The organism is Micromonospora sp. NPDC001898 (assembly GCF_042891255.1).
Classification (GTDB): Bacteria; Actinomycetota; Actinomycetes; order Mycobacteriales; family Micromonosporaceae; genus Micromonospora.
Genome location: NZ_JBIATC010000009.1, coordinates 183,595 through 239,458, shown reverse-complemented (window position 1 = coordinate 239,458; position 55,864 = coordinate 183,595). Strand labels below are relative to the sequence as shown.

47 protein-coding genes and 2 pseudogenes (1 of these 49 cut by a window edge) are annotated in these 55,864 nt (G+C 69.4%); 25 read left to right on the top strand and 24 right to left on the bottom strand.

Annotation, left to right across the window (positions count from 1 at the left end; translation table 11 throughout):
• Positions 1-76: 76 nt before the first annotated feature.
• On the bottom strand, positions 77-457 hold the full coding sequence (locus ACFYZF_RS20825) for a hypothetical protein (RefSeq protein ID WP_387023131.1): 381 nt from the start codon (positions 455-457) through the stop codon (positions 77-79).
• A gap of 312 nt (positions 458-769) precedes the next feature.
• On the opposite strand from ACFYZF_RS20825, the pseudogene ACFYZF_RS20820 reads away from it, so the two are divergent.
• Positions 770-1,758 (top strand): annotated as a pseudogene (locus ACFYZF_RS20820) (IS481 family transposase).
• A 15-nt stretch (positions 1,759-1,773) separates the two neighbouring features.
• Here the strand turns inward: ACFYZF_RS20820 and ACFYZF_RS20815 are convergent.
• From ACFYZF_RS20815 to ACFYZF_RS20795, 5 genes are all read right to left on the bottom strand, one after another.
• On the bottom strand, positions 1,774-2,217 hold the full coding sequence (locus ACFYZF_RS20815) for a transposase (protein WP_387023139.1): 444 nt from the start codon (positions 2,215-2,217) through the stop codon (positions 1,774-1,776).
• 8 nt (positions 2,218-2,225) lie between these two features.
• Positions 2,226-2,648, bottom strand: a complete 423-nt coding sequence (locus ACFYZF_RS20810) for an IS5 family transposase (RefSeq protein WP_387023129.1) — start codon at positions 2,646-2,648, stop codon at positions 2,226-2,228.
• A gap of 145 nt (positions 2,649-2,793) precedes the next feature.
• The gene (locus ACFYZF_RS20805) at positions 2,794-2,976 is read right to left on the bottom strand and encodes an LIM domain-containing protein (protein ID WP_387023127.1); all 183 of its coding nucleotides are present in this window, start codon (positions 2,974-2,976) and stop codon (positions 2,794-2,796) included.
• A gap of 450 nt (positions 2,977-3,426) precedes the next feature.
• Positions 3,427-4,230: a DUF6308 family protein gene (locus ACFYZF_RS20800; RefSeq protein ID WP_387023126.1), complete on the bottom strand. Its 804-nt coding sequence runs from the start codon at positions 4,228-4,230 to the stop codon at positions 3,427-3,429.
• Between the two features lie 693 nt (positions 4,231-4,923).
• Positions 4,924-5,172, bottom strand: coding sequence for a hypothetical protein (locus ACFYZF_RS20795; protein WP_387023124.1), 249 nt, complete (start codon positions 5,170-5,172; stop codon positions 4,924-4,926).
• A 27-nt stretch (positions 5,173-5,199) separates the two neighbouring features.
• On the opposite strand from ACFYZF_RS20795, the gene ACFYZF_RS20790 reads away from it, so the two are divergent.
• Positions 5,200-9,435 (top strand): response regulator, encoded by a 4,236-nt coding sequence (locus tag ACFYZF_RS20790; RefSeq protein ID WP_387023122.1) that lies wholly within the window; start codon positions 5,200-5,202, stop codon positions 9,433-9,435.
• A 662-nt stretch (positions 9,436-10,097) separates the two neighbouring features.
• Here ACFYZF_RS20790 and ACFYZF_RS20785 read toward each other — a convergent pair.
• Together ACFYZF_RS20785 and ACFYZF_RS20780 are read right to left on the bottom strand one after the other, a co-directional pair.
• Complete coding sequence (locus ACFYZF_RS20785; RefSeq protein ID WP_387023120.1) at positions 10,098-10,295, bottom strand: transposase; 198 nt, start codon at positions 10,293-10,295, stop codon at positions 10,098-10,100.
• Positions 10,296-10,328: 33 nt separating this feature from the next.
• Positions 10,329-11,162 (bottom strand): IS3 family transposase, encoded by an 834-nt coding sequence (locus tag ACFYZF_RS20780; RefSeq protein WP_387023118.1) that lies wholly within the window; start codon positions 11,160-11,162, stop codon positions 10,329-10,331.
• Between the two features lie 788 nt (positions 11,163-11,950).
• Between ACFYZF_RS20780 and ACFYZF_RS20775 the strand changes: the two genes are divergently transcribed.
• Positions 11,951-12,475: a hypothetical protein gene (locus tag ACFYZF_RS20775; protein ID WP_387023116.1), complete on the top strand. Its 525-nt coding sequence runs from the start codon at positions 11,951-11,953 to the stop codon at positions 12,473-12,475.
• A gap of 73 nt (positions 12,476-12,548) precedes the next feature.
• On the opposite strand, the gene ACFYZF_RS20770 is transcribed toward ACFYZF_RS20775, so the two are convergent.
• A protein-coding gene (locus tag ACFYZF_RS20770) for an IS3 family transposase (protein WP_387023137.1) occupies positions 12,549-13,717 on the bottom strand; the annotation gives its coding sequence in 2 pieces (ribosomal slippage) (positions 12,549-13,430 and positions 13,433-13,717; 1,167 coding nt in all).
• A gap of 550 nt (positions 13,718-14,267) precedes the next feature.
• Between ACFYZF_RS20770 and ACFYZF_RS20765 the strand changes: the two genes are divergently transcribed.
• Together ACFYZF_RS20765 and ACFYZF_RS20760 are read left to right on the top strand one after the other, a co-directional pair.
• Positions 14,268-14,735 (top strand): hypothetical protein, encoded by a 468-nt coding sequence (locus tag ACFYZF_RS20765; RefSeq protein WP_387023114.1) that lies wholly within the window; start codon positions 14,268-14,270, stop codon positions 14,733-14,735.
• A gap of 97 nt (positions 14,736-14,832) precedes the next feature.
• Positions 14,833-15,189: a DUF664 domain-containing protein gene (locus ACFYZF_RS20760; protein WP_387023135.1), complete on the top strand. Its 357-nt coding sequence runs from the start codon at positions 14,833-14,835 to the stop codon at positions 15,187-15,189.
• On the opposite strand, the gene ACFYZF_RS20755 is transcribed toward ACFYZF_RS20760, so the two are convergent.
• Together ACFYZF_RS20755 and ACFYZF_RS20750 are read right to left on the bottom strand one after the other, a co-directional pair.
• Positions 15,170-17,482, bottom strand: coding sequence for a hypothetical protein (locus ACFYZF_RS20755; protein WP_387023112.1), 2,313 nt, complete (start codon positions 17,480-17,482; stop codon positions 15,170-15,172). The two genes, ACFYZF_RS20760 and ACFYZF_RS20755, sit on opposite strands and share 20 nt — an antisense overlap.
• Positions 17,483-17,646: 164 nt before the next feature.
• Positions 17,647-18,705: a hypothetical protein gene (locus ACFYZF_RS20750; RefSeq protein ID WP_387023110.1), complete on the bottom strand. Its 1,059-nt coding sequence runs from the start codon at positions 18,703-18,705 to the stop codon at positions 17,647-17,649.
• 701 nt (positions 18,706-19,406) lie between these two features.
• On the opposite strand from ACFYZF_RS20750, the gene ACFYZF_RS20745 reads away from it, so the two are divergent.
• Positions 19,407-20,762 (top strand): hypothetical protein, encoded by a 1,356-nt coding sequence (locus ACFYZF_RS20745; RefSeq protein WP_387023108.1) that lies wholly within the window; start codon positions 19,407-19,409, stop codon positions 20,760-20,762.
• Positions 20,763-20,937: 175 nt separating this feature from the next.
• Here the strand turns inward: ACFYZF_RS20745 and ACFYZF_RS20740 are convergent, their stop codons facing one another.
• From ACFYZF_RS20740 to ACFYZF_RS20730, 3 genes and pseudogenes are all read right to left on the bottom strand, one after another.
• A complete protein-coding gene (locus ACFYZF_RS20740; RefSeq protein ID WP_387023106.1) occupies positions 20,938-22,929 on the bottom strand; it encodes an acyl-CoA dehydrogenase in 1,992 nt (663 codons plus the stop codon).
• A 235-nt stretch (positions 22,930-23,164) separates the two neighbouring features.
• A pseudogene (locus ACFYZF_RS20735) lies at positions 23,165-24,507 on the bottom strand (MFS transporter).
• 67 nt (positions 24,508-24,574) lie between these two features.
• Complete coding sequence (locus ACFYZF_RS20730; protein ID WP_387023104.1) at positions 24,575-25,096, bottom strand: GNAT family N-acetyltransferase; 522 nt, start codon at positions 25,094-25,096, stop codon at positions 24,575-24,577.
• Between the two features lie 659 nt (positions 25,097-25,755).
• Between ACFYZF_RS20730 and ACFYZF_RS20725 the strand changes: the two genes are divergently transcribed.
• The 3 genes from ACFYZF_RS20725 to ACFYZF_RS20715 are packed head-to-tail and all read left to right on the top strand — an operon-like array spanning position 25,756 to position 27,022.
• Positions 25,756-25,974: a hypothetical protein gene (locus ACFYZF_RS20725; RefSeq protein WP_387023102.1), complete on the top strand. Its 219-nt coding sequence runs from the start codon at positions 25,756-25,758 to the stop codon at positions 25,972-25,974.
• Between the two features lie 39 nt (positions 25,975-26,013).
• Positions 26,014-26,439, top strand: a complete 426-nt coding sequence (locus ACFYZF_RS20720; RefSeq protein WP_387023100.1) for an alpha/beta fold hydrolase — start codon at positions 26,014-26,016, stop codon at positions 26,437-26,439.
• 7 nt (positions 26,440-26,446) lie between these two features.
• On the top strand, positions 26,447-27,022 hold the full coding sequence (locus tag ACFYZF_RS20715) for an NADPH-dependent FMN reductase (protein ID WP_387023098.1): 576 nt from the start codon (positions 26,447-26,449) through the stop codon (positions 27,020-27,022).
• 463 nt (positions 27,023-27,485) lie between these two features.
• On the opposite strand, the gene ACFYZF_RS20710 is transcribed toward ACFYZF_RS20715, so the two are convergent.
• From ACFYZF_RS20710 to ACFYZF_RS20685, 6 genes are all read right to left on the bottom strand, one after another.
• Positions 27,486-28,946, bottom strand: a complete 1,461-nt coding sequence (locus ACFYZF_RS20710) for an SDR family NAD(P)-dependent oxidoreductase (protein ID WP_387023096.1) — start codon at positions 28,944-28,946, stop codon at positions 27,486-27,488.
• 96 nt (positions 28,947-29,042) lie between these two features.
• Complete coding sequence (locus tag ACFYZF_RS20705; protein ID WP_387023094.1) at positions 29,043-29,525, bottom strand: phosphatase PAP2 family protein; 483 nt, start codon at positions 29,523-29,525, stop codon at positions 29,043-29,045.
• Positions 29,526-29,529: 4 nt separating this feature from the next.
• Positions 29,530-29,850 carry a DMT family transporter gene (locus ACFYZF_RS20700; RefSeq protein ID WP_387023092.1) on the bottom strand — a complete coding sequence of 107 codons (321 nt, stop codon included), beginning with the start codon at positions 29,848-29,850 and terminating at the stop codon, positions 29,530-29,532.
• 11 nt (positions 29,851-29,861) lie between these two features.
• Positions 29,862-30,578, bottom strand: a complete 717-nt coding sequence (locus ACFYZF_RS20695; protein ID WP_387023090.1) for a hypothetical protein — start codon at positions 30,576-30,578, stop codon at positions 29,862-29,864.
• On the bottom strand, positions 30,575-31,348 hold the full coding sequence (locus tag ACFYZF_RS20690; protein WP_387023088.1) for a hypothetical protein: 774 nt from the start codon (positions 31,346-31,348) through the stop codon (positions 30,575-30,577). Before ACFYZF_RS20690 ends, ACFYZF_RS20695 begins: the two co-directional genes overlap by 4 nt.
• Positions 31,349-31,365: 17 nt before the next feature.
• On the bottom strand, positions 31,366-32,700 hold the full coding sequence (locus tag ACFYZF_RS20685) for a cytochrome P450 (protein WP_387023087.1): 1,335 nt from the start codon (positions 32,698-32,700) through the stop codon (positions 31,366-31,368).
• 428 nt (positions 32,701-33,128) lie between these two features.
• Between ACFYZF_RS20685 and ACFYZF_RS20680 the strand changes: the two genes are divergently transcribed.
• The 11 genes from ACFYZF_RS20680 to ACFYZF_RS20630 all read left to right on the top strand — a co-directional run bounded on the left by ACFYZF_RS20680 (position 33,129) and on the right by ACFYZF_RS20630 (position 45,879).
• Complete coding sequence (locus ACFYZF_RS20680) at positions 33,129-34,019, top strand: polyprenyl synthetase family protein (RefSeq protein WP_387023085.1); 891 nt, start codon at positions 33,129-33,131, stop codon at positions 34,017-34,019.
• Between the two features lie 14 nt (positions 34,020-34,033).
• Positions 34,034-35,131, top strand: a complete 1,098-nt coding sequence (locus ACFYZF_RS20675) for a Rieske 2Fe-2S domain-containing protein (RefSeq protein WP_387023083.1) — start codon at positions 34,034-34,036, stop codon at positions 35,129-35,131.
• Positions 35,128-36,195 carry an aromatic ring-hydroxylating dioxygenase subunit alpha gene (locus tag ACFYZF_RS20670; RefSeq protein ID WP_387023082.1) on the top strand — a complete coding sequence of 356 codons (1,068 nt, stop codon included), beginning with the start codon at positions 35,128-35,130 and terminating at the stop codon, positions 36,193-36,195. The genes ACFYZF_RS20675 and ACFYZF_RS20670 overlap by 4 nt, the downstream gene beginning before the upstream one ends.
• Positions 36,192-37,031, top strand: coding sequence for an SAM-dependent methyltransferase (locus ACFYZF_RS20665; protein WP_387023080.1), 840 nt, complete (start codon positions 36,192-36,194; stop codon positions 37,029-37,031). Before ACFYZF_RS20670 ends, ACFYZF_RS20665 begins: the two co-directional genes overlap by 4 nt.
• Positions 37,032-37,166: 135 nt before the next feature.
• Positions 37,167-37,619, top strand: a complete 453-nt coding sequence (locus ACFYZF_RS20660) for a protein phosphatase (RefSeq protein WP_387023078.1) — start codon at positions 37,167-37,169, stop codon at positions 37,617-37,619.
• 46 nt (positions 37,620-37,665) lie between these two features.
• The gene (locus tag ACFYZF_RS20655) at positions 37,666-38,715 is read left to right on the top strand and encodes a Rieske 2Fe-2S domain-containing protein (protein ID WP_387023077.1); all 1,050 of its coding nucleotides are present in this window, start codon (positions 37,666-37,668) and stop codon (positions 38,713-38,715) included.
• Positions 38,708-41,227 (top strand): PEP/pyruvate-binding domain-containing protein, encoded by a 2,520-nt coding sequence (locus tag ACFYZF_RS20650; protein ID WP_387023075.1) that lies wholly within the window; start codon positions 38,708-38,710, stop codon positions 41,225-41,227. The genes ACFYZF_RS20655 and ACFYZF_RS20650 overlap by 8 nt, the downstream gene beginning before the upstream one ends.
• Complete coding sequence (locus ACFYZF_RS20645) at positions 41,224-41,811, top strand: hypothetical protein (protein ID WP_387023073.1); 588 nt, start codon at positions 41,224-41,226, stop codon at positions 41,809-41,811. The genes ACFYZF_RS20650 and ACFYZF_RS20645 overlap by 4 nt, the downstream gene beginning before the upstream one ends.
• The gene (locus tag ACFYZF_RS20640) at positions 41,804-42,817 is read left to right on the top strand and encodes a lysylphosphatidylglycerol synthase transmembrane domain-containing protein (protein ID WP_387023071.1); all 1,014 of its coding nucleotides are present in this window, start codon (positions 41,804-41,806) and stop codon (positions 42,815-42,817) included. The genes ACFYZF_RS20645 and ACFYZF_RS20640 overlap by 8 nt, the downstream gene beginning before the upstream one ends.
• The gene (locus ACFYZF_RS20635) at positions 42,810-43,667 is read left to right on the top strand and encodes a class I SAM-dependent methyltransferase (RefSeq protein WP_387023069.1); all 858 of its coding nucleotides are present in this window, start codon (positions 42,810-42,812) and stop codon (positions 43,665-43,667) included. The genes ACFYZF_RS20640 and ACFYZF_RS20635 overlap by 8 nt, the downstream gene beginning before the upstream one ends.
• Positions 43,668-43,827: 160 nt before the next feature.
• Positions 43,828-45,879, top strand: a complete 2,052-nt coding sequence (locus ACFYZF_RS20630) for a hypothetical protein (RefSeq protein ID WP_387023067.1) — start codon at positions 43,828-43,830, stop codon at positions 45,877-45,879.
• A gap of 65 nt (positions 45,880-45,944) precedes the next feature.
• On the opposite strand, the gene ACFYZF_RS20625 is transcribed toward ACFYZF_RS20630, so the two are convergent.
• Complete coding sequence (locus ACFYZF_RS20625; RefSeq protein ID WP_387023065.1) at positions 45,945-46,595, bottom strand: DUF2306 domain-containing protein; 651 nt, start codon at positions 46,593-46,595, stop codon at positions 45,945-45,947.
• A 244-nt stretch (positions 46,596-46,839) separates the two neighbouring features.
• Entirely contained in the window at positions 46,840-47,823 is a 984-nt protein-coding gene (locus ACFYZF_RS20620; RefSeq protein WP_387023063.1) for an NAD(P)-dependent alcohol dehydrogenase, read from the bottom strand.
• Between the two features lie 112 nt (positions 47,824-47,935).
• Between ACFYZF_RS20620 and ACFYZF_RS20615 the strand changes: the two genes are divergently transcribed.
• Positions 47,936-48,652: a TetR/AcrR family transcriptional regulator gene (locus tag ACFYZF_RS20615; protein ID WP_387023061.1), complete on the top strand. Its 717-nt coding sequence runs from the start codon at positions 47,936-47,938 to the stop codon at positions 48,650-48,652.
• Positions 48,653-48,868: 216 nt separating this feature from the next.
• Here ACFYZF_RS20615 and ACFYZF_RS20610 read toward each other — a convergent pair whose 3' ends face one another.
• Positions 48,869-49,606: a PIG-L deacetylase family protein gene (locus ACFYZF_RS20610; RefSeq protein WP_387023059.1), complete on the bottom strand. Its 738-nt coding sequence runs from the start codon at positions 49,604-49,606 to the stop codon at positions 48,869-48,871.
• A gap of 125 nt (positions 49,607-49,731) precedes the next feature.
• Here ACFYZF_RS20610 and ACFYZF_RS20605 point away from each other — a divergent pair, with 125 nt between their 5' ends.
• The 4 genes from ACFYZF_RS20605 to ACFYZF_RS20590 are packed head-to-tail and all read left to right on the top strand — an operon-like array spanning position 49,732 to position 55,010.
• Positions 49,732-51,348 (top strand): ABC transporter substrate-binding protein, encoded by a 1,617-nt coding sequence (locus tag ACFYZF_RS20605; RefSeq protein WP_387023057.1) that lies wholly within the window; start codon positions 49,732-49,734, stop codon positions 51,346-51,348.
• A 1-nt stretch (position 51,349) separates the two neighbouring features.
• Positions 51,350-52,363, top strand: coding sequence for an ABC transporter permease (locus tag ACFYZF_RS20600; protein WP_387023055.1), 1,014 nt, complete (start codon positions 51,350-51,352; stop codon positions 52,361-52,363).
• Entirely contained in the window at positions 52,360-53,184 is an 825-nt protein-coding gene (locus ACFYZF_RS20595) for an ABC transporter permease (RefSeq protein ID WP_387023054.1), read from the top strand. The genes ACFYZF_RS20600 and ACFYZF_RS20595 overlap by 4 nt, the downstream gene beginning before the upstream one ends.
• On the top strand, positions 53,184-55,010 hold the full coding sequence (locus tag ACFYZF_RS20590; RefSeq protein ID WP_387023052.1) for an ABC transporter ATP-binding protein: 1,827 nt from the start codon (positions 53,184-53,186) through the stop codon (positions 55,008-55,010). Before ACFYZF_RS20595 ends, ACFYZF_RS20590 begins: the two co-directional genes overlap by 1 nt.
• 50 nt (positions 55,011-55,060) lie before the next feature.
• Here the strand turns inward: ACFYZF_RS20590 and ACFYZF_RS20585 are convergent, their stop codons facing one another.
• Positions 55,061-55,864, bottom strand: the 3' portion of a protein-coding gene (locus ACFYZF_RS20585; protein WP_387023050.1) for an amino acid adenylation domain-containing protein. Its footprint extends 2,361 nt past the window's final position; 804 of the gene's 3,165 nt are visible here — the last part of the coding sequence; its start codon lies off the right edge, out of view; it ends in the stop codon at positions 55,061-55,063.

The following is a 55,864-nucleotide window of genomic DNA, read 5'->3' as shown; positions in this document are numbered from 1 at the left end:
CAACGCGATGGAGACCTCACCGGTTACGACCATCGCTCGCATTCACACACTGAGCCAAGCCCACAATGGGCAAAGGCTACCGAACCACCCTCTCACGCTGCGACTTGAGCTGCGCTCCATTGCGGATCTGCCGGCTGGTCCCCAGGTTCCACGAGATGACGAACGTCAGCGTGCGCAGCGTAGGGCGCTCCTTCGCGACTCGCTTGACCGAATCGGTCATCGCCGTCAGCAGCGCCTCGATACCTCGCACGTGCTTGGCCTGCCAGCCGTGCTCCGTGCCGTCCGGTTCGACCGCGTACCACTCGACCCCGCCGTCCGGGTTGCCCGTGCGGATCGCCACCGTCCCGGCCGGCACCCGCCTCTTGAGCAGCTGGTACGACAGCTCCTCGAAAGCCCGGCTCTGCTCACCCTCCCACGGGCGCAGTGTGCCGAACGTCGTCACCGGAAACCGAGACATACTCCTTCTGACCTCCCCGTTGCTTTGCTGCCGCTACGCCGGGCCAGGGGCAGTCGGTTCATGCTAGTGACCTGGCGTGACCCACCACACTGGACGCACCGGCACCCGCCAGGTTTCTGCCGCGGCCATGGAGAAGGCCCGTCTGCGCTCCCGGAGGGCGGGCGACGCCCGGTAGGTCCCGCCACTGCGCCACGGCTGGTCCTAGTTGTTTTGCCCATGGACGTTGGTGACAGGGCTGGGAGCTTGAAATGGGTGAGGACCTCCGGGTGAGGTGGAGCTTGTCGAAGGTTCCGCATCACCCGGGAGGTCCTCGTGCCCCACGCTAACGCACCCCTGACAGAGCGCGGCAGGCTGCGCCTGGCGCGCTGCGTGGTTGATGATCATTGGCCGTTGCGGCGGGCCGCGGAACGGTTCCAGGTCAGCGTGAACACCGCGAAGCGGTGGGCCGACCGGTACCGAGCCGAAGGCGTCGCGGGCATGACCGACCGGTCCAGCCGTCCGCGCCGGTCCCCGAACCGGACCCGCCGGCCGGTGGAGCGCAAGGTGCTGCACCTACGGGTGCAAAAGCGGTGGGGCCAGCCCGGATCGGCGGCCGGCTCGACATCCCCGCGTCGACGTGCCACGCGATCCTGCGCCGTGCCGGGGTGGCCCGGCTGGCTCACCTGGATCGAGGCACCGGCCGTCCGATCCGCCGCTACGAACACGCCAACCCCGGCGACCTGGTCCACGTCGACATCAAGAAACTCGGCAACATCCCTGACGGTGGCGGCTGGCGCACCCAGGGCCGGTGACGAGGCAAACTCAACCGCACCGCCACACCCGGACACACCACTGACCGTTGGGGCGGCGCCCGGCTCGGCTACGCGTTCCTGCACACCGCCCTGGACGACCACTCCCGCCTGGCCTACACCGAAATCCTTCACAACGAGACCCGCGAAACCGCCACCGCCTTCTGGCAGCGCGCACAAGCCTGGTTCACCGCTCACGGGATCACCGTGCGCCGCGTCATCACCGACAACGGCAGCTGCTACCGCTCCCGACTCTGGCGAGAAACCCTGACCAGCGCCGGGATCAGCGTGAAGAAAACCCGCCCCTACCGCCCACAAACCAACGGCAAAGTCGAACGCTTCCACCGCACCCTGGCCGACGAATGGGCCTACGCCAAGCCGTACTCCTCAGAAACGGCCCGACGAGCCGCCTTGCCCGCATGGCTGCACCACTACAACAATCACCGCAGCCACACCGCACTCGGCGGCCCACCCGCCAGCCGCGTACCCAACCTCTCTGGACAGAACAACTAGGGCCTGTCCTGTCGATCATGGAAGCCAGATGATGGCGGCGATGAGGAGCAGGCTGGATCGGTAGAGAGAGGCCCGTTTGGCGTATCGGGTGGCCAGGTCACGCCAGTGTTTGAGCCGGTTGAAGCAGCGTTCCACCACATTGCGCTTCTTGTAGATCACCTTGTCGAAGGCCGGTGGTCGCCCGCCGTGGCTGCCCTTGGCGGCCCGGCGGGCGACCTGGTCCGAGCGTTCCGGGATGACATGCCGGATTCCTCGTTGGCGCAGGGCTCGGCGGGTGGAGTCGTGGGCGTATCCCTTGTCCGCGATCAGCACCTCCGGCCGCTTACGGGGCCGACCGGGCCCTGGCTGGTTGATCCGGACGCGTCGAGCAGGGCCAGGAGCTGGGGATTGTCGCCAGCTTGGCCGGGGGTGAGCAGGATCGACATGCGGCCGGCCGCGTCCGTCGACGGCGAGATGGATCTTCGTGCTCAGCCCACCGCGTGATCGGCCGATGGCCTCGCCATCCTGCGTACCAGGCGTCGCCGGACTTGTCGGCGAGCCCTCTTTTTGCGGGCGCCAGCGGCATGCTGGTGCGCCCGCACGATCGACGAGTCGATGCTGATCGTCCACTGCACCGGTGTGCCGTCGTCGTGGACCTGCGCCGCGGCGAGGATCCGATCCCACGTGCTGTCGGCGGTCCACCGGCGCAGGCGTTCGTGGCAGGTCTTCCACGGCCCGAAGCGTTCCGGCAGGTCACGCCACGGCGCACCCGTGCGCAGCTTCCACAAGATCCCGTTGATGACCTGGCGGTGATCCCGCCACCGTCCCCGAGACCCACCCGGCTCCGGCAGCAGCGGCGCGATCACCGCCCACGCCTCGTCAGTCAGTTCGCCACGACGCACCACCGGCACATCGTCAACGATCAACCACTACAAGATCGGCAGGACACGTCCTAGACCGTCGCCCAGACGCTCCACATCCCGAACATCCACACCGGAGCCAGCGACTCACCAAACCAGCGGCACCCCAACCATGCCGAAATGCGACAAAGCGCTACTAGATAGGCTCGCCGCAACTCAGGCAAGTGTCCTCGCCGTTCTCGTACGTCATTCCGCAGCAGTACGACGGCCCACCGCTGACCTCGAAGCAGGCTTCGTGCCAGTCCTCCCCATTGAAGTCGGTGTGACTGCCGTCGTCCTCGATCGGCTCCTTGCAGCCCTCGCAGGTGAGCGTTGTCATGTTCTCGCTCTTCCCCTCACACCGGCTCCGCAGTGCTCCAGCCCCAACAATCGGGGTACGTGAACGGTGAGCAATAGTCGCTGTCGTGGCGCTCGGAGTAGTCGTTCATGTTGGCTGTGGGCCTGCCGCAGTTGGGACAAGGAGGGTGCTCGCCTGGACAGGTGCGGCTGTTGTGCCCGCCGAGTCCACATACTGTGCATGCCACGCGGGCGATCATAGCTCCCGGTCCACAGGCTCGGCGAACGCAAGACCCCGAACCGTTTACGGCAGCCCGCACCTCGGTTGCCTCTGTCGGTCGACGTCGGGTCCGCTCCATTCAAGCCGACACCATCTGAATCCAAGTCGCGTTGTCAGACGAAAGGCGCGCCATGATCACCTCCTGCGTGCGATCCGCAGCCGCGCCTCACGGATGGACCTTGACCAAGGTTTATCTTTCATGCCAGCGAGTGACTATTCGGCTGCGGGGATCGGTTCAGGCCGTAGCTCCTCGGCTGTGACATGCTGGCCGACTGGCCGGTTGATCCATCGTTCACCTTGGCCGGGCCGCCGGTATGTCGGCTTGTCGTCCTGCGATGTCCACAAGACGATGTCGATCAACTGAAGGTCTGGTAGGTCGTGGATCTCGGGAACGGTTGGTGTCACGGCATCCCGCAGGGCCGCTATCTCGGCGCGGTGGATGCGAATCCAGATCGCCAAGGCCCGAACGACCTTGTCGATGCGCTCGCGGCGGTCCAGGCCGTGCTGGCGCGCCTTGTTCGAGAAGCCCTCACGGTTGAAGCCGAACACTTCCGCAACGTGTCCGTCGAGCACGGGAACCGCGTGGGGCCGATACAGGGCACCCATCTTGGTGATCTTGGGTCCCCAAACACCGTGGTACCCAAAGTGGCACAGGTTGACAACCGTGGCTACGCCGTCGTCGTCCATCGTGTGCAGGTCGGTGTCCTCCGGTACGGCGGCGACTCGGACTGCGAAGTCGCGTCGGCGGTCACGGGAGAATCCGGCCACGTCTTCGATGTCCACTCGGCCGGCGAGCGCGTTGGCGTAGAGCAGTGACCAGGTGGTGACCTGATCGAACAGGCCGGAGGTGTGGGTGCTGCGGGCGGCGAGATGGTAGGTGACCCATCCGCTGCGCGGCTCGGTGCAGAAGGCGAGCACTCGTCGGGCGGCATCCGTCACGGGCACCGGAGCCAGCACGTCACCCTCAAACCCTGCCGCTGCCGGGTCGATGACCATCTCGGGGAGGTCAGTAGTCACAGCGACACCGTACGGGCTGGTCTCCTGAAGATCGACGGACGACCCTGCCGTGGCAAGTCGTCGAGAGGTCGATGCTGGCTACGTAGCCGAGCTGACCCGACGGGGATCACCCGCCCCGCGTGCGCGGGGAGCAGAGCACGAAAGCGGCAATCACGCTGCCGCGATGGGATTACCCCCGCGTTCGCGGGGCAGTCGCCGGAAGTGCTGGCGGATTACGTCCAAGAGGGATGACCCCGCGTGCGCGGGGAGCAGGGGATACCCCGGGGTGGCCCCGTTCTGCTATCGGGATCACCCCCGCGTGCGCGGGGAGCAGCGCGGCCCCTCACCGGGTGGCGGAAGACATCGGGGATCACCCCCGCGTGGGCGGGAGCAGCGAGAATCCGGGCACGTTCGGTACCCGTTGTCAACGGCGGCCGAAAAGTGGATCTGTTATGGGTACCGGCCAGACTGACAGATGCGCCAGCGTCGCTCGGCCTGCTGCAAGCAGCCCGGGTGGGACGCCTACAATCCGGGCGCGGATTTGGGCTGTGCCCGCCGTGATGCCTGAGGATTCGGCTCGCGGGCGTTGAGATAGGTAGAGAAGCTGCTGACCGGCTCACGAAGCCGGCGGTGGCGGCCTGGCGCGACCTGGTGTATGACCGCCAGAGCGGAATCGCTGCCGACGACCTCGGCAGCCGTCGCGATTTATTTCGCTCACTGCTGTCCGTTGCCCATATCAGCCTCCGCACCAACGGGCGGATCCTGGCTGGCGTGCTCCACGACGGCGCTGCCTTCGTGACCGAGGCCCGTGTTCGTCTCGGTGACCTCGACCGGGACGACGTCACGACGTGGCCGGGTCATGGGCAGCGTCGATGTCGAGCGGGTGCGCTGGTACGCGCCGGACTGGCTCGCTGCCGGGCACGACGGGCCGGGAATCACATCTTTGACCGTCCCTTGTGCCAAGCCCGCTGAGTTAGAGTTGCCCGACCTTTGCGCTACCTGGAGGACACCGCCGGCATGTCCCGACTCGCCCTCGCCTTTCTTCCCGACCCGGCCTTGGCGGCGGATGATGTGCCGCTCAGTCACTCGCTTGTGGCCGAACTCGGCAAGCGAGGCTGGCGGGTCGACGACGACCCGCTGCGGGCGCGCTGGTTGCGGCTGGCGGCCTGTCACTCCACCTTCCTGTACGAGTTCGGCCAGGCGCCGATCTCGGTCGCCGCGCTGGCGGCACTGGGCAAGGTGGGGGCCACCCATCTGGCGCTCGCGGTAGCCGACCTGGTCGTGGAGCGCACTCGTCCGAACAAGGTCAGCAGGCAGAACCAGGTCATCGCCCACATGCCCGCACGGGTCGCCCGGCGGGTCGCCGGCAACCTGACCGTCGCTGAGTCGATGAACCTGGGCAAGGGCGAGGAGCCGAATCGGCGGAGCACGTCGCGTCTGGCCGAGGACGTTATGCACCAGGTCCTCGGTGTGGTGGTGCTCCTCGGCGGCTACGCCACCGTCAAACAGCTGGTGGCGGACGTCTACGAGCAGGCACTCCAGCAGGTGCTTATGGACGGCGTCAACTGGTGGGGTGAGCTGACTCGCTCCGTGCCGGTTCAGCAGCTCACGGTCGAGGACCATCAGGAGGGCCCGGATCATCACCGGACCTTCATCGTGGAGATCGTCGACGTCCGGGGACGGCGGGGGCGCGGTGAATTCACGAAACGAAGCGGCGCGAAGGATCTGGCGGTCCAGGACTACCTGCGCAACGCGGGCCTCTACGGTGAGATCACCGCGCGCGTCGGCGGCCACTCGATCTCGCGGCTCACCGAGGAGCCCCGTCACTACCCACCGGGGCAGGGCCCGCGGAACCGCACGGTCGCCGAACTGGCCACCACGCTCCGGATCACTCCGGAACGCCGGGCCTACCTGCAGCAAACACTCACTCACAAGTCATGGGCTTACGAGAATCAGTCATTGGTCCGCCAGGCTCGGCAGAACGACTACGAACTACTGGCCAACCACGGGTCCTACGTCATTAGGGCGGTGTCGGCCGCGGAGTTCACCCGCGACCTGTTGCGCCGCACGCTAAAGCCCGAACCCGAGGACGGCGCGATCCATTCATTGCCGGAGCGCTGCTACGTCGACATGTTCGACCGGCTCGTGCCGGAATCGGCCGTGCTCCGCGGTCGCGGTGAGGCCGAGTGCAAGCCCCGCATGAAGGCTGAGGTCTTTCAGGCGATCGCCTCGGTCGCCTGGCGCTTCGGCGAAGCCGGGCTGCCGGAGACACTGCGCGGTTGGATACTCCGAGAGACCCTTGCTCAAGGGCTCGACGAGCTCAGCCGGTTGCAGCGCCTCTGTGCCACCTTCGGCGGCGATACCTCCTCCACCTGCACCTCCACCGGCCCGGCGCACGATTCCCGGTTCACCGCGACCCTTACCGTCCGTATCGACGAGCTCGAACTCGTTCGGACCGGCCCTCCGACGCCGGGGAAGAAAGAGGCCACCCGGCTTGCCGCCAAGCGGTTGTATCAGCTCTTCACCTTAGGACCGGACTTTCCGGCTGCCGGCCGGACCACCGCGGAGCGGGCGGAGAGCATGCGGCTCCTGCTGTGCCTGGCCCGGCGCCTACCGGTACTGCGAGGCCGTGATCTCCGACGCTGCATAGAGGATGGGGTTCTGGGGCTGGGTCTGCTGGCCGCCTCGGACGGCAACCTCGACGAGTTTCTCGTCTGGGCGAAGGAGGCTGACTCGCTGACCGGCCCGCTGGACGACGAGGTCTTCGAACATCTGATGACCGCCTACGGCAACGCCGTACAGGCACGGCCACGGCCGAAGCTGGAGCAGTCGTTGCGTGAACTGGCGGCCTGGGTGCGAAATCTCGACCCGGAAGGCGACGTCGTGGTTCGGAAGGCACCCCAGTGGGACCTCCTCCTGGCGGTGGCCGGCGCGCTACGGGCCGGCGCCGCCCGGGAGCGGAAGACGGTGGACGAACTCGCCAACTCCTGGCCGGTCTGGGGCACCGATTCGGTGTCACTCCTCTCCGCAGTCGACGCCGCCGCTATCGGTGAACTGCTCCGGGATTTCCCCGGCACGTCCGCCGGAACGGTCCGGTTCCGGCGGCTCTCCGACGGGGTCCGAGTCGAATGCGCCACCACGGCCCCCGACGTGGCCGACCGCGTCCGCACTCTGATCGACCTGCTCGCCGAGATGGCACCGGGCCTCGGGGTCTTCGCCGGATCGGACACGCAGACGCTAACTGCCACCTACGCCCCCGACCCTGCCGACCGGTCCTTCACGGCGGCCGGCAGGCTAGCGGCTCACGGCCACCAAGACCAGGACGGTGTCGAGATCTTGGCGAACGTCCTGCACCGGCTCAAAAACGAGTTGATCGGCATGGAGGACGTCGCGCAGAAGGCTGCGCTGGCCAGTGACAGGGTGACCCGCTTCCGCCGGCTCGCCGATGTCGCTCGGCACCACGAGGCCGCCGTCCATCTGGCCGATCACCTGGACCGCACCAACCGAGCGCTGGCGGATGCCGACGAAGAGACGGTCGAGTTCGGCCGCTGGCTCGATGAGTACTGCGCGGCCAAGGTCCTGGAGATCAGGGACAGGGCGAACATACGCCTGATACCACCCGCCGAGTCCGGCCAGTGTGAGGTCGGCCTCTCGCCGTCGCTGCTGCGGGGGGTTCTGGACAATCTCGTCAATAACGCCGTCGAGGCGATGCCGGATGGCGGCCGGATCATCGTCGACTGGTACACCGAGCCCGGCCATGTGTTCCTCGTCGTGCACGACGACGGCCCGGGGCTGCCGGACGAGATCCGCGAGACGTTCTGGCGGGACGAGACGGTGACGAGCACCAAGGAGCACGGCTCGGGCATGGGGTTGTGGCTGGTCCGCATGGACCTTCGCCGACTGGGCGCCACAATCGCCGACGACCCCGCCGCCGACGGCCAACGCTGGATCATCGACCTGCCACGCGAGGAGGTGACGGATTCCAACGCGCCCCCCCGGGGACCGGCTGCGATGCCGCAGGCGGCGGCGCGTCCCCGCCGCACGGTCAGGGTGTTGCTCGTGGATGACCAGGAGAACGTCGCCCGGACGATGGCCGGGCACCTCGAGCCGATCGCCGCCCGGGTCGAGACCGTTCACGACGGAGAGAGCGCCCTGACCAGGCTCGGCACCGGGCACTACGACGTCGTGGTCACCGACCTGCAGATGCCACCCGAGCCCTGGGGCGGGTTGTGGCTGCTGAGGCGGATGCGGGAGGAGGGCCACCGGGTGCCGGTGGTGGTGCTCTCCGGCGAGGGAACCTTCGACCAGGCGAGAATGGCTCTTAACGCGGGCGCCTTCAAGTACGTGACCAAGGCGGATGCGGCCGAGGAACTCGTCACGGTTGTCGAAGAAGCTCTGGCCAATCTAGGCCGGCAAAGCCGCCATGATCTCCAGCATCTGCCACTGCCAGTGGCGCTCGGCTTGCAGCGTTACGAGTCGGAGACGGTTGCCAACCTGCGGATGCGGGCCGGCCATGCGGCGTTGGAGGACGCTCTCCGGTTCATCGGCGCGGTCGGGCTCGGCGAGCTCCTGGACGGCCACCCGGACGCGCGGTTGCCCCGGCCGGCACTCGCGCCCCAGATGATGCTGGGCAAGCGGGTTGAACTGCTGAGGGCACTCGGCTCGCGGCTGGCGCAGGAATCGTATGCGGGGCAGGTCATCCGTAGTCTCGACTTGGACGCGCTCGCCGTCGTGAAGACCGGCCGCAACGTGGTCAGTCACAGCTCGGAGCGCCCCAACGACGAGGTGACCCGCATGCTGGACGAGGTCGACCCGCTGCTGGAGCAGTTCGCCACAGCTCTTCGTCACATCGGGGACCGCACCGTGATGATCGCCCACTCCCTTCGATTCGATGGAAAACGGTACGCGGTTTCCGCGTTCCGGGTGACCGGCACCGGTCCGGTGCTGCCCAGTGCCGAATTGATCAGCAGCACTTCGCTCGTGGAAAACTCAGTCGGCCTGTACCGGCCCGGCACTGACTCGTGGATCCCGATCGGCCCGTGGATGACGGCCCAGCCCGGTAAAGCCCGGGGCGAGTGGCAGATCTCCGTCGTCGACGGTGTCACCCAGGGGCACCGGGGCCGGCCGTCAAAGCTGGCCTACCAGCCGTTCGGTGACGGCGAGAAGTGGGCGGCGGCAGCTGACGAGGACGCCGATGAGCTGATCCGGCGGTCGGTCGCCCGATAGTGCTACCCCTGACCGAAACCGGGCCGCCGCCACTGCCGTCAGTTGGTCTGCCCGGTCGGCAGGTGCCGGCCGATGTAACCGACATAGATGCGGCCGTTCTGCGCCGGCCAGGCGTCCTTTCCTAGGATGCCTTACGAGGGGTGCGGCATTCGGCAGGGCGGGCTGGGTGGCGGCAGGACGAGCGCTTGATCGGTCGGGGTGGTGCTGTCGTGTGTAGGGCTGCGCCGCCGGTCGTGAGGCCAGACCGTGGAGAGGCGCTGGTTTGCGATCTCCAGCGCCTCTCTCAGGTGTCTCACAGCCGTCTCACGGACGGCCCGGGAAGGCCCGATAGGGGCCGACGTTCCCCGGACCGTCACCAGGCCGCTGAGCTGCCTGTCCGGCACGAGCCGATACTGTCCGGCAGGCGCCGGTAGCCCTGCTAGTTCACTGGGGGTCAAGGGGTCGTCGGATCGAATCCGGCCGTCCCGACAGGGTTTCAGCAGGTCAGAGCCTTGATTCACCTATGTGGATCAGGGCTCTTTCGCTGTTCCGTCTCACGTACGCTCGTACTGTTTCAATCTGTGATCCTGGCGTCACCGGAGCATTCCGTTTAGAGGTGGTCGGCGGCTTGTACCGTGCCAAAACCTCGTCTGCGGGCGTGACCTGGCACTTTGAAGACTTCGTCAAGCTGCCCGGTGGTACTCGTTGATCACGCCGCCGAGTCGTCGTCGGCGTTGGACGGGAGCGTCCATCGTGATGACGACGGCTGGGTCGTGGTTGGGCGGCAACTGTTGCCGGCCTTGATGCGGGCGGTGATCATTGAAGTGGTTCACGTACTCGCCGATCACCGCGAGGGCGTGTCGTTCGTGGTATATCAGCAACCGGTCGGTGCACTCTTCCCGCAGGCTGCGTCCTCAGCGTTCGATGAAACAGTTCGCCTGCGGTGTTCGCGGCGGGGTCTTGACCACCTCGATGCCCTCGGCTGCGAAGACCTCGTCGAACGCGGCGTTGTACTTGCCGTCACGATCTCGGATCAAGAACCGGAATCGATTGGTTCGCTCGTCGAGGTCCATGACGAGATTACGGGCCTGCTGCACGACCCAGGCGTGATCCGGATGCGCGGTGACCCCGAGCAGATGGACGCGGCGGGTAGCCACCTCCATCACGACCAGCACGTAGAGCCGCTTGAGCAGGATCGTGTCGATGTGGAAGAAGTCGATCGCGAGTAGCCCGTGGGTTTGGGCGCGCAGGAACGTCCGCCAGTTGGTGTCCACCGTTCGCGGTGCCGGACCGAGCCGCCCAGCGGCGAGAATGCGGCGGATGGTGCCCGTGCCGACGCGGTAGCCCAACCGCTGTAGTTCGCCTTGGATCCGCCGGTGTCCCCATCGCGGGTTGTCGTGTGCCAGTCGTCTGACCAGGCTGCGGATGTCCTCGTTGACCGGTGGCCGGCCGGCCTTGCTCGGGTAGGTCCAGTGACGGCGCAGCAGCCGCCGGTGCCAGGCCAGCAGTGTTACCGGGGTGACCAGCCGGTGGGCCCGAACCGTGGTGGGTAACAGTCGGGCCACCGCGGACAGGATTGCCCGGTCCGGCCAGGTCAACCGGGGCCGGCTCTTCAGCTGCCGCCGCAGAACCGCCACCTCATGGCGCAGGGCGAGGACTTCCGCCAGCAACGCGGTGTCGCTACGGACCAGCAGCCCCAGAGCGCCGACCAGCCGGATCATCATCAGGTACACCAGCCGAACCAACATGCCGATGATCCTCGACGCGTACCGGGAAATTCCAGCTCACCGCGTGTGCGACAGATTCTGGCACCGTACAGGCGTCACAGGCGGAAACCATTGCAAAACTGGAACAGGACCTGCCCGGTTTCGCGCTGAATAACCGAACCAGCAAGACTGCGGACCGGACGTACGTGGGTGCGGTCAACACCAGGACTGGTGAAAGCGCTCTCGCCTCTTCAGGCCCAGGGCCGGGCGGTTGTGCGACGTATTGCGCCGAAGGAAACGCCCTGCTTGTGCTCGGGGGTAACCCGAACGAGGTCATTTTCACCGGAGCGGTCCAGGTCAGGTCGGGCCCAGGAGGCTTGGAGGCCCGTCCCAAGGCAGTCTGTGTCTTCTGCCAGGCCGACTACCCGAGGTCGAACTTCGTGGATGGTGTGCAGGGCGCCCCGGGTGGACCCTGGTCACGATGGTGGAAATTCTGGTAAGAGTGACAACTTTCTGTCGCTGAGATGACTATGGCGATGACTCCTCCTGGCTGTCTGTAACTGTTCGGCGCCGGGAGGAGCCATCGCCCTGTAACCGTTTAGCGGCGGGAAGGGCCGTCGCTGTGCAGATGGCCACTTATCGAGGAAACGTGTGTTGCGAGCCCTGGAATTCCAGGATCCCGGTGGGGTGGCAGTCGATCTGTATTAGCAACATGCCTGCTGACTTCTAGGCGGACTGCTTGTAGGGTAGGGTCACTCCTAGCTAAGCTCTTGGTGTGGTGATGCCTCCGCCTCAGGGCTGAGGCGACTTCAAAAGGGATTGCTTGTCCGATGGGTCTAGTCGAATTTGAAATCGCCCGGTGGGATTGGAAAACCCTTCGGTGTGGGTGCGGCAGAAGTGGCCTCCACCTCGCAGGCGAATTACTGGCCCTGGCGCGTGCCGAGCATGAGGGTGACATTGGGTTCGACGTCTCTTCCGGGCACGTGATGCTGCCGTCGGTGCTCATGGAGCCGTCGCTGCCGGTAGTGTCAGTAGCCCTCGCGGCCGTGGCGGACCAGACATCGGCGGCGGCTCGCCATCAGTTTTTGGAAGCGCTGCTCTTCATTCTTTCGGCGGACAGCCAGACGTGGGAGCTTGAGAATGAAGGCAGGGATCTTCTCGAGGAGTGCAGGATCGCCGCATCGCCTGGAATCTGGCTCCTCCATCGTGAGGTCTACCTCGGGCCAGCGGTGGGAGCGTCAAGCCTGGCTTTCGAATGTCTGACGTTGCTCGACGATAATGTCGACAGACTTGAGCGTGTCCGGGCCGACCCTCGTGCTCAGCTCGCACCCCACGTGCGTAATGCCGAGTTGTGAATGCTCGTCACGGCGACCGCAGTCACGCCGGTGGTTCAGAGGGGTCTGCTGCACCGATAGGTGACAGTTCCAGTCACGCGGCCTGACTGGCCGGTGGGGTCATGATGGTCTCGTACTCGATAGGGGTCAACCGGGACAGGGATCGCTGTCGTCTGCGGCGGTGGTAGGTCCGTTCGATCCAGGTCACGATCGCGGTCCTCAGCTGCTGGCGGGTGGTCCAGGTCCGCCGGTCGAGGACGTTGTTCTGCAGCAGGCCGAAGAACGACTCCATGGCGGCGTTGTCGCCGGCGGCGCCGACTCTGCCCATCGACCCGGTCATGTAATGCTGGTGCAGGGCGCGGATCAGCTTCCGGCTGCGAAACTGGGACCCGCGGTCGGTGTGTAGCACGCAGCCGGCCACTGGGCCGCGTCGGGCTACGGCGTTGTGCCACGCGGTGACGGCCAGCCGGGACTTCATCCGTGAGTCGATGGAGTAGCCGACGATCCGCCTCGACCAGACGTCCTTGATCGCGCACAGGTAGAGCTTGCCCTCGGCGGTGCGGTGTTCGGTGATGTCGGCCAGCCACAACCGGTTCGGGCCGTCGGCGGTGAAGTCGCGTTGCACGAGGTCGTCATGCACCGGCGGACCGACCTTGCCACCCTTGCCGCGCCTCTTGCGTTTGCCGAAGGCACTCCACCAGCCGTTACCCGAGCAGATCCGCCACGCGGTGCGATCAGCCATCGCCTGCCCGGCGTCGCGGGCCTCATCGACCAGGAACCGGTACCCGAACTCCGGGTCATCGCGGTGGGCGTCCACGAGGGCGTTCGCCCGGTAGGCGGCAACGACTTCGGCGTCGCCCACGGGCTGGGCGAGCCACCGGTAGTAGGGCTGACGAGCGATGGTCAATACCCGGCACGTCACCGCCACGGGGATCCCGTCGGCGGCCAGCTCGCTCACAAGCGGGTAGAGCCTTTTCCCGGCAGGTTCGCCTGTGACAGGTAGGCAGCGGCCCGGCGCAGGACCTCGTTCTCCTGTTCGAGGAGCTTGATCCGTTTGCGGGCCTCGCGCAGCTCGGCTGACTCGCTGCCGCTGACACCCGGTCTGGTCCCCGCGTCAACATCAGCCTGGCGCAACCACTTGAACAACGTCATCGGGTGAACTCCGAAGTCCTTCGCGATCTGATCGACCGTCACGCCAGGATCCCGGTCACGAGCCACCCGCACGACATCATCACGGAACTCACGAGGGTAGGGCTTGGGCACGGCAACATCCTTCCAGCCCGCCACCAGGGCAAGCCATCTCAGATGTCACCTACCGGTGCAGCAGACCCGACGCCTCGCCCGCCACTGCGCCTTGGCCCCGGCGTTGCGGTGACAGTACTTCCACCGATACGCCCCACCCCAGCCCTTCGGGTAACCCACCCCGGCCACGTAGCCCGATGCGGAGCGATCAAGTGCGGGCTGAACCGCAATCACGGTGCCGGATGGCTGGCTGCAGTTCGCCGATCCCGAAGCGGTGCACTATCTGAGGCCGGTGCTGGTGCACCGGGCCAGTCACCGGCCTGAGTTTTCGCCGCACTGGCGGTGCGTGCTGTTGTTGACGATGCGAGACGGCCAGCAGGTCTTTTCCCTGCTGGATGTTCTGCCCGGCCTCGTTCGAGGGCCTGCCCGAGACGCTGGATGCGGCCACGAAGACGGAGATCAGCCACCGGCTGGAGCATGAGGGCCTGCTGACGCAGGCTCAGTGGGCCGACCTCAACCCCTGGCCGGGTACTGGTTGGCGGTGACGTGCCGATCGGCCGATACTCGACGGGTGATCTATGCGGCAGCGGGCGACTCGGCGCCGGAGGGCGACGACGTCGAGCCCGTTGACCTTGACTGGGAGCGGGGCGGCAACCTCAACCGCTGTCGGGAGCCCGGGGATGTCGACGCGGCCTTCGACCGTGGGGAAGAGCACGTCGGGGCCGCCCTGATCGCTCTGGTCTACAACAATCCCGACACGGATGCGGTCCTGCCCAGGGTTACCCGGGGGCTGCGGTCGCCGAATCCGGAGACCCGCCGGCAGAGCCTGGTCGCTTTGATGCACACGGCCCGGCTCCACGGCCGGGTGGATGCCACCACCTTGGAGCTGCTGCACGGCCTGCTCTACGACCGCACCCCGATCAGCGTCGGGAGCCCGTACGAGGTGCGGGGCACGGCGACCCAGACTGTCGGGGACCTCCAGGCGTTTCTACCGTCCGAGCAGTTGCCCGGCTGGGTGACCGACTTCACCGACTACTGACGGTTCGAACACTCATGGCCAGCAGGCCCGCGCAGGGAACCAGCGGCGGTGGCGTGGCCAGCCCACCCGTCGGCACCCTGCTCGCCCTCGACTCGATCTGGCGGCAAGTCGACGCCCCAGGGATTGGCTGATCGACCTGTATCGCCGTGTCGGGGTGTTCGCGGATCAGACGATCGAACAGCTACCGCTCGACGCGCCGGGGCGAATGCCGTGGCGGCGGCCAGGTGGACAGACCGTGATGCTGCAGATAGTCATCGTCCACGTCACCGGCGACCTCGCTCGTCACGCCGGTCACGCCGACATCATCCGCGACCTGCACGACACGGCGATCGGCCTGCGGTGGGGGAGCATCAACATCCCCAACGACTATGACTGGCCGGCGTACGTCACCAAGCTGACGAAGCTGGCTGACCGCTTCGGATATCCGCCCGGGGTCAGAGTCCAGTCGAGGTGAAGGCATCGTCCGGCCCCGATGCCGTCCAGCGCCGGCCCGGCGGGGGCAGCGGTGTGCCACGCGAGTAGGCGGCGATCCCGGTCATCAGGTGCGACCACATCACTGCCCGCCAGGTCGCACCGGTCCGGGTGGCTAGGAGTAGACGGCGACCGTTCCACCAACCGTGTACCGCTGGCTCTGCGTCGGAAGCGACCTGGGTGTCGGGGAAGTCACGCAGGCCGTCCAAGGCAGCAAGGACCGCTAGGCGGGTGGTTCGGCCGGCCGGGACACGGACGACGCAACCGCTGTCGAGTCGGGCATCGGTGAGTCGGTCCACCGCGTCTTGCAACGCCGACCGACCTAGGATCCAGCTGAGCTCGGCCACGAAGTCGGTCTGCCCGAACAGCACGCCAAGGGTGTGTCCGCTCAGGCCGGTCGAGTACCTCCGGACGGTCTCCTCCGGCACCGCGGCGAGCCAGTCGGTCCACTCCGCGTACGCCTGCCGTAGCTCATCGAACTGCTCGGCGAGTTCGCTGTCCGGCTTGGCCTGGCGGTCGAGACCACTGCGCAACGCCACAAGCCCGATCGTGGCGAGGGCCGCGTGCTCGGCGTTCAGGCTCTCCTCCTGGTCGGTCATCCAGAGTTGCAGCACCAGCCAGTGGAGCAGTTCGGACCAGTCGGCCGGGTCCGCCCAGAGGCCGCCGGCGACCAGGGTCAGGACCAGCCTGCTGACGGCCAGCTTCGCCGGTAGCGGCCACCCCTGCGACGTGTCTACCAATGCCTCGATCTCACGCCGTAGGCGGGTGCGCTGACCTGCCGTGAGCGCGTCCAGGACCGTCGCAACGGTGTCCGACCGGACTGGTGAGGCCTTTCCCGTCGTCCTCGGCTCGTCCTGCCATGCTGGCCGTGAACCGTCGTCCTCGTCGTCCGGACCGTCGAGAATGTCATCGTCTGCCGGCGTTGGCAGGTTCCGGTCCACACCCAGAGCGAAACGCAGCAGGGCAGGCCCGACGGCTGCGGTGATGCGGCCTTCCACCTGGCGCCGCCGACTGGTGCCGGGCGGGGTCGCGATCCGATCCGGGCGGACCGTGGAGAGATGGTTGAGCGCCTCGAATAGCGCAGCCAGGTGCGCCTGGTCGACGATGACGATGTGCAGCGATGCGTGTTCCAACGGGGACGGTCGGTCGATGCGCGACAGCGCTGCGGCCACGTCGGTCACCACGACGTCCCGGATTTCGGCACCGGTGTCCGTAGCCACGCACACGGTGGCGGTTCCGCCGATCCGGATGGACCAGTCGGGAGCCGGGACACCGGCGTATAGGTGGAGCCGGCCGTCGCTGCGCTCGTGGCCAAGTCGCAGTCCGTCGACCTCGAGCCATGCCGGGGCCTGACTGCCATCGGTGAGGGCGGTGGCCTCCACCCGTTCGGCGTTCACCCGGACTCCGAGCACGCGGAGAACGCCCCCCGAGGGGGCCCGTTCGCCGGGTTCCCGTACGTGCAGGCCCTCCGGCCGCGCCAGATCGATCTCCTGCACTGGCACGGCGGGGATCAACGGGTCCTGCGTCCCGGTCACTAGACCGAGCTCGCAGTTCCCACCCGTGGCCATGGTCTTGACCAGGGCGGCCATGCTGCAGTTGGCGCTGCCGGTGAGCGCCCATGACTGATCGGCCGTTGTCCACTCCACGATCTTCGCGTGGTGGTAGCGGCTGCTTTTTGGAGTGGTGACCACCCCCGTCGTCGCCTGCTTGACCACTTTCGCGAGGGCATCCGGGTCGCACTGGACGTCCCGGGTGAGCATGAGGTTCAGTGCGGTGGGTCCGAAGCGGTCGACCAGCCGGCGCAGTGCCTCCGCCCGCGGGTCGAAGAACGGGGCGGCGACAGCCAATGACGTGACCGGTGTATTCGGCACCGGGAGTTGGTCGATGATCGGACGCGTCGCTGTCGTCACGAGTACGGGCTGGCCGGGCCCATGTTCCGCCGGTCGGCAGGTGAGAATGTCCGCGACGCGGTCGAGACGTTCCCGGCCGAGGTCCTCCATCCAGACCGCAGTGGGCAGTCGCCGGAGCCAGGCGGCGAGTTCGTGGAACACCTGCGGCACCGTCGAATCGACGCTACGCAGCATCGTCCAGACCTCGGCGTTGTGGTGCCAGCCTGACGGGGTGGCATTGCCGGAGCCGATGGCCACCACGGCATCCGCCTCGGAGGCGATCACCACGAGCTTCGGGTGGAAGGCCCCGCCCGCCCGGCAGACCACCGGCAGGGCCAGGTAGTCGTCGCGGCGAGGCCATTGTGTGAGTCGGTCGGCGTCGTACAAAACGGTCGTACGGGCTCGGACGGCCTGCGCCTCCCGCAGGCAGACGTCCTCGAAGAAGGAGAGGTCACAGGTGTACGTGAGGACAAGGACCTCCTCGGCGTCAGCCACGGGTCGGCCGCGCAGCAGTGCGGGCGGCGCGGCTCCCCGCAGTTCCTCCCACGCCGTCACGAGACCACCTCGGCGGCGTGTCGGCCGGGGTGCCAGGTGTCGCCGTCGTGCGCGAGCACACCCAGTTGCTGCATGACGTTGGTGAAGGTGGGCAGGCGCAGGGATACGGCACCCCGCCCCTCCTGGCCCTCTAGGCGCCACCGGTCTCCGACGCGGCGCAGCCGCGTGGGCAGGCGCAGGCCGTACCGGGTCCACTGCATCTTCTGCCGACTCACCGACTCGGCCCGATGGAACAGCGCGCCCGCGAGGTCGGTGACGGCATCCGTCAACCGACGATCGGCGTCGCGGGCCAGCCAGTCGACCACGTAGCCGGATCCCAGGTCGTCGGAGACCTCACCAGTGAAGGCGTCCCGGGTGACCGGGTCGAGGTGGTCCAGGCGTTTGGCGCCGACGGCGATCAGCTGCAGCATGCCGAGCACCGTCCAGTCATCGCTGTCCAGAGCTTCGTCGTACAGGTCATGCTCGACCGGAAGCGGGGTGCCGACCTCGTCGACCACCGGAGGAAGGCCGTCGATGAGCGCCTCCCGGACGGTTGCGTCTGGAAGATCGCGGACGAACTCGGCGATCGCGTGCTCGAGGGTGCCGGTGCCCGACAGCGGCGACACTAACCGCGCCCAGATGAGTCGCCATGCCCAGACCGACCAGTTGCGCAGCAGCGCGCCACGCCAGACAAGGGCATGAGTGTGCAGGTCATCGCTCATGAGTTCCGACAACCCTGGTCGGAAGCAGCACCAGCGGTCCATGGACATGTCGACCGATTCACCGTCGACCTGATCCCCGGTGAGTGCGCCCAGCAGTAGGGCGGCGCTGCGGCGATGGGTTCTGGCGGCACCGGAGGAGCCCGGGTCGGCGAAGTAGGCGTCGCGTATACACGTGCCGTCGGGGGCATCGCCGATGGCGCATACGCACAAGTGGCGGAGGGCGTTGAGGTCCGCTACGGAGAGCGGCGTATCCCGTTCCGCAAGGCTCACTACCTCGTCGAGGGTGGCGAGCTGGTCGGCGTCGGCGGCCGGCCCGGGGCGGGGAAGCCGTGTCCCGTCGGTGAGGCCGAGCACCGCTTCGATCCCCGTACGTCTGCAGGTAGCCGCCTCGTACCCGGCTGTACGCGTCGGCCACCTGGCCGACGTCGATGGCTCGCTGCCGGTGCAGTGCCGGTCTGATCGTGTTCACCCCGTGCACTCCGAAGGAGCCCGCCCGAAGCTGGTGGCTTTCGTCCGCGTCGCCGTGCGCTACGGACACCGCGCCCAGCACGACCTCGGCCCTGCGGACCACAGCGTGGAACCGATCCAGGTCGGTCTTGTCGGTCCAACCGCGCCGCTGTGCCTCGATCGCGAGGCGAGCGTGCAGAGCCAGGTAGCGGGCGTGGGGTGTGGTGGTGATGACGCCAGGGATCAGTGTCGCGGCGTGTGCCCCGATCACGGTCTCGACGGCGAGAGGTTGACGACCGGTGTCCTCAGGGGTGTCTGGCTTGATTGTCCAGGCCGGGCCCAGCATCGCGGTCACCAGCGTTTCCCGAAACTCGTCGGATGGTCGGAGAGGTGCACCGCGCTACGCAAGCAGACCATCCGGTCATGGCCAGCCCAGTGACGGATAGCAGACAGAATTCTCTAGGTCCGTAACGACCACTCGCTGGACAGGGCTAATCCGGCGCATCCGCTGGGCTGCCACCGTCGCCGGATCCCTGACCGGGTGGCTGCCAAGCAGCTAGCGAGTATGCTGTAAATATATACAGCACACCCGCTTGAAGGAGTGAGCTTTGGCGCTGTCGTACCAGTACCCGGCGGTAGGGAACGGGCTGCGAACGGACCACCCGATCCCTGACCTGCCGTTCGTTGACGACTCCCACCTGCCGATAGGTGACCCGGCCGCGATCGAAGCGATCGGCCGCAAGCCCGGTGGCGGGCCGTGGGGCCGCACGGATCCGTGCAAGGACGGCGGCTGGGTCGCTTTCACCACCGACGCGCTGCGACCGGATCTGGGGTGGGTGGTGCGATGGCATCCCGAGCACGGCAGGTCGGTGGTGCTCTACCGCAACAAGGACGTCGCCAGCGCGTACATGTCCTACGAGGACGAGGCACTGCTGTTCCGCACCGGCGGCTACTGGTGGGACGGTGCGACCTGGTACCGGCCGTCGCAGGTGTTCGACCAGGCCCGGGGGTCCTACGTCAAACGACCGGTCCCGGCTGCGTTGACCATCAGCGCCGCCGACCAGCCGCAGGGCGACCCGGGTAAGGGCAACCTGTGGACGGTCGCCGAGCTCGACCTGGACACGGTGACGCCGGCCGCGTCACGCCGCTGGCATGATGACTTCGCACTCTGGGCGGCCCGGCACAGCGTCGGCCGGCACCTGGCCGGCTGCGTGGTGAACCTGACCGCCCCGGAACTCGCCGCGGACCAACTGCTCGGCGTAGCCGAGCTGGCCGAGGTCGCCGGGATCGGCGCCAGCACCCTGCGCTCCTACCAGGCCCGCGGCGAGAGCGAGGTACCGCTGGCCCAGGCCATTGTCGGTGGGCGCAGCATGTGGTCGCGTCCGGTCGCTGAGGACTGGGCCGAAACCCGCCGCCGCTCCCGCGACGGCGTCGCCCTCACCATGGCCGACCGTGATCACGACAACCTGTCGGTCGGTGTGGCCCGACTGTGGGACTACTTCACCAACGCCTTCATCGTCGACCTGTGGGACCGCGACAGCAACCGCAAACGGTTCGCGCTGCGCTGGCGGACCAGGGCCGCAGTGCGCGAGGTTGCCTACGACGTCGCCTGGACCGCTGCGGCCAGCCTCGACCGGATCGTCCCCCTCAGCGACCTTGGCGCGACGATCCGCGCTGCGGTGCTGTTCGAGTTCGCCGACCGGCAGCGCACGATGCGCAACGAGGAGGTCAGCTACCCGATCAACCACGCGATCGTCCGGATGCTCGACTGGCTCATCCAGCACAAGCCCGAGCAGGCCCGGGCCGTCGTCGCGGAAATCGTCGGCGAGGCCGAGCGTGGCCTGAGTATCCCGCCGGCGGTCACCGGCTTCTCCCTGCGCCAAGCCCTCGCGCTCGACGGCAAACTGCCCGACGAGAACGCCTACGCCGAGTTCCTGGACCTTGTCCTGCCACCGGACAACTGACCGGGCCGACGCACAACAACGGCGGGGCGATCCGTAATGAGGGATTGCCCCGCTGTCGTGTCGTTGGCAGCTTCGGTGCCAGGTGGTACCCGGAGAGGACTACCTCGCCGCCCGGCCGTGTCGGTGACCCCGCGGACCACCTCGACTGACAGCCACTACACGCGAGCCTTCCTGCCTACGCCGGGGCTGTCTGCGGATCGCCGGCGGCGTCGTGGGCGGCCATGGTCTCCTGCCGGCGGGGTTCCTCGCGCAGGATGGCGCAGTGCAGCCACGTGTCCGGGATGGCGAAGCCGTCCACGAGTGTCCGCATGTGCGGGCGCAGTTCCTTGAGTAGACCGTTCACCACGCCGGTGATCGCCTTGGCACGGGCCGGTGTGAGTCGGCCGTGCTCCAGGTACCAGCCTTTGTTCGCCTCGATGACGCTGAGCGCGTACAGGTCACAGACCCGGGAGAGCAACGCCGCGACCTCCGGGTCCGCAGTGTCCTCGACACCGGCGACGAACGCCTCCAGGGTGACCCGGTCGATGTGCGCGGCGGCGACGGCGAGGACGTGGTCCTGGACGTCGTTGAAGATGTCGAAGGGACGGTCCTTCTTGGTGGCCGCGCCGTTGCGGAGGCGGCGGACCGCGCCGTCGAGCAGGTGCCTCTCGCGGTCCTCGAAAACCTTGAGCTGCCAGCCGCGGTCGGTGACGGCGACCTCCTCGTCGCGGCCGGGCACGGCGCCGATCAGGCGCTCGATGAGTGACCGCGCGGCGGTGCGCTCGAGCACCATCTCGCGCACCTGCTCGGCGACGAACGAGGCCCGCCCCCAGCCGTCCAGCGAGCCGAACGCGTCGCGGTAGCCGGTGAGCAGCCCCTTGGCGACCAGTTGCAGCAGCACCGTGTTGTCGCCCTCGAACGTGGTGAAGACGTCGGTGTCGGCCTTGAGGCTGGGTAGCCGGTTCTCGGCGAGGTAGCCGGCGCCGCCGCACGCCTCGCGGCACGTCTGGATGGTGCGGGTGGCGTGCCAGGTCTGCGCGGCCTTGAGGCCGGCGGCCCGGGACTCCAGCTCCCGTTGCCGGTGCTCGTCGACCGGCCCGTCGCCGCCCTGCACCTCACTCAGCGCGGCGACCAGCTCGGTCTGGGCGAAGTGCAGCGCGTACGTGGTTGCCAGCGCGGGCAGTAGCTTGCGCTGGTGGGCCAGGTAGTCGTTGAGCAGCACCTCCCGGTCGGCGTCGGGCGTGCCGAACTGGCGGCGGAGGTCGCCGTAGCGCACCGCGATGGTCAGCGCCGATTTGGTGGCCGCAGACGCGGCGCCGCCCACGCTCACCCGACCGCGGACCAGGGTGCCGAGCATGGTGAAGAAACGCCGGGAGTCGTTCTCGATCGGGCTGGCGTAGGTCCCGTCCTCCGCGACCTGACCGTGCCGGTCCAGCAGCATGTCCCGCGGCACCCGCACGTGGTCGAAGCTGAGCCGCCCGTTGTCGACGCCGAGCAGGCCGGCCTTGGGCCCGGCGTCGCCGATGGTCACACCGGGCATCGGGTTGCCCTGCGCGTCGCGGATCGGAACCAGCCACGCGTGTACGCCGTGCCGCCGCCCGTTGGTGATCAGCTGCGCGAAGACCACCGCCATGCGCCCGTCCCGGGCCGCGTTGCCGATGTAGTCCTTGCGGGCCGCCTCGTACGGGGTGTGCAGGTCGAAGGTCTGCGTCCGCGGGTCGTACGTGCAGGTGGTGCGTAGCTGCTGGACGTCGGAGCCGTGGCCGGTCTCGGTCATCGCGAAGCAGCCGAAGATCTTGCCCGAGATGATGTCCCGTAGATAGGCGTCGTGGTGGCGCCGGGTGCCGAGGGCCCCGACGGCTCCGCCGAACAGGCCCCACTGCACGCCCGCCTTGACCATCAGCGACAGGTCGACCTGCGCCAGCATCTCGCTGGCGACGATCGAACCGCCGACGTCGGATCTGCCGCCGTACTCGGTGGGGAACGCCGACGCGATACCCAGCTCGACGGGAAGTGCGGTGAGTAGCCGGCTGATCCGCTCACGCGCCTGCTCGCCGGTCTCGCCGTACACCGGGAGGAAGCGCTCGTCGAGGTGGTCGCGGTGCGCGTTGCGAACCTCGGCCCACGGTCCGTCGAGCACGTCCTGCAGGCGTGCGAGGTCGATGCGGCCGGACGCGTGATCGGGCATGGTCACCCCTCGGGATGGCGGACATATGGGGACAGTCCGGTCCCAGCCAAGAATACCGGGCCGCTACAGCGATCCGGTAAGGGAGCCCACGGTGAGACGGGAAATCACCGACGCACTCCACACCTGCCCGAGCGCTCGTCGCGATGAGTGAAGGCGTAGCTAATCCATGGCGGTGGTCGACTGGCAGGATCGCGTATTCGTTTGGTGCGAGTGCCCGGTTACGAACGCGGATCCGTCACAGTCTGTGATTGGATGCCTGGTCTGGTGCTCGCTCAGGTGTGTTTGGGGCTGGCGGTTCTTCGGCTCGTCCAGATCGATGATCGAGCGGGGGCGGCATCGGGCGGGGAGCGACGGTGGGGGTGATGGTGGTTTCGGCGGCAGTTTCGCGGCGTCGGTGACCCAACTGAGTCCGCAGTACCGCCAGCGCGATCAGCGCGATCAGCGCGCCGAGCAGGCCCGTCGCGGCGAAGCCCCAGGCCGGCGCGGTGGCATCGATCACCGCCCCGGTCAGCGGGGCGCCGAGCGCCACTCCCACCACCATCGCCGACCCGTGCAGGCCCATCGCCTCACCCCGCACGCTCGCCGGCACCAGCCGGCTCACCGCGTCTGCGGTGGCGGCTACGGTCGGCGCGGTGAGCGCCCCGGACGGCAGCAGTACCAGAGCCAGCACCCACCGCCGCTGCCCAGACCGACCGGAATGGTGACCAGACCCAGCGCCACCGTAAGGGCCAGCGACGGCACGGGGCGGGACAGCGCACCGTAGATGAAGCCGCCGACCAATGAGCACGAAGCCCAAATCGCCAGCACCACACCGGTCCGGTCGACCTGACCGGCGTCACGCAGCACCGCCACCACCGCCACATCGGTGCCGGCGATCACCAACGTGCTGGCCGCGCCACCGGCGAGCAGCCCGATCAGCGGCGGGGCCAGCCACTGCCGGCGGGGCAGCGGCTGTGCCGGTGTCGTCTCCTCGTCCCAGGTGCGGGTCGGCGGGTTGAGCACCAGCAGGGTGAGTCCGGCCAGCACGATGCCGCCGCCGACGGCGTACATGGTCAGGGCGGGCGAGGCACTGGTGGCCAGGGCCACCGCCCCCGCCGGCCCGATCATGAAGCTGAGTTCGACCGACATCGAGTCCAGCGCGTACGCCTGCCTCCGCTGCATCGGCGGAACCAGCGCGGCGATCGACTGCCGGACCACGGAGAAGACCGGGAGAGTGAGCAACCCGCCGACGAACGCGGCACCAAGCAGCACCGGGTACGGCAGGACCGGCGCCGTTCCCCAGAACAGCGCCGAGGCCGCTGTGGTCAGCAGCAGCATCGGAGGCAGGCCACGCCGGTCGACCAGGCGGCCGAGCAGTGGTGCGCCGAGCGCCGAACCGACCGTCAGTGCGGCCCCGACCACTCCGGCGGCGAAGTAATGGTGGCCCAGATCGAGTACGTGCAGCGTCATCACCACCGCAGTGGCCGCCACCGGCACCCGGGCCAGGATCGCGACCAGCAGCAGGGGCCGCAACCCCGGCAGCGCGAGCGCGTCCCGGTAAGGCCTCAGATTCAACACGGTCCGTTCCTCCCGGACCAACCTGGCCTAAGACGAGTGATTCCTGGATTCGGCTCCGGCGGGGTTGCCGTGGGCAATGCCAGACCCCTCACCGATCCAAGACGATCCAGTAGCGCCTCACCGGACCATGCTCGGTGTCGCGGATGCCCTCGAGGACGCCGCCGTTGCGTTCGATTGTCCGGGCCGACGCGATGTTGTCGGCCAGACAGGGGATGAGGACGCGGTCCAGGCCCAGGACGATGCGAGCCTCCTTGAGCATCTCGCCGAGTGCCCAACTCGCCAGTCCTCGGCGGCGCGCGGACGGCCGGACGCCGTAGCCGATCTGGCCGATCTCGTCGTCGAACTGGTGCCGGAGGGCGATTCCGCCGAGTACCTGGCCGTTCTCGACGATCCACCGGGGCGAGCCGTGCTTCTCGTCCGGGCACGGGTCGCCGGCCGGATGGGTCAGTCGGACCCGCTCGTGCACCCAAGCGGCGAAGCCTTCAGGCGAGTTCACGTCGTCGTTGGGCCTCAGGCCGAAGCCGTCCTCGTGGAGGCCGGGGCCCCAGTCGTCGCGGCATTCTAAGAACGCGGCATGCAGGCGGATAGTCGGCAGAATCAACGCGGGCATGCGGTCACGGTATTGAAAGCCGGCCGGCTAGACGAGCCGCTTTCGACCAGCATCGATCATCCTCAGAAGCCATTTCGGCTCCACAAGGTCCACGCGCTTCGAGAGCTACCAGGGGGCGCCGTGGGGCCCTACATCGCAATGTCAGCCCGGTCAAAGACGCAACCCGACGAGGAACGCCAGGAACGCAGTAAGCCCCTCGCGCGGCGGTTGTGTGATTTGCGTCATACAATCCGCCACGCCCATCGACGAATCATCCGACCGGCCGCCACCCGCGCATTTCGAGGAACAGGCGGGTTGGAAGCGAGACATCCGATGGTCGGTACCGCCTGTCTGCGCGGGTCGTCGTGGTCTGGTGGAATCCGAGCGCGTCGGCGACGACCGGCACGGGCGCTTGCAGCACGAGCTGGCGAAGCGCTGAGATTCGGGCCTTGCTGAGCGGGAATTTTGAGGCGCGCAGTCGGCGGTGCAGGGTGGCGCAGGTGGCGGGCGGCGCCTGGGCTTGGCCAGGTGGAGAGAGCCCGTCGTGGCTGAGCGGGACGCGGCCGGTAGCGAGCGCGGCCAGCAGCTCGGCGGCCTAAGGCTTGAGAGCCACAGCCGTGACGTGGACAGGTTCGGGCGTTGGGCAGCGCGGTCGCCAGCGGTCGTAGTGCGGGACGGATGTGGCCGGTGCCGTCGTCGAGCACGAGGCCGAACCCGGCAAGGCCATCGCCGGGCACCCCGGCGACATCGAGGCCGCCCTGGCAGCGTACGAGCAGGCCCTGTTTCCGCGCAGCGCGGACGCCGCGGCGGGGGCCGCCACCAACCTCGAGATCTGCTTCAATGACAACGCCGCGCAGAGCCTCGTCGACCAGTTCGCGGAGTACCCGCACGCCCAGTGACCGCCGGCCTCCGGCCTCGCAGAGAGGAGACCTGCGCGTATGAACGCTTCCCCCACCGCCACGGTTCTGCGACCCCTGCCCGGCCTGGACCTCAACGTGCGCGGGGCCGGGCACGGTGAGGCCGTGCTGATCCTGCACGGTGCCTCCGGCCCGGACAGCATCGACACCCTGCTTGACCACCTGTCGGTAGGCCCTCGGGTGCTGGCCCCGACCCAACCCGGCTGGGGCGGCACGCAGCGACCTGATGAGCTGATCGGTGATGTTCTGACCCCCACCCCGCTGGTCTGGGGCGAGAGCGATCCTGTGGTCAGCGCCGGCTTCGGCCGTGCCTACGCCGACGCCGTGCCCAACGCGCGGTTCGTGCTGATCCCCGACGCCGGGCACCCGCCCATGCGCGAAGCCCCCGACGAGACATTCGTCGTCATCGACGCGTTTCTCGCCGACGAAACCCTCACGAAGGACTGAGCACACCATGATCAAAATCGGGATCATCCTGGGCAGCACGCGCCCCGGCCGCAACGGCGAGGCCGTCGCCCGCTGGGTCCTCGAACAGGGCAGCCGGCGAACCGACGCCACCTTCGACCTGATCGACCTGGCCGAGCACCACCTGCCGGCGATCGACGAACCGGTGCCGCCCGCCCGTGGGCGCTACACCAATGAACACACCAAGGCGTGGGCGCGGATCGTCGCGCAGTACGACGGGTACGTCATCGTCACGCCCGAATACAACCACTCCGCTCCCGGCGCCCTGAAGAACGCCCTCGACCGGGTGTACGGCGAGTGGAACAACAAAGCCGCCGCGTTCGTCTCCTACGGCGCTCAGGGCGGTGTGCGCGCGGTGGAACAACTGCGGCCGGTTCTCAGCGCTCTGCAGATCGCCCACGTCAGCGCCCAGGTGTCGCTGGGCCTGATGACCGACTTCGTCAACTTCAGCGAATTCAAACCCGGCGACCACCAACACCGCGTGCTGGCCGGCACCCTCGACCAGCTCGTCACCTGGAGCACCGCGATGGCCACCATCCGTCAGCCTGCGGTGACCATCAGCTGACCGCCCTGCAGGGCGACCAGCCCAACGCGACCGGGCGGCGGCTCACCCGCCGGCCGGCGCACCAGGGGACCACCAACCGAGGGCGCGCAGGTGCGACGCTCGTTGGAGCTGGAGAAACGAGGGCGCCGTCGCCGCCAGGTCAGTCCTCCGGCGTGCGGAAGTTCTCCGGGGCGTAGGTGACCACCCGCACCCGGTTGGCGGTGACCGTCAGTGTGCCCTCGTCGCCCTGCACGTTGTCGACCAGGAAGTCGGTCAGCGGGAACGTCCGCCCCTCGGGGACGGTGTAGCTGCGTTCCGCCGATCCGTTGGGGCTGGTGCGGAAGGTGACGGCGACGGAGAACTGCTCACCGCCGGGGCCCCCGGCGGGACCGCCGACCCCGCCCCCGTCGGTCGTACCGCCGCCGGGGGCGCCGCAGCCCGGCGCGGCCGGCCTGGGTGGCCGACGGCGGGGCGGGCGCGTTGGTCACCAGGCGCAGGGTGCGTAGTCCTTCAGGAAGCAGCCATACAGGTCTTCACCCTGTTCGCCGCGGACGATCGGGTCGTAGACCCGCGCCGCGCCGTCGACCAGGTCCAGCGGGGCGTGGAAGCCCTCGTCCGCCAGCCGCATCTTCGTCGGGTGGGGCCGCTCGTCGGTGATCCAGCCGGTGTCGACGCTGGTCATAAGGATGCCGTCGGTCAGCATTTCCTGGGCACTGGTCCGGGTCAGCATGTTCAGCGCGGCCTTGGCCATGTTGGTGTGCGGGTGCCCCGGCCCCTTGTAGCCGCGGCCGAACTGCCCCTCCATCGCTGACACGTTCACCACGTACTTGCGGCGGGCCTTCGCTGCGGCCATCGCCGGTCGTAGCCGGCTGACCAGCACGAACGGCGCGGTCACGTTGCACAGCTGCACTTCGAGCAGCTCCACCGGGTCCACCTCGTGCACCCGCTGCACCCAGCTGTTGACCGGGTCGAGGTCCGGCACCAGCCCACCGGCGTCGATGGCGGTGGCTGCGGCGATCCGTTCCGGCGAGGCCGAGCCGCCGGTCAGCGCCAGCGCGGTGAGCGCCTGCGGGGTGAGCGCGGCCGACTGCGGCGCGGCGGTCAGGCTGCCTGCCGGACCGCCGCGGCCGGCAGGTTTGGCAAAGGTGGTGATTTCCGGCAGCGGGCCGTCCGGCAGGGCCGCCGCCTCCGCGGCGACGAGTTGGGCGTACGCCCCGGTTGTGCGGCGGACCGTCTGCGCCGCGTTGTTGATCAGGATGTCGAGTGGCCCCTGGGCGCTGACCGAGTCTGCGAGCGCGATCACCTGGGCCGGGTCGCGCAGGTCGATCCCGACGATCCGCAGGCGGTGCAGCCACTCCCCGCTGTCCGGCATCGCGGCGAACCGGCGGACCGCGTCGTGCGGAAACCGCGTGGTCACCGTGGTGTGCGCGCCGTCGCGCAGCAGCCGCAGCGCGATGTACATGCCGATCTTCGCTCGGCCGCCGGTGAGCAGCGCGCGCCGGCCGGTCAGGTCGGTGCGGGCGTCGCGGCGCTCCCGGTTGAGCGCGGCGCAGGACGGGCAGAGCTGGTGGTAGAACGCGTCCACCTCGCGGTAGCGCTGCTTGCAGACGTAGCAGCCGCGCGGATTCTGCAGGAGACCGGCCGTGGCGCCCACGGTGGGGGAGGCGAGTGGGATGCCCTGGGTCTCGTCGTCGATCCGGCCCGGGGCGCCGGTGGCGGTGGCCGCCGTCACCAAGCGGTCGGCCGCCGCGATGGCGTCCCGCCGCTCCTCACGCCGCCGCTGCTTGATCACCTTGTAGAGCCTCGCGGTGGCCCGCTGCACCCGCACCACATCGGGATGATCGGAAGGCAGGTCCTCCAACGCCTCAAAGACGCTGAGACAGGTCTCCAGCTGGCCGCGGTCGATGCCGTTTTGACCGGTTTCCGCAATATTGTACGCCGTCATGCCGTCGCTGTCTCATCCCGTTTCCTGCGCCGGGTCTGCCCGGCCCAACCTCAAGTCCGACCCGAAACTGTACGCACCGCAGGAGAGGACGTCCTCTTACGGCCCCGCCGGCGTCCGGTGGCGTGGTCGCATCATCAGCCCGCCGAGCCACCAGCCAAGCGCCGCGCCGGTGACGCCGATTCCGATCGCGGCCACGACGTCGACCGGCCAGTGCACGTGCGCGAGAACCCGTGCCACGCCGATCGTCGCGGCAGCCGCCATCAGCGCCGCTGCGACGGCCCGACGGTACGGCCACAGCAGCGCTGCCATCATCGTGGTCGCGGTGGTGTGGTCGGACGGGAAACCGCTGTCGGGGTCGTGCGGGAACCATGGCTGCGTCTGGCCGTCGGCGAACGGCCGGGGATGGTGGTAGGCGAGCGCGGCGAGTCCGACCAGGGCGACGGTGGCAGCCGTGGCCACCAGCAACTGGACGGCGATGACGCGCCGGGAGGGCTTGGGCAGGCGCCAGCAGGACACGGCGAACGCGACGGTGACCAGGTAGATGGCGTACTCGGCCACCGCCACCACGGCGGTACGCAACCGGTCACTCCGCGCCGGCGAGGTTGAGGGTCGCCACACCGGCGATGATCAGCGCGATACCGGCGATCTTCGCCGGCGTCAGCGCTTCGCCGAAGGCGAGCCGGGCGACGATCGCTATCGCTGCGGTGCCGACTCCGGACCAGATCGCATAGGCGACGCTCACCTGTAGGTGTCGGACCGCCAAGGCGAGCAGTGTGAAGGACAGCAGATACGCCACGCCGACAACGATCGTGGGCACGAGCTTGGTGAATCCGGCGCTGTGTTTGAGCGCCGACGTGCCGGTCACCTCGAACGCGATGGCACCGAGCAACAGGATCCAGGCCATGTCCGTCCTCCTCAGAAGTGCCGCCAGGGCCGGACGCCCTCGGCCTTGAGCCGCCGGCGCAGCATCACGATGTAGATGATGTCGGCGATGAAGACCAGCAGATAGAGATAGTTGACCAGGGGCGTCAGCGGATAGTCCTGGTGCGTCACGCTGTCGGTGACGAAGGAGGCCGGGCTGTCCGGCCACTGCTGGGTGGCGCTGGTCGTCACGGTGAGCGCGGTGGCGATCCAGGCGAACAACGTGCCGAGGAACTTGGCGACCGCGATGTAGAGCGACTGGCCGCGACTGCTGCCCCGGCGCACCAGCATCGTGATGAACAGGATCGACATCATGACGTTGATGCCGAAGCCGGTGTACTCGCCGTCCGGGTCGTTGAACTCGAAGAAGGCCAGATGCATCGCCGGGTACGCGGCCGCGATGGCGAGGAGCGTCACCGGCCGAATGTAGCGGCGTACCGGGGCGTCGAACTCGGTGGGCCCGTACCGGTACACCTGCCAGAGGATGATCAGGTCGAAGAGGAACCAGACGATGCTCAGCGTGTGGATGTGGTCGGCGAAGGGGTTGATGAAGAATCCGTACGCGGCCTCCCAGCACAGGTTGGTGGCCAGCGCCGCGATCGGCATTCCGTAGGTGTGTTCTTTGAAGCCGCGGTAGATGATCCCCACGTAGGCGATCAGCCAGAAGATCACACAGATGACGCCGGTGGCGACGACGGTGTCCGAGGTCATGGAGCCCTTTCGAGGATCGGCTGAGGAATCCGGGTGGTGCGCTGCCGGTAGCGGCGGGTGCCGAGCACGGCCAGGCGGTCGCGCCGGGCTGCCGGGAAGCTGTCGAGACGTTCGTGGAAAAGCGCCTCGTACCGGTCGAGTTGGGCGCGCAGCCGCGCGGGGGCGGCGTCACCGTGGAGGCGCACGATCGCGTCGTAGGTGTTGAACTGCCCGCTCGCCACGTCCTGGGTGTAGTGCTCGAGGTCGTTGCCGATGTCGGCGAGCACCTCCACCGGCCACAGCAGGTCGAGGAGGGCCTGGTCGATCGGCCGGCGGAGGATTGCGAACGTCATGGCGTGCAGCAGCCGTATGTCGGAGGAGCGCAGCTCGGCGAGCCGGAGCACCTGCTGCTGGTCGGCGACGCCGTGCGTGGTCACCTTGTTCTCCAGGCGTACGTACTGCTCGCCGAGATCGAGCTGGCGGGCCACCGCGTCGTTGTGGGCGCGGGCACGGCGAAGAAGTGCCTCGAACCTGTGCTTGTAGCGGACCAGCTTGTCGTAGTGCTGGTTGTCCGCCACGTCGAGGTCGAGGTCGCGGCTGTCCTCGGCGACGGCGTCGACCCGGTAGACCAGGTATTCCACGAGGAACGTCAGCGGAGTGCACCGGGCCCGCTGCCATTGGGTCAGCTCCTGCGCCGGGTAGTACAGCTCGGTCACGTACTCCCGGAAGATGCCGCGCGACTTGGACAACACCGCGTGCTCGGTGCGGAGCCGCTCCCGTACGCGGGTCATCGTCGCCCGGTTCCCCATCAGGATGCCTCCCGGACCAGCCGCATCCGGAGGTTCTTCGGGTAGAGCGTTGTCGAGGCGGCCGGGGTGACGCGGGCCCCGGGGACGGGGTCGAGGATCCAGCGGCGGGTGATCGTGGCCAGCGCGAGCGTTGCCTCGACGTAGCTGAACTGGTCGCCGATGCACTTGCGGGCGCCGCCGCCGAAGCTGACGAACGCGCTGCGCGGCGGTGCCGGGCAGCGCGTCGCGTCCCACCGGTCGGGCCGGAACCGGTCGGGCTCTTCGTACAGATCGGCCCGGCGCTGAAGCAGGTACGGGCTCCAGGCGACGAACGTGCCGGCCGGGATCGGGTGCCCGCCGAGTTCGGTGTCGGCGGTGACGGCTCGGGTGACGATCCACGCCGGCGGGTAGAGCCGCAGCGACTCGGTGACGATCCGCGTGGTGAGCTCCAGTTTGGAGATGTCCTCGAACGTCGCCACGTCGCCGGTGAGGACCTGCTCGACCTCGGCGCGCTGCCGGGCCCGCACGTCGGCGTCCTGCGAGAGCAGGTACAGCGACCAGGCGAGGGTGTTGGCGATCGTCTCGGATCCGGCGGCGAAGAACGTCATGACCTCGTCGACCGCCTCGTTCTCGGTCAGCGAGGACGGCGTGTCGCTCTGGTCGTCGCGGGCGGCGAGCAGGCTGGCCAGCAGGTCGTCGTGCTCGCCTGCGTGGGCTCGGCGCTCGGCGACGATGGCGCCGATCGTCTGCCGCAGGCGGGTGACGGCCCTCCGGTAGCGCTGGTTGACCGGCAGCGGCAGCCGGGTCAGCGCGGGCGGCAGCAACATGGTGCGGTGGATGCCGCTGACGAGCGTCTGCAGATCGCCGACCGCCTGCCGGAGGCGGTCGGCCGGCATCGACGACGAGAACATCGTGGCGACGGCGATCGACATCGACAGCGACGCCATCTCGGCCCGGACGTCCAGGACCTGGCCCGGCCGCCAGGCGGCGGTCGCCGTGTCGATGTGGTCCGTCATCACCCGGGCGTATCCGGGGTAGCGGCTGTGGTGGAACGAGGGTTGCGCGAGGCGCCGCCGGCGACGGTGCCGGCTGTGCGGGCAGGAGGCGAGGCCGTCGCCGAACTCCTCGAGCCCGGAGTCGAAGGAGGGGCCGCCCTTGTCGTAGGTGCGGTCGTCGACGAGGACCCTGCGGGTGAGTTCCGGGTCGCAGACGACCACGATCCGCACCGGTCCGAACGTGAGGCGTAGCACGTCGCCGTGCGCCGGCAGGGTGGCGAGGTAGCCGAGCGGGTCGGATAGCAGCGCCGCGGCATGCCCGATCACGGGGATCCGCCGCGGGGCGTCAGGTATCGCCATTCACTTCTCCACCGTCGGTGGCGCCCACGCGGGCGCGATGAATGCAAACGGACCTGTTCATCGTTGTAAAAGGAAATTAACATCAATGCGAAATCGCAGCCGACCCTAGCGGTTGTCCGTTCGGCGGTGGGTGGCGGCCTGCAAGACCGACACGGAAATGGCGGCGCCGCAGCACCGCCAAAGAGGCGACCGGCAGTGTCGACTGCCGCAAATCACCGCTGTTTTACCAGCTCAGCCCAATATGTCGACGTTAACGCCGGGCGGTGACGGCCGTCTTGATCATAACTTCACCCCCGTGGTTCAGCCCTGGCGCTACATTAACACCATCGACCAGCGCTGGGCAAAGTCAATGTATAACAGATGAACATTGACTCACGGCTTCGGGCGGAGTACGGTTGCACCGGCTTTGTACCCATGGGGGAACGTCAATGTTGAAACAGATTGACTTGTCGTCACGCCTGCGCTCGCAGCGTGAGCTCATCAACCGGGAACTTGAGCGGGCCATCCAGATCGGCGGGCCCGACGAGCTGTACCGCACAATCAGATATTCGCTGCTGGCGGGCGGTAAACGGGTCCGGCCGATCCTGTGTCTCACCGCCTGTGCGGCCAGCGGCGGCAGCACCGAGGTGGCGATGCCGACCGCGGTCGCTCTGGAGATGCTGCATACCGCGACTCTTATCCACGACGATCTGCCGTCGATGGACAACGACGACTTCCGGCGTGGCCGCCCCACCAACCACAAGGTGTTCGGCGAAGGCATGGCTCTGCTCGCCGGCGACGCGCTGCTGTCGTACTCGCTGGAGCACGTGCTTCTGCACACCGACGCGCCGGCGAGCCGAGTCCTGCGGGTGATCCACACTCTGCTGCACACCATCGGCATCCACGGCGCGATCGGCGGCCAGGTCATCGACGTCCAGATGGCCGACCGTGAGGACGTCGACCTGGCGACGCTGGAGAGCATGCACACCCGCAAGACCGGCGCGCTGCTCAGCGCCGCCGTGGTGACGGGCGCGGTTCTCGCCGGCGCGGACGAGGAGATGATCCGCCGCGCCGAGTCGTACGGGATGAAGATCGGTCTGGCCTTCCAGATCATCGACGACATCCTGGACGTCACGTCGACCCTGGACGAGCTCGGCAAGACGCCACACAAGGACGAGAAGCAGCGCAAGGCGACGTTCCCCCGGCTACTCGGCCTCGACCAGTCGCGCCGTCGCGCCACTGAGCTCGTCGCCTCGGCGAAGCAGGACGTCGAGCTGTTCGGCGTGGGTGCTCAGCCACTGTGCGCCATCGCGGATTTCATCCTCACCCGTACCAACTGAACGGGATCGTGCAGATGACCAGAAGGCACACCGACCGGCTGGCCCTGCCCGCGCCGGCCGCCGATCCCGTTCCCGCGGACCTGGCGGCCAGTTGGTACGCGGGACTCTCCACCGCCCGCCTGCGCGACCGCCCGGTGGCCCTGCAACTGTTCGGCCGTGATCTGGTGGCGTGGCGGGAACGCTCGGGCCGGGCCGTCGTGGCGCCGCGCTACTGCCCCCACCAGGGCGTCAGCCTGGCACTGGGCAAGGTGGACGACGTCGGCCTGCGTTGCCCGTTCCACGGCTGGAGATTCGACGGGTCCGGCGCCTGCGTGCGGATTCCCGGATCCGCACGCATCCCGGCCACCGCGAAGCTGACGCCCTATCCGACCGTGGAACGCTACGGCTACGTCTGGGTCTGGTACGGCACCGCCGAGCCCCTGTTCAGCCTGCCGGACTTTCCCGCGCTCGCGGAGAACCGGGATCGCTACGTCGGCTTCCGCTACACCGACCGCAGCACCGGCACGGCCCGGCAGCTGCTGGAGAACGCGTTCGACTACTACCACTTCCAGACGTTGCACGGCTTGTCGCTGGACCACACCGAGTTCCGGATGCTGCGCGACCAGTCGGAAGCCGCCGACAACGGCTCGCCGATCGATTCCCCCGCCTGGCTCGGCGCCTGGTTCGAGGGCATCGCCACACCCGGGCACCCGGTACGCGATCCCGCCCGCTGGGGGATGGCCAAGGCGGCGACGTTCGCGGCTGGTGACGCCTTTCAGCTGTTGGTCGACGGCTGGCCCGGCGGCCAGCGCTTCACCGGCTACGTCGACGGCAAGGAGTTCTTCAAGGTGCTGCTGGCGATCACGCCGGTGTCCGAACGGGTCACCACCCAGGTCGGCTGGGCGGGCACGCCGCGCACCGGCCGGCTGCGGACGCTCTTCAACCTCGTCATGCTCTACGGGCAGAGCCGCGCCGGAACCCGGCAGGACATCCCGATCTACGACACAACCGAGGCCGCCGCCGGAACACTGCGAACCCCCTACGACAACGGTGTTGCGCACTTCCGCCGGTACTACCAGTCGTGGGTGGGCAAGGTCGAGACGACGCCCGCCCCGGTCAGGAGCCGGTCGTGACCGGGGCGGCCCCGATCTCGCACCAACCGCGCCGGACCGCCCCGTCGCAGCCGGGCGCCGACATGCGGCTCGCCGCGGGCTGGTACCTCGCCATGGCCTCTGCCGAGCTGCGCCGCGGGCCGCGAGAGCTCGATCTGTTCGGCCGCGAGCTGGTCGCCTGGCGCGACGGGACCGGCCGGGCGTCGATCATGCCGCGGCACTGTCCGCACCTGGGCGCCAGCCTCGCGGTCGGCAAGGTGGTCGACGGCAGCCTGCGTTGCGCGTTCCACCACTGGCGCTTCGACGCCACCGGGGCGTGCGCGTCGGTGCCCGGCATGCCGCGGCTCTCGCATTCGATGAAGCAGCCGCGGGCCTATCCGCTCGTCGAGCGGTACGGCTACCTCTGGATCTGGTACGGCGGCGGCGAACCGGCCTACCCGCTGCCGGAGGTTCCGGCACTGACCGAGCGCCGAAACGAATACCTCGGCTACCGCTTCTCGCACACGACCGCCGCGACGCCGCGCCGGGTCCTCGAGAACGCCTTCGACCATTACCACTTCATGGCCCTGCACGGCGTCGCGTGCGACCGTGCGCCGGAACTGGTCATGCTGCCGGAACCGGCCGCGGCCGCCGAGAACGGGCCGCCGATCCCCGGGGACGCCTGGACCGGAGCCCGGCTGGAGTTCCACGGCCTCCAGGTACCCGCCGCGATCCGCGCGCTCGGGCTGCGCAGCGAGAAGTTCGAACTCCTCGTCGACGGCTGGCCCGCCGGGCAGCGCCTGACCTTCCTGCTGGACGGTGAGGTGGTGGTGAAGGAGTTGCTCGGCGTCACGCCGGTCGGTCCGGGGCGTACCCACATGCGCGGCTGGTCGCTGGTCCGCCGTACCGGCAACCCGGCCCGGGACCGGCTGGTGTACCTCGCCTATCGCGCCCACCACTGGTGGGGCACCCGCGAAGACCTCGCCATCTACCGCAACGCCGACGACACCGCGGCGCCCACCCCGACCCGGTACGACCACGCCCTCCTGCGTTTCCGCAAGCAGTATGCGACCTGGGTCGACCGCGCCGAAGAAGGAGCACTGTGAGCGACTCCTACCGCCCTGACCGCGAGAGCGTCGGGGAGATGTACGACAAGATCACCGTGCTGTCCGAGGACATGCTCGGCGACAGTCATCACTTCGGGTACTTCCCGGACGGCGTGCACGAGGGCGTCGGCATGCGGGAGGCGGCCGACAACCTGACCGATCTGCTGATCGAACGGCTGGCGCTGCGGCCCGGCCAGCGAGTGCTCGACCTCGGCTGCGGCACCGGCCGTCCCGCCGTCCGGCTCGCCGAGACCGTCCCGGTCGAGGTCGTCGGCATCACCATCAGCCACACCCAGGTCGACATCGCCACCGAGCGGGCGGCGGCCGCGGGGGTCGCCGACCGCGTACGGTTCGAGCTGGTCGACGCCACGTCCATGCCGTACGACAAGAACTCGTTCGACGCTGTCCTCGCCATCGAGTCGCTTGAGCACCTGCCCGACCAGGCCGGCGTGCTCAACACGATCGCCGGGATCCTGCGGCCGGCCGGCCGGCTGGTGGTCGCGCAACCGGTGCTCCAACGAGTGGACGATCCGGAGCGTGACGACTTCGTCAGGCAGCTCTACCAGAACTACCACCTGGCCCAGCCGCCGTACCTGGACGAGTACCCCCAACTTTTCGCTCGGGCCGGGCTGCGTACCCGGTACGTGGAGGACATCTACGAGCAGGTGATCCCGCCGACCCTCGCCGTGGTGGACGCATGGGTCCGGGCGAACTCCGAGCGGATCTCGGCGCTGGGCGACTACGAGCAGGAGGTGCGCGGGCTCATCGACGGCATGCGCACCTTCGCGGAGCTGCCCGGGGTGGGGTTCGCCGTCCTCATCGCCGGCAAGGAGTGACGGCCGTGCTCCGCTGCCACACCGGGTATGACGCCGACGAGCGATTCCTGTCCCGTAGTCCCGGTTCGGGGAATCTGTCACCTAGGCTTTCTCCCGGACCGGTCCCGAGGCCGAGTAGTGGAGAGGGTGTTCCGAATGACCGAAGCCGGCTGGCAGCCGAACGCAGCGGGTGTCATGCGACTGCCGTCCGGGCGGCTGGTGCGCGGGCGCGGCCTGCGGCATCCGGTGCCGGACGGACCCGAGCCGCAGTTCGGGGTCTACCTGGTGGGCTCCCCGCCGAAGCCGGTGACGTGGGAGAGCCGCTGGGTCCGCTGGCGGGACTTCTGGCTGCCGGCCGACCGCACGGACTTCTTCGGCGTCCTGCGCGAGGTGCTGGACCGGGCCGGGACGCAACGGGTCGAGCTGGCCTGCGGAGGCGGCTTCGGGCGTACCGGGACGGCGCTGTCGTGCCTGGCGGTCCTCGACGGCGTGTCCCCCACGGAGGCCGTTGCCTACGTCCGCGAGCACTACTCGCACCGGGCCGTCGAGACACCGTGGCAACGGCGTTTCGTCACTCGCTTCGACCAGGCGGCGAACCACCGGCTCTGACCGGTTCGCGCCCCGTTCCCGCCGGACCGGTCGGCGGTGCGGGGCGATGACCGTGCAGAACCAGCCGGCCGGCACGCGTACGGACCGTGGCTTCAACCTGGCGGCGAGCTGGTACGTCGCGTTGCCGTCCAACCGGCTGCGGCGTACGCCTAGAGCGATCACGCTGTTCGGCCGACGCCTGGTGGCCTGGCGGGACGGCGACGGTCGCCCCACGGTGATGGCGCGCACCTGCCCGCATCTGGGCGCGAGCCTCGCCGACGGCAAGGTCGTCGACGGGACGCTGCGGTGCGCGTTCCACCATTGGCGGTTCACCGGTGACGGCGCCTGTGTCGCTGTTCCGGGCACCGACCGCATCCCGCGCGGCGCCCGGGTCAGGGCGTACCCGACAGCGGAGCGTCACGGCTATGTCTGGGTGTGGTACGGCAGCGCCGAACCGATGTTCGCCCTGCCGGAGTTCCCCGCGCTGGACGCCGGAGCGGGGTTCGCCCGAGGGTTCCGGCTGGCCGACCTCACCGGAGCGACCGTCCGGCGGATCCTGGAGAACACGTACGACCCGGACCACCTCGTCGAGTTGCACGGCCTCGACGTCACTGACCAGCCGAGCCTGCGGATCCTCGACCGGCCGGACGAGCTGACCGGACACGGGCCGCCCATCACCGGTGGCGCGTGGATGGGCGCGGAGCTGACCTGGCCGGCCTACACCGGCAGGCTCGGCGCCCTCGCCAACCTGCTGGGGATCAATGCCAAGCAGTTCGTGCTGCGCGTCGACGGCTGGCCGGCCGGGCAGCGCATCACCTACTGGGCCGACGACGTGATCCAGTACCGGCTGCTGCTCGCCACCACGCCGGTCGCCCCCAACCGGACGGTGCAGCACATCGCCGTCGCACTGCAACCGAGCGGCCGGCGGCTGCGCGACCTGCGGAACTACCTGGTGCACCGGCCGGAGATCACCGTCACGTCGAACCAGGATCTGCCGATCTTCAACACCCTGGAGACCGGCGACCGGCACGGCATCTACGTCGAACGGGACAGCGGTGTCCGCGCCTTCCGCAAGCACTACCAGCACTGGGTGCAACGGGTGGCCGACGATGCCTGACGTCATCGCGCTGTCGGCGGTCGGCCGGGACGACACGCCGACCGTGGGCGCCAAGGCCGCCAACCTGGGCGAGCTCATCGGCGTCGGCGTACCGGTGCCGCCGGGGTTCTGCCTGCCCACCTCGGTCTATGAACGGTTCGCACAGCCGGCCGTGGCGCCGCACCTGGCCCTGCTCGCCCGCGAGGACGAGCAGGCCGCCGGAACGCTGCGCGCGGCGATCGAGGCGATCGAGCTGCCGGCGACCCTGCTCACCGACCTGGAGGAGGCGTTCCGGACGGTGTGCCCGGCCGGCGGAGCCGTCGCGGTCCGGTCCTCCGGCACCTCGGAGGACACGGCGGACACCAGCTTCGCCGGCCAGTACCACACCGAACTGGGGGTCCGGACGTTCGACCGGCTGGTGACCGCGCTGCTGCGCTGCTGGGCCTCGCTCTGGGACGTCCACGCCATCCACTACCGGGACCGGGTGGGACTGCCGCACGGCGAGGCACGCATGGCCGTCGTGGTGCAGGCCCTGGTGCCCGCCGACGCCGCCGGTGTCATGTTCGTGACTGCGCCGACCGCCGCGGTCACCGAACCAGTGGTCATCGAGTCCAGCTGGGGGCTCGGCGAGGCGGTGGTCAGCGGCGTCGTCACACCCGACCGCCACGTGGTGGACCGCGAAGGCCTTCGGCTGCTCAGCGCGGAACACTCCCACAAATCCCTCATGGTCACGCCCACCGAGGACGGCGCCACCTTCGTCGACGTCCCGCCCGAGCTGCGCGACACCCCCTCGCTGACCGGGGATCAGGCCGTGGCGCTCGCCCGGCTGGGCATCGCGGTCCAGGAGCACTTCGGCGCCTCCCAGGACATCGAGTGGGCAATCACGGACGGCCGGTTCGCGATCCTGCAGGCCCGCCCGCTCACCCGGGACGTGGTGCTGCCCGAGGACATCCGCTGGCGCAGCCCCATCGAGGGCGCCGAGTGGGCGCGGATCAGCATCTGCGACTCGTGGCTGCCGGAGCCGCTGTCCCCGCTCTTCGCGACGACGCTCTTCCCCCGCCTGGTACGCAGGTGGAAGCAGAACTGGTCCGGTCGGGATCCGCGCATCGACCGCCTGCTGCCGGAGCCGATGTCGGGCACCATCAACGGGTACGCCTACATCCGGCTCGACACCCGCCTCAAGCGGCACCCGGTCCAGACCGGCAAGCTCGTGGCCGCCTTCTTCCGTTTCCATCTCGCCCGGCTCGACCGCCAGTGGCGTACGACCCTGCTGCCGCACCACATCGAGCGGATCGAGGCGCTGCGCAGGATCAACCCCGCTACGCTGACCACCCGCGACGTGCTCGCCGTCATCGACGAGGCCGAGGAACTCAGCGCGGTGTACTGGGCGCTGCTCGGCGGGCTCGCCTGGTACTGGAACGGCGGCGAGTGGCTGCTCGACCGCCTGTACCGCTTCCTGGCCCCGCCGGAGGTGGCCGAGGACGGGTTCGCGGTGCTGTTGCAGGGATACCCGACCAAGGCCTCCGAGATGGACGCCGCTCTCTTCGAGCTGGCCACGGCCGACGGGCCCGGGGACGGGCCACCGGACGGCTTCGACCAGTTCCTGGAGCGGTACGCGCATCAGGCGTACCAGCTGGACTTCGCCGAGCCGACGCCGGTCGAGGATCCGTCGGCGTTCCTGACCACCCTGGAGGCGTACCGGGAGGGTCGTTTCCGCTCGCTGCACGACCGCCTGCGCGACCTGGCCCGGCAGCGGGAGGAGTCCCGTACGACGCTGTCGCGCGGCCTGCGCCGCAAGCCGGTCCGGCGCGCCGTGCTCCGGGCTCTGCTGCGCTGGACCCGCCACTACGCCCATGTCCGGGACGAGGCGCTGCACTACTTCACGATGGGCTGGCCGACCATCCGGCGTGGGTATCTCGAGCTGGGGCGGCGGCTGGTCGATGCGGGCGCGCTGAGCGCCGACGACGACGTCTTCTTCCTCAGCGGCGAGGAGCTGATCGAGCAGTTGCGCGTGCTGGGGGCCGGGGACCGGCCGGCCGACCTCGCCGAAACCGTACGCCTGCGGCGGGACCTGCGGGAGCGGCAGCGCCAGGTGTCACCGCCCGCCCAGGTGCCCCGGGGACTGCGGGTGGAGGTGGCCGGCGTGGACTTCCTACCGATCGCCTTCCTCGGCCGCAGCGAGGACGTCGACGAGTCGTCGGCCGATCTCAGGGGGTTCGCGGTCAGTCCCGGTCGGGTCACCGCGACCGCTCGGCACGTCAGTTCGGTACGGGACTTCGACGAGGTGAGAGCCGGCGACGTGTTGGTCGCCTCGTACGTCACGCCTGCCTGGTCCCCGCTGCTGGGCATCGCCGGCGGCATCATCACCGACAGCGGGGGCGCGCTGTCACACGGCTCCATCGTCGCCCGCGAGTACGGCATCCCAGCCGTGATGGGCACCGGCAACGCCACCAAGGTCATTCAGAACGGCCAGCTCGTCACCGTCGACGGCACCCGCGGACTCGTCTACCTGACAGAGGGGAGCACCTCGTGACAACTCCGCCAGCACTGTCGGACTGGGTGCCCGGTCTCGACGACTCCGCGACGCTCGCGGAGGCGCACGCCGGGATGCCCGGCGACGACCCCTCCGTCGTCCCGTGGTACGTCCGGCTCCTGGAGAACCCGGCGAGCCCGGTCGCCCTGCCCGGCAACGTCGATCTGTTCGGCCACGACAGCATCCACATCGTCCTCGGCCGTGGCACCCTGCCGCCCGATGAGGCCTTCGTGCTCGGGGCCACGATGGGCTCCGGCGGCCGACTCAGTCGGTGGCAGCAGAGGCTGTTCACCCTCGCGGCCACCAAGCTGTACCGCGGGCCGTGGCGGCTGAGCCGCGACGACCTGCTGCTGTTCGAGATGGCCGTACGCTTCGCGGCTCACCAGAGGATCCAGCCGCTCGGCGATGTGCCGTGGCGCGACCTGCTCGCCTGGCCGCTGGGCGAGATCCGGGCGAAGCTGGGCATCCACACCCCTGACCTGCTCCGCTTCTACGCCACCGAGCGCGCGTTGTGGCCGCACAGTGCCGCTGCCCGGCGGCTGCCGACCTCCATGGCCGCCGACCGCGCCTGCCCTGATGAGTGAGACCCGGGCGGCGCCGAAGAAACGGTGGGATCTCGTCGTCCGGGTGTTGCTCATCGGGACGACCGTCATCTCGCTGTGGTGGTTTCTGCGCGGGCTCGACGCGCGCGCGTTCAGCGACACGCTGACCCGCGTGGATGTGCCGCTGCTGGTGGTCGCGGTGCTGCTCAACCTCGTCGCCCAGGTCGTCCGGGCCGGCAGTTGGGTGGTGATGCTGGGCCCCCGACACCAGCCGCCGGCCGGCCGGCTCCTGCGATACGAGTTCGCCGCGCAGGCGGCATCGTCGATCAGCCCGGCCCGCGCCGGTGAGCTGCTCCGCCTGTGGATGCTCAAGCACGAGGGCGTCCCGGTCGGGATCACCGGCGCGCTCATCGTGCTGAAGAAGACGATCGGGGCGGCCTGCATGGGTCTGCTGGCACTGGCCACGCCGTTCGTGGTCCCCGGACTGCCCGGCTGGGTGACCGGCTTCGTCATCGGCGTGTCGGCCCTCATGCTCGTACTGCTCGGTCTGCTCGTGGTAACGGCCTACCGTGCCCCGGCGAACCGACTGCCGAAGATGCTGCACAGCATGGTCGACGGCATGTACTTCCTGAAGGACCGGTTGCGGTTCAGCTCGGCTTCCTGCCTCATTCTCGTCGGCGAGATGATCGATGCGGCCGCCGCCTACGCAGTCATGCGTGCGCTGCACATCGGTCTGTCGGTGGCCGCCGTCGTTCTGGTGGTCTTCTTCATCGACTTCTCCAACGTCCTGCCCGGTGCACCCGCCAACCTGGGCACGTTCGAGGTCGGCGCCGTCTACTGCCTCAGTCTGCTGCACGTCGCGCCGGACGCTGCCCTCGGCTTCGCGCTGCTGTTCCACGCCCAGCAGGTCTTACCCCAGGTCGTCGTCGGCCTGCCGCTCCAGCTGCACTTCCTCAGCGTGCGGAGAAAACATCCGGGCACCAACGACCCCGGAACCATCGGCACGGTGACCACCGCGCCGCCGCTAGTACGGAGTGACCATGACTGATCAACTGTGGGCCGTCTACGACACGGTCGCCGACGTGTACGACGAGATCGGTCCCGCCTTCTTCAAACCGGTCGGCAGCAGGCTCGTCGGCCACGCGGTGGTAGCGCCTGGTGAACGCATCCTGGACATCGGTACCGGCCGCGGCGCCGTCCTCTTCCCGGCGGCGGCCGCGACGGGCCCGGACGGTGAGGTTACCGGCATCGACCTGGCACCTCGGATGATCCAGTTCCTCCAGCGGGACATCGCCCGGCGCGGGATCGTCAACGCTCGGGCGGTCGTCATGGACGGCCGGGCACCAACCTTCGCTCCGCGGACGTTCGACCTGATCACCGCCAGCATGAGTCTTCCCCTTGTTCCGGATCACCCGGGCACCCTGGCCAACTACGCCCGGCTGTTGCGTCCTGGGGGGCGGATCGCCCTCGCCGTCCCCGGAGCCGTCACCGAAGGGGACGGGTCGCAGATCGCGCTGGAGTTCTTCCAACGAGCCATGCGTGACTTCGCCGCGACCGATGCCGCAGCCGGTACGGCTGACGCGCTCGACGCAGCCGACGAGGCTGATGCCATAACCCGGCATCTGCGGGGCGCGGGCTTCGTCGAGCCGCGGGTCGTGGTCGAGGACGTGCCACTCGTCGCGGCGTCCGGGGAGGAGTTCGTCCGCTGGACGTACGCGCAGGGGCTACGCCTCTTCTGGGACATGATCCCGCAGGAACGCCGTCCTGACCTGGAACGTCAGCTCGCTGCGGAGCTGGACACCCGGCGGGGCGCCGACGGTGGCATCCGGCTCACGAACCCGGTCTGCTTCATCGTGGCCAGGTCGCCTGAGGCGAGCCAGGAGCACCGGACCATGTGACGAGCCCCGGGCGTTGGCGCGGTGCATGGTGGCGGTGAGGCTCGCCGAAGCCGTGGCCCCTTGCCGAGATCCATTCACGGGCGTAGGAAGGACACCACGCTCCACCCACCACCGGTCAGCCCCTGCATCGGACCACGGTCCAGTGTCGAAGGAGATGCGCGTGCCCACACCCAGACGGCTCCGTCTTGCCGTGTCCGTGCTGGTGACCGCAGGCGCTGTCCTGCTCGGCGCGGGCGCCGCCGCGGCTCCGCCCGCGACTCCCGCGACTCCCGCGACTCCCGCACCGGCCGGGGACCGGGCGTGCGACCCGATCGACCCGACGGCCTGCCTGCTGCCGTTCCCGAACGACTACTTCACCGTGCCGGATCGGACCAGCCCGACCGGCAAGCGGGTGCGGTTCCCGGCCTCCGCGATGCCCGCCAACGCACAGGGGACCCCGATCGACCCGACGGAGTGGAACCGGCAGGACGGGTTCAGCCCCGGCTCGCCGATCCTGGTGCGGGTGCCCGGCCTCGACCCCGCGACGACCGGAATCGCGCCGGTCACCGACATCGGCCGCTCGCTGGCGCCGGACGCGCCGATCGTGCTGCTCGACGCCCGGACCGGCAAGCGTACGCCGTACTGGGCCGAGCTGGACGCGCACGCAGCCGGCCAGCCGGACCGGCAACTGCTGATCATCCGGCCGGCGGTGGCGCTGACCGAGGGCACCCGGTACGTCGTCGGCCTGCGCGGCATGCGCGACGGCAACGAGGCGCTGATCCCGGCGCCGAAGGCGTTCACGGCGTACGTGACCGGTGCTGGCCTCGGCCATCGGGACCGTCGCGTCCCGCAGATGAAGCGGATCCTCAGCGACCTGACCAGAGCCGGCGTCAAGCGGCACAGCCTCTACCTGGCCTGGGACTTCACCGTGGCCAGCCGGCACGGTCTGACCGGGCGGATGCTGGCGATCCGGGACGGCGCGTTCGCCGCCCTCCGCCGGGCCGCACCGTCGTTCACCGTCACCGCGGTGACCGACTACTCTCCGGAGCAGGAGCCGCTGATCGCCCGGCAGGTGACCGGCACCATCGGCGTACCGTCCTACCTGACCGGCGACGGCGGGCCCGGCTCCCGGCTGCACTACGGGCCGGCCGGCGGCGACGGGACGCCACCGACGCCGAACGCCCTGCCCACGCCGTCCGGAGCGACGGTGGCGGCGGACTTCGTCTGCAACATCCCGCGCAGCGCCTCCGCCACGAAGCCGGCGCACCTCTCGCTCTACGGCCACGGCCTGCTCGGCAAGCCGACCGAGATCAACGCCGGCAACGTCAGGACGATGTCGAACACGTACGACTTCACCTTCTGTGCGACCAGTTGGATCGGGATGGCCGCCGCCGACGTCCCCTACGTGGCCGGCGCCTTCACCGAGCTCAGTGCCTTTCCCGCAGTGGTGGACCGGGTGCAGCAGAGCTTCCTGAACTTCCTCTTCCTGGGCCGGGCGATGATCCACCCGGGCGGGTTCGCCGCCCACCCGGCGTTCCGGGACGCCAGCGCCCGGCCGCTGATCGACGTGGCCGGCGGGCTGCGCTACGACGGCAACAGCCAGGGCGGCATCAACGGCGGCGCGCTCACCGCCATCGCCCAGGACTGGACCCGGTCGGTGCTCGGCGTGCCGGGAATGAACTACTCCACGCTGCTGCAACGCAGCAAGGACTTCGCCCCGTTCCAGGCGATCATGGACGGCAACTACCCGGACAAGGCCGACCAGCAGCTGATCCTCGCGCTGCTCCAGATGCTGTGGGACCGGTCCGAGGCCAACGGGTACGCCCAGCACATGACCGACCGGCCGTTGCCGCGAACCCCGGCGCACCGGGTGCTGATGCACGTGGCCTTCGGCGACCAGCAGGTCTCCACCGCCACTGCCGAGGTGCAGGCGCGCACCATCGGCGCCCGCCTGCACACCCCCGCGCTCGACGGCGGCTGGTCACCGGACGTGTGGCCGTTCTGGGGCATCGCGCCGATCCGCAGGTACCCGTACAGCGGCTCGGCGATGGTGGTCTGGAACAGCGGCGCGGCGTACGCGCCACCGCCGACCAACCTCGCCCCGGCCGGGCCGGAGTACGGCGACGATTCGCACGAGTTCCCGCGCGCCCAGGCCGGAGCCCAGAAACAGAAGGCGGTGTTCCTGCTCACCGGCAAGGTCATCGACGTCTGCGCGCGGACGCCCTGTCCGTGACGCGGTAGCCGGTCGCGCCGGACGGGCACGCCGGGGTCACCATCCCGGCGTGCCCGTGGGGACGCTCAAACTGAACCTTCGCCGGGCGGGGTGCATGACGGTCGGACCGACGTCGCGGGGGTGCGGCGGCGCCGGGCCCAGAGGCCAGATGGGCGGCGGATGACCCATTCGGCGACGGCCGCGTTGATGATCCAGCCGGATCCTACGGAGAGGGCGGTGCTCAGGTCGCTCGTGCCGAACAGGGTCTCACCGATGGGTTGGGTGAATGCCTGGGTGCCGGCGCTGATGGCGAGGGCGTAGGCACGGATCATCCAGGCGCGGTGGGTGGCGACATGGCGACGGCGAATCGCGGTGAACCCCAGGACGATGCTGGCGGCCATTGCCGATCCGACCAGGAGTCGGATGCCCCACAGCAGGTCACCGCCCGGGGCGTCGGGGTAGAACAGGGTCATCCAGATTCCGGAGGCGGCCACGATCAGGCCGGCCACGATCAGTATCCGGCCGGACCGTCGGTGCCAGCGTGGATGGCGACGACGCAGCCGGGCGGAGAACTGGAACGCGCCGAGGAAGGCGTAGAGGGCCGCGGCAGGCACGTGCACCACGACGGGCGCCGGGGAGGAATCGATGCGCGGGTTGGTGGGTAGCAGCTGCGGGCCGCCGGCGAGCTCGAGAAGCCGCAGTGACCCGGCAACGACCGGGACGAGGCCGAGGACCACCAGCGCTACCGGGAGGTGCCAGCTCGACCCGTCCCGGTCACCCGACGGGCGCCGTGCTGCCGGTCGGGTGACCGGGACGGTGTGCCGGGTCATCCGACACCCGCCGTCGTGGCCATGCGTGGACCGTCGAACGGGGCCGTGGAGTCGGTAGGCGCGGTGCGTGGGAGTGAACGAGCGAGCATGATCATGGTGGTGCCTTTCGGTAGGACCAGGAACGGCAGAAGGGTCTGGCATCAGTCGGGGGTCAGATGGTGATGACCACTTTCGCCCGCGCGTGTTCGCCTTCCACGTACCGGATGGCTTCGGGAACCTCGGGCAGCCGATACGTCCGGTCGATGACCGGGGTGAGGCGGCCGGCCTCGGCGTGGGCGCGGAGCGTGTCGAGGTGTTGCCGGCTGGGTGCGGTGGTGAGAATGGCGATGCGGTGCCGCACGAAGGGTGCCAGCAAGCGCCCGCGCGCGATGAGCCAGACCGGTCCGACGAGGCTGCCGCCGCGATAGACGCCGCCGCCGGAGAGCACGAGCGTCCCGGTCGGGGTCAACGCTCGCCGGAGCGCGGTGAGGGAACGGTTGCCGACCAGGTCGAACACGACGTCGTGGCGGCCGGTGTCGTGGGTGAAGTCGGCGCGGGTGTAGTCGACGACGTGATCGGCGCCGAGGGAGCGCACCAGGTCGACGTTGCGGGTGCTGCACACCCCCGTCACGGTCGCGCCGAGCGCCTTGGCCAGTTGGACGGCCAGGGTGCCGACGCCGCCGGACGCGCCGTTGACGAGAACGTGGTGGCCGGGCTCGACCTGCCCGACATCGCACAGTCCCATGAGGGCGGTGACGCCGGCCAGCGGCAGGGCGGCAGCCTGCTGCGGCGTCAGGTTCCCGGGCTTGCGCGCGACCAGGGTCTCGGGCACGCATACGTACTCGGCGAACGCGCCGTTGGCGTCGCCCAGGTCGCCGAAGACGGCGTCGCCCGGTCGCACCTGCCGGACGTCGGGGCCGACGGCTTCGACTCGGCCGGCGAAGTCGCGGCCACGGATTCGCGCCTGCGGCCCTGACCGGCCCATCGACAGGCGCGCCAGCCGTGGATCGCCGCGCATGACGTGCCAGTCGTACGCGTTGAGCGCGGCGGCCTCGACCCGCACGAGCACCTCGTCGGCCGCCGGCACCGGCGCGTCGACGTCCGCGAGGGTGAGCGTCTCCGGCGGACCGTACCGATCCTGGACGATCGCTTTCATCTCTGCCCCTCCCAGGTGTACGGCGTACACCTTCTGAAAGAAGGGTAGGTGTACGCCGTACACCCGTCAAGGTGGCTAGGGTTCAACCGCCGGCAGAAAGTGGAGGACCGTGATGGCTGAGCAGGCTGAGACGCTGCGTCGGGTGCCGCTGAGCAGGGATCGCGTCCTGTGCGCCGCCGTCGCGCTCGCCGACGAGGCGGGGATCGAGTCCCTCAGCATGCGCAACCTCGCCCAGGATCTGGGCGTCGTGCCGATGGCCCTCTACAAGCACGTGGCGAACAAGAACGAACTGCTCGACGGCATGATCGACGTGGTCGTCGGCGAGATCGATCCGCCGGTGCTCGACCCCGACTGGAAGCGCGTCATCCGCGAGCGCATCCTCTCGGCGCGGGAGGTGCTGCTGCGCCACCCCTGGGCGTCGATCGCGATCGAGTCGCGGAACGAGGCGACGCCGGCCATCCTCGGCTACCTCGACTCGATGGTCGGGACGCTCCGGAAGGGCGGTTTCTCCACGGATCTCGCCCACCACGTGATGCACGCGATGGGCAGTCGCATGCTGGGCTTCAGTCAGGAGCTGTTCGACGCTTCCCGGCGCGCCGGTCGGTCCGGCACGGCCGAGCCCGAACCGCCGGCCGCGTTTCCGGCGGAGGCCGCCGCCCAGTTCCCGCACCTCGCGGCGATCGCCACCGCGGCGGCACACGACGACACCTCGGTCGTCGGCCAGGGCTGTGACGACCAGTTCGAGTTCGAGTTCGCTCTGGACCTGTTACTGGACGGCATCGAACGGCTGCGCCAACAAGGCTGGACGTCGTCGCGTCCACCCAGGTAGGCGGTGGGTTTTCTCCAGGCCGACCAGGGTGCGCCGCCCGGTTGCGTGCAGCTGATCTTGCGGTTGGGGCCGCCGGTCAGGATCCAGCCCGGCTGGCGGATGTGACGAAGGCCCGCCTCCGCGCTTCGCCTCGGTGTTGCTATTGCCAAACACTGGCAATAGTGGCCAGACTGTCGATGACCTTGAAACGACCTCGTGCGTGGCCGCTGCCAGGCATTATTCGATGAGGGTAGGCAGATGGAAGTCACCTTCGCGCCGGTACGCCTCGGCGAAGGCATACCGTCCGTGGTGGCCGACACCGTGGTAGATGTGCGCGGCCCGGTCGAGGACCTCGTGCAGGGCCCGCCCGCGCTCGTAGGCGTCCTCGATCCTGGCGTACCCGGGGACCAGCGCTTCGAGGTCGGCGGGGCGCAGTTCGTTCTCCCAGTGGGTCGCGGAGAACTCGAGCTGGCTGCGCAGGCTGTTCATCGCGGCGACCTTCAACGGCCAGTACGGGGCGATGTCGACCACGCAGTTGGCTCGCGAGGGCGTCATGTAGTAGATCGTCGGTACCGGGTGGGGAGCGAGACCGTCGTCGGCGGCGAACCCGCGACCGGCCAGGCCGAGCGCCTCGAAGACCAGGGTCATCGCCGGTCGTCGATCGGGGTCGAGGTCGGTCAGGGAGTGCTCCGGGTCCTGGGTGATGACGATGGACGGGCGCACCGTGCGGATGACCTTGACCAGGGCACGCTTGTGGGCCTCGTCGACGGCGACGTGTCCCTGCTTGAAGCCGAGAAACTCCACCGGAACCCCGAGGACGTCGGCTGCCGCGCTCACGCCCGGACGCATCTCCTCGTCGCACACCATCAGCGCCGCGTGCGACTCGCCCCCGGCAGCGAGGTTCGCCGCGAGCGCGCCGCCGCACTCGACGATCTCCATGCCGTAGACGCCGATCAGCAGGACCCGACTACCCATTAACCGCTCCTTCTTCGTGCCCACCGGTCGTGGGAGTGCCGACGATAGCTGGCTGGCCCCGTCAGGTGCCCGGCCCCGTACCAGGAGGTCAACCGCCCGTGTCACACCGCGCCCGCCGACGAGGCATGCCCGCCTTGCGTGTCCTGGCCGCAGGGCTACTGCTCGCCATCGCCGGTTGTGCCGGCGGCGGCGGGGGCGATTCGTCCACGAGGAACGAGCCGCAGACCGCCTCGGCGCTGACCATCGCGGTCGCCGGCGACGAGGGGACGCTGACCCCCTACACGTATACGACCGGCTATCCGGGCTACCACCTGATGAGCCTGGTCTTCGACACGCTGCTGGTCCTGGACCCCGGCAACCGGGCCACGCCCCTGCTGGCCACCGGGGTGAGCACGAGTCCGGACAGCACGGTGTTCACACTGCCGCTGCGCACCGGTGTCACCTGGCATGACGGCAAGCCGTTCACCGCCGACGACGTCGTGTTCACCATCGACTACTACCGCAAGCACGACACCGTCCGGTTCGCCACACCGCTGGCGATCGTCACGAACGTCAAGGCGCAGGACGGCGCGGTGGTCATCACCCTGAGCAAGCCGGACCCGGAGTTCCCGGTCCGGCTGCTCGCGGACATGCCGGTGCTGGCCCGGCACATCTGGTCGGGGGTGGCCGATCCGGAGAAGGCGCCGCTGTCGGCCGCGGTCGGCACCGGCCCGTACCGGCTGAGCAGCTACCAACCGGACCGCCGGTACGAGTTGACGGCCAACACCACGTACCCGGTCGGTAAGCCCCGGATCGACAAGCTCACCGTCTCGGTGATCCCGGAGCAGCAGACCGCCCTCGCCTCGCTGCGTACCGGCGAGGTGCACCTGGTCGCCGACGAGGTCCCACCCAACCTGAAGGACCAACTGGCCCGACAACCGGGCATCAAGGTGGCTACCGGATCGAACTTCTCCAGCACGCTGCTGGCCTTCAACGACCGCAAGGCCCCGTTCGACCGGGTCGAGGTACGCCGGGCCATCTCCGCGGCGATCGACACCACCGACCTGGTCGACACCGTCCTGCTCGGGCAGGGCGCCGTCGGCAGCCCCGGGTTCTGGCATCCGGAGGCACCCGGCGCGGACGCCAGCCTGAAGCACACCCACGACCCGGCCGCGGCCGCCGCCGCCCTGGACGCGATCGGCGCCGCACCCGGTGCCGACGGGGTACGCGTCCTGGACGGCAATCCGCTCGCCTTCGAACTGCTCGTCTACGCCGACAGCCCGGACCGGGTACGCGCCGCCGAACTCATCACCGAGATGCTCGGCAAGATCGGTGTCCGCACGACCGTACGGTCGATGGACGCCGACTCGGTCGACGCCAAGGTGTGGCCCGACTTCGACGTGGCCAACGGCCGTGACTACGACCTTGCCATCTGGGGCTGGGCGGCCCCCACGATGATCGACTACGCCAAGCTCGCCGCGCTGGCGGCCACCGATCCGAAGGTGGGGCATCTCAACGTCACCGGGATCGCCGACACCGAACTCGACGCCGCGGCGAAGCAGCTGCTGGAAACGACCACGCTGGCCGACCGTCAGGCGGCGGCGGGGCGACTGCAGCAGCTTCTGGCGGCGAAGACGCCGTTCGTCACCCTGTACTACCCGGCCGGGGCGTACGCCTACCGCAGCGACGTCTTCGCCGGCTGGGTCTACCAGCAGGGCGGGGGACCGTTGAACAAGCACTCCCTCGTCGCCCTGCCCGGCTGAGATGACCGTCGCGTCGCGCCCGGCCCGGGCTCGGACCGGGCTCGCCCGTGCCGTGCTGGGCCGGGCCGGCGGCTACCTGGCGGTCCTCGCCGTCGCGGTGACCGTCACGTTCGCCCTGCCTCGCGCGCTGCCGGGCGGCCCGCTGCGCACCCTCGGCGGCACCGACGTCGGTCAACTGGACGCGACGACCCGGGCTCAGGTCGTCGCCGCGTACGGGCTGGACCAGCCGCTGCACGTGCAGTTCGCCAGCTACCTGCACGACCTGGCCCGGCTGGACCTCGGCGAGTCGTTCAACGGTGGCCGGCCGGTCATCGAGGCGATCGGGGCGGCGTTGCCCTGGACACTGCTGCTGGTGGGCACCAGCGTGCTGCTCACCGCCGCCGTCGGCGTCCTGCTCGGCGTGGTGGCCGGCCTGCGGCGTGGCCGAGGCAAGGGCAACCTGCTGCTGGCGGGGGTGCTGCTGGTGGACGCCGCGCCCGCGTTCTGGCTCGGCATGCTCTGCATCCTGTTCTTCGGCGTGCACCTCGGGGCCCTGCCCACCTTCGGCGTCACCTCCCCGGGGCACACCGGGCTTGCCGCAGTCGGCGACGTCGCCACCCACCTCGTCCTACCCGTGGGCGTGCTCGTGGCCACCGGGATCGGACAGTTCTTCCTGGTGACGCGCTTCTCGATAGCCTCGGCGCTGCACGCCCCGCACGTCGAACACGCGCACGCCCGGGGAATCCCGCAGCGACGGGTCGTCACCCGGCACCTGCTGCGACCGGCGCTGCTGCCGGTACACACCCAGCTGATGATGGAACTCGGCTGGCTGGTCGGCGGCGCCCTCGTCGTCGAGACCGTCTTCGCCTACCCGGGCCTGGGCCGGCTCACCTTCGACGCCATCGGAGGGCGGGACTATCCGATGATGCAGGGCACCTTCCTCACGCTGACCGTCACCGTGCTCGTCATGAACGCGTTGGCCGATCTGACGTACCCGCTGCTCGACCCGCGAGTCCGCGGGCGGGGCCGGTCGTGAGGGCCGGCCGGCTGGCCGGCTGGACCGGGGGCGTCCTGCTGGCGACCCTCGCCGCCACCGCCCTCGTCGGCCCGTGGCTGCTCGGCACCGACGGCCGACAGCGGGTCGCCACACCGTACGCGGCACCGTCGGCCGACCGCTGGCTCGGCGCCGACGACCTCGGCCGGGACCTGTTCGCGCAACTGGTGATCGGCGCCCGCGGCTCGCTCGGCATCGCCCTGCTCGTCGCGAGCATCGCCACCATCGCGGCGGCGCTGGTCGGCGGGGTCGCCGGCCTGGCACCCGGCTGGGCCGCCGCGCTCCTGATGCGGACCGTCGACCTGGTCCTCGCCCTGCCGTTCCTGCCGCTGCTGATCGTCGCGGCCGCGTTTCTCGGCCAGAGCCTCGGCGTGCGGGCGGCGGTGGTCGCCGCCCTGGTCTGGGCCGGGCCCGCCCGGCTGGTCCGCGCCGGGGTGCTTGCCGCCTGGTCCCGCGGCCACCTGCAGGCCGCCCGGGCGATGGGCGCGTCCACCTGGTACCTGCTCGTGCGGCACGCCTCCCCGGTCGTGGCCCCGCTGCTCGTGCCGGTCTTCGTCCGGGCGGCGATGACGGCCGTCGTTCTCGACGCGAGCCTGGCCTTCCTCGGACTGGGTGACCCGACCACACCGAGCTGGGGCACGATGATCCATTGGGCGTCGGTCCGGGGCGCCATGCTGACCGACGCGTGGCTGTGGTGGGCGCTGCCACCCGGCGCCGCGATCGTCGCCACCGTCACGGCCCTCGCACTGGTGGGCGTGGCCACCGAGGACCGGCTCAATCCCACCTTCCGGCAGGCCCGCTGATGCTGACGATCACGGATCTGACGATCCACTACCCGAACGGCCACCCCGCCAGCCGCGACGTCAACCTAGACGTCGACGCCGGCGAGATCGTGGCGCTCGCCGGCGAGACCGGCTCCGGCAAGTCCACCATCGCCAAGGCCCTGCTCGGCCTGCTACCGACCGGCTCGACCGTCGCCGGCAGCGCCCGGCTCGACGACCTGCAACTCACCGACCTCACCGGCCGCGACTGGTACGGCGTACGGGGACGACGGATCGCCATCGTGCCGCAGGGAGCGATGACCGGACTCAACCCGGTCCGCCGCGTCGGCGACCAACTCGTCGAATCCGTGCGGGTACACACCCGGGCCTCCCGTTCGGCGGCCGCCGCCCGTGCGGTCGACCTGCTCCAGCAGGTCCGGCTGCCCACGAACACGGCCGGCGCCTACCCGCACCAACTCTCCGGCGGACAACGCCAACGGGTGGCGATCGCCCTCGCGCTGGCCGGCGAACCGCAGCTCCTCATCGCCGACGAGCCCACCACCGGGCTGGACCTGGTCACCCAGAACCACATCCTGGACCTGCTCGCGGACCTGCGTGCCAACCACGAGGTCGGCCTCCTGCTGATCTCCCACGACCTGCCGGCCCTGCGCGGAATCGCCGACCGGATGGCCGTCATGTACGCCGGCACCCTCGTCGAAACCGGACCGGCGAACGGCCACGCCCACCACCCGTACACCCGAGGACTGCTCGCCGCGACGCCGTCACTCGACCCGACCGCACCCTGGACCAGCATCCCCGGGAGCGCACCGGCCCAGCCCGACCGCGTTGCCGGCTGCCCCTTCGTGGAGCGCTGCCCCTGGGCGAGCGAGCCCTGCCACACCGAACCACCCCTCCCGGCGGCGCTCGGGGACGCGGTGGTCACCTGTCACCATCTGGGCGAGGACCGGCCGCTGCTGTTCCCCTCCGCGTCCCCACCGCCCGCACCCACCGAGCCCGCCACCCCAGGGCCGGGCAAGGCCGCCGGCTCCGGGACGACGGCCGAACCGGTGGTCAACCTGACGGGCGTCGGTCACGTCTACCGGACTCGGCACCGGCAGACCACCGCGCTCTCCGGCGTCGACCTACAGCTCCGGGCGGGGGAGATCGTCGGCATCGTCGGCGAGAGCGGCAGCGGCAAGAGCACCCTGGCGCAGATCCTGCTCGGCCTGCTACGGCCCACCACCGGCCAGGTCCACGTGGCCGGCACGGATCTGCGGCTCCTGCGTGGGCGCCGGCTGCGGGCCGTCCGGCACCGGCTCGGCTTCGTCGCCCAGGATCCGTACGCCACCCTGCACCCGGCGATGACCGTCGCGCAACTCGTCGCCGAACCCCTACGGATCGCCGGCACGCCCCGCCACCTGCACGCCGACCGGGTCACCCAGGCCCTCGAACGGGCCGGCCTACCCGGTACCGGACTACTCACCAGCCGACCCGATCAGCTGTCCGGCGGGCAACGTCAACGCATCGCCATTGCCCGCGCACTCGTCGGTCAACCGGCGCTGCTGATCGCCGACGAGGCGACCTCCATGCTCGACGTGTCCACCCGGGCCGGCATCGCCGCCACCCTGCGCCACCTCGCCGACAGCACCGGCCTGGCCGTCCTGTCCATCACCCACGATCTCGGCGAGGCGGTACAGGGCTGCGACCGGATCGTCGTGCTACACCAAGGCGTACCCGTCCAACAGGGCCGACCCCGCGACATCATCGACAGGGCGAACACCGGATACCCGGCCGACCTGGTCGCCGCCGCCCGCCGGTACTCCGGCACCACGTCGTCGCCGCCCCCTGAGCTCCGGCCGGCAACCTGAGCTTCGTCGAGTCGCCGCGCGTCGTGGCCTCGGAACAACCTGGCAGAGCGCTACTCGGCCGCGGGGTCGTCGAGCTGGCTCAGCCGGACGGCGGGGTTGGCGACCACCTGCGCCAACCGGTGTCCCAGGCCCACCGCGAGGCGTGTCACGGTCTCCCGGCGGAACCGGTCGACGCGGTACACCAGGGTGCCGCACACCCCCTGTGGCTGGCCGTCGGCGTCGCGCCGCTTCTCGAACCGGTACGACAGGTCGAACGCTGCGGTGTCGCCGCCGATCGGCTCCACCGTCACGCCGAGCCCGGGCAGGGCGAAGTCGGGCGCGACCGTGGGCCGGGTGCCCACCATGACCTGGGCCAGCGGGTGCCGGCTGGTCGAGCGCACCGGGTCGAGTCGCTCGGCCAGCCGTACGAAGGGCAGGTCCTGGTGCGCGTATGCGGCCAGGTCTGCGGTACGCACCCGGACCAGCAGCTCCGCGAAGGTCGGATCCCCGGCGGTGTCGACCCGTGTCACCAGCGTGTTGCCGATGGGCCCGACGAGCCGTTCCAGGGCGGCCTCGGTCCGTCCGGGGACCGGGACGGCGAGCGGCAGGTCGGTGCCCGCGCCGTGCCCGGTGAGCAGCGCTGCCAGTGCCGCCTTCAGCACCATGTCGACGGTCGTGCCGCTCGCGTCGGCCAGCCTGGCGAGCCCGACATGCAGGTCGGCATCGATGTCGACCGGGACCAGGCCGACGCGGGACCGCGGGTCGGTCGGTCGCGGCCGGTCGGCCGGCAGCGCGAGTTCGTCCGGTATGCCGCTCAGGTACCCCTTCCAGAATTCCAACTGCCACCCCGCGACGCTGTCCGGATCGTCGGCGTC

Bases quoted from the DNA above. Each gene is read 5' to 3' on its own strand.
- ACFYZF_RS20605 (WP_387023057.1), top strand. From the start codon at position 49,732: ATGCCCGCCTTGCGTGTCCTGGCCGCAGGGCTACTGCTCGCCATCGCC.
- ACFYZF_RS20620 (WP_387023063.1), bottom strand. From the start codon at position 47,823: ATGAAAGCGATCGTCCAGGATCGGTACGGTCCGCCGGAGACGCTCACC.
- ACFYZF_RS20680 (WP_387023085.1), top strand. From the start codon at position 33,129: ATGTTGAAACAGATTGACTTGTCGTCACGCCTGCGCTCGCAGCGTGAG.
- ACFYZF_RS20635 (WP_387023069.1), top strand. From the start codon at position 42,810: ATGACTGATCAACTGTGGGCCGTCTACGACACGGTCGCCGACGTGTAC.
- ACFYZF_RS20610 (WP_387023059.1), bottom strand. From the start codon at position 49,606: ATGGGTAGTCGGGTCCTGCTGATCGGCGTCTACGGCATGGAGATCGTC.
- ACFYZF_RS20655 (WP_387023077.1), top strand. From the start codon at position 37,666: ATGACCGTGCAGAACCAGCCGGCCGGCACGCGTACGGACCGTGGCTTC.
- ACFYZF_RS20780 (WP_387023118.1), bottom strand. From the start codon at position 11,162: ATGTTGGTTCGGCTGGTGTACCTGATGATGATCCGGCTGGTCGGCGCT.
- ACFYZF_RS20685 (WP_387023087.1), bottom strand. From the start codon at position 32,700: ATGGCGATACCTGACGCCCCGCGGCGGATCCCCGTGATCGGGCATGCC.
- ACFYZF_RS20590 (WP_387023052.1), top strand. From the start codon at position 53,184: ATGCTGACGATCACGGATCTGACGATCCACTACCCGAACGGCCACCCC.
- ACFYZF_RS20715 (WP_387023098.1), top strand. From the start codon at position 26,447: ATGATCAAAATCGGGATCATCCTGGGCAGCACGCGCCCCGGCCGCAAC.
- ACFYZF_RS20650 (WP_387023075.1), top strand. From the start codon at position 38,708: ATGCCTGACGTCATCGCGCTGTCGGCGGTCGGCCGGGACGACACGCCG.
- ACFYZF_RS20740 (WP_387023106.1), bottom strand. From the start codon at position 22,929: ATGCCCGATCACGCGTCCGGCCGCATCGACCTCGCACGCCTGCAGGAC.
- ACFYZF_RS20615 (WP_387023061.1), top strand. From the start codon at position 47,936: ATGGCTGAGCAGGCTGAGACGCTGCGTCGGGTGCCGCTGAGCAGGGAT.
- ACFYZF_RS20710 (WP_387023096.1), bottom strand. From the start codon at position 28,946: ATGACGGCGTACAATATTGCGGAAACCGGTCAAAACGGCATCGACCGC.
- ACFYZF_RS20640 (WP_387023071.1), top strand. From the start codon at position 41,804: ATGAGTGAGACCCGGGCGGCGCCGAAGAAACGGTGGGATCTCGTCGTC.
- ACFYZF_RS20805 (WP_387023127.1), bottom strand. From the start codon at position 2,976: ATGACAACGCTCACCTGCGAGGGCTGCAAGGAGCCGATCGAGGACGAC.
- ACFYZF_RS20660 (WP_387023078.1), top strand. From the start codon at position 37,167: ATGACCGAAGCCGGCTGGCAGCCGAACGCAGCGGGTGTCATGCGACTG.
- ACFYZF_RS20600 (WP_387023055.1), top strand. From the start codon at position 51,350: ATGACCGTCGCGTCGCGCCCGGCCCGGGCTCGGACCGGGCTCGCCCGT.
- ACFYZF_RS20775 (WP_387023116.1), top strand. From the start codon at position 11,951: ATGGGTCTAGTCGAATTTGAAATCGCCCGGTGGGATTGGAAAACCCTT.
- ACFYZF_RS20675 (WP_387023083.1), top strand. From the start codon at position 34,034: ATGACCAGAAGGCACACCGACCGGCTGGCCCTGCCCGCGCCGGCCGCC.
- ACFYZF_RS20695 (WP_387023090.1), bottom strand. From the start codon at position 30,578: ATGACCTCGGACACCGTCGTCGCCACCGGCGTCATCTGTGTGATCTTC.
- ACFYZF_RS20825 (WP_387023131.1), bottom strand. From the start codon at position 457: ATGTCTCGGTTTCCGGTGACGACGTTCGGCACACTGCGCCCGTGGGAG.
- ACFYZF_RS20730 (WP_387023104.1), bottom strand. From the start codon at position 25,096: ATGCCCGCGTTGATTCTGCCGACTATCCGCCTGCATGCCGCGTTCTTA.
- ACFYZF_RS20720 (WP_387023100.1), top strand. From the start codon at position 26,014: ATGAACGCTTCCCCCACCGCCACGGTTCTGCGACCCCTGCCCGGCCTG.
- ACFYZF_RS20690 (WP_387023088.1), bottom strand. From the start codon at position 31,348: ATGACCCGCGTACGGGAGCGGCTCCGCACCGAGCACGCGGTGTTGTCC.
- ACFYZF_RS20700 (WP_387023092.1), bottom strand. From the start codon at position 29,850: ATGGCCTGGATCCTGTTGCTCGGTGCCATCGCGTTCGAGGTGACCGGC.